At 41.8% G+C, this 57,671-nt stretch carries 63 protein-coding genes (2 of these 63 cut by a window edge); 8 read left to right on the plus strand and 55 right to left on the minus strand.

The window, feature by feature from the left end; translation table 11 throughout:
• Together ACLGGR_RS12080 and ACLGGR_RS12085 are read right to left on the minus strand one after the other, a co-directional pair.
• Positions 1–310 carry the beginning of a deoxyribonuclease IV gene (locus ACLGGR_RS12080; protein WP_410973132.1) on the minus strand. The gene continues 584 nt to the left of window position 1, outside the view, so 310 of the gene's 894 nt are visible here — the first part of the coding sequence; its start codon is at positions 308–310; the stop codon falls past the left edge of the window.
• A gap of 9 nt (positions 311–319) precedes the next feature.
• Positions 320–1,639: a DEAD/DEAH box helicase gene (locus tag ACLGGR_RS12085; protein ID WP_034280145.1), complete on the minus strand. Its 1,320-nt coding sequence runs from the start codon at positions 1,637–1,639 to the stop codon at positions 320–322.
• 155 nt (positions 1,640–1,794) lie between these two features.
• Here ACLGGR_RS12085 and vrrA point away from each other — a divergent pair, with 155 nt between their 5' ends.
• Positions 1,795–2,496, plus strand: a complete 702-nt coding sequence (gene vrrA / locus ACLGGR_RS12090; protein ID WP_410973133.1) for a VrrA/YqfQ family protein — start codon at positions 1,795–1,797, stop codon at positions 2,494–2,496.
• A 156-nt stretch (positions 2,497–2,652) separates the two neighbouring features.
• Positions 2,653–3,597 carry a 4-hydroxy-3-methylbut-2-enyl diphosphate reductase gene (locus tag ACLGGR_RS12095; RefSeq protein WP_024423011.1) on the plus strand — a complete coding sequence of 315 codons (945 nt, stop codon included), beginning with the start codon at positions 2,653–2,655 and terminating at the stop codon, positions 3,595–3,597.
• 37 nt (positions 3,598–3,634) lie between these two features.
• On the opposite strand, the gene ACLGGR_RS12100 is transcribed toward ACLGGR_RS12095, so the two are convergent.
• The 25 genes from ACLGGR_RS12100 to rpsU all read right to left on the minus strand — a co-directional run bounded on the left by ACLGGR_RS12100 (position 3,635) and on the right by rpsU (position 26,985).
• Positions 3,635–4,756, minus strand: a complete 1,122-nt coding sequence (locus tag ACLGGR_RS12100) for a Nif3-like dinuclear metal center hexameric protein (protein WP_410973134.1) — start codon at positions 4,754–4,756, stop codon at positions 3,635–3,637.
• Positions 4,749–5,465 carry a tRNA (adenine(22)-N(1))-methyltransferase gene (locus ACLGGR_RS12105; RefSeq protein WP_410973135.1) on the minus strand — a complete coding sequence of 239 codons (717 nt, stop codon included), beginning with the start codon at positions 5,463–5,465 and terminating at the stop codon, positions 4,749–4,751. Before ACLGGR_RS12105 ends, ACLGGR_RS12100 begins: the two co-directional genes overlap by 8 nt.
• Before the next feature lie 120 nt (positions 5,466–5,585).
• Positions 5,586–5,945, minus strand: a complete 360-nt coding sequence (gene cccA / locus ACLGGR_RS12110) for a cytochrome c550 (RefSeq protein ID WP_034280134.1) — start codon at positions 5,943–5,945, stop codon at positions 5,586–5,588.
• 301 nt (positions 5,946–6,246) lie between these two features.
• Positions 6,247–7,368: an RNA polymerase sigma factor RpoD gene (rpoD, locus tag ACLGGR_RS12115; RefSeq protein WP_008342392.1), complete on the minus strand. Its 1,122-nt coding sequence runs from the start codon at positions 7,366–7,368 to the stop codon at positions 6,247–6,249.
• Between the two features lie 205 nt (positions 7,369–7,573).
• Positions 7,574–9,403 (minus strand): DNA primase, encoded by a 1,830-nt coding sequence (gene dnaG, locus ACLGGR_RS12120; RefSeq protein WP_142945455.1) that lies wholly within the window; start codon positions 9,401–9,403, stop codon positions 7,574–7,576.
• A gap of 33 nt (positions 9,404–9,436) precedes the next feature.
• Positions 9,437–9,937 (minus strand): YaiI/YqxD family protein, encoded by a 501-nt coding sequence (locus ACLGGR_RS12125; RefSeq protein ID WP_076840960.1) that lies wholly within the window; start codon positions 9,935–9,937, stop codon positions 9,437–9,439.
• Positions 9,938–10,198: 261 nt separating this feature from the next.
• Positions 10,199–11,020 (minus strand): pyruvate, water dikinase regulatory protein, encoded by an 822-nt coding sequence (locus tag ACLGGR_RS12130; protein ID WP_008342399.1) that lies wholly within the window; start codon positions 11,018–11,020, stop codon positions 10,199–10,201.
• Between the two features lie 25 nt (positions 11,021–11,045).
• Positions 11,046–11,684 (minus strand): transcriptional regulator CcpN, encoded by a 639-nt coding sequence (ccpN, locus tag ACLGGR_RS12135; protein WP_024423017.1) that lies wholly within the window; start codon positions 11,682–11,684, stop codon positions 11,046–11,048.
• A gap of 167 nt (positions 11,685–11,851) precedes the next feature.
• Positions 11,852–13,897, minus strand: coding sequence for a glycine--tRNA ligase subunit beta (glyS, locus tag ACLGGR_RS12140; protein ID WP_410973136.1), 2,046 nt, complete (start codon positions 13,895–13,897; stop codon positions 11,852–11,854).
• Positions 13,890–14,777 (minus strand): glycine--tRNA ligase subunit alpha, encoded by an 888-nt coding sequence (gene glyQ / locus ACLGGR_RS12145; RefSeq protein WP_012010611.1) that lies wholly within the window; start codon positions 14,775–14,777, stop codon positions 13,890–13,892. The genes glyS and glyQ overlap by 8 nt, the downstream gene beginning before the upstream one ends.
• A gap of 330 nt (positions 14,778–15,107) precedes the next feature.
• Positions 15,108–15,878 carry a DNA repair protein RecO gene (gene recO, locus ACLGGR_RS12150; RefSeq protein WP_142945458.1) on the minus strand — a complete coding sequence of 257 codons (771 nt, stop codon included), beginning with the start codon at positions 15,876–15,878 and terminating at the stop codon, positions 15,108–15,110.
• Between the two features lie 35 nt (positions 15,879–15,913).
• Entirely contained in the window at positions 15,914–16,057 is a 144-nt protein-coding gene (locus ACLGGR_RS12155; protein ID WP_003217288.1) for a YqzL family protein, read from the minus strand.
• Positions 16,058–16,205: 148 nt separating this feature from the next.
• A complete protein-coding gene (gene era, locus ACLGGR_RS12160; protein WP_410973137.1) occupies positions 16,206–17,111 on the minus strand; it encodes a GTPase Era in 906 nt (301 codons plus the stop codon).
• Positions 17,104–17,502, minus strand: coding sequence for a cytidine deaminase (locus tag ACLGGR_RS12165; protein ID WP_251216511.1), 399 nt, complete (start codon positions 17,500–17,502; stop codon positions 17,104–17,106). Before ACLGGR_RS12165 ends, era begins: the two co-directional genes overlap by 8 nt.
• Positions 17,503–17,615: 113 nt before the next feature.
• On the minus strand, positions 17,616–18,002 hold the full coding sequence (locus tag ACLGGR_RS12170; protein ID WP_142945729.1) for a diacylglycerol kinase family protein: 387 nt from the start codon (positions 18,000–18,002) through the stop codon (positions 17,616–17,618).
• Positions 17,980–18,459: an rRNA maturation RNase YbeY gene (ybeY, locus tag ACLGGR_RS12175; RefSeq protein ID WP_142945460.1), complete on the minus strand. Its 480-nt coding sequence runs from the start codon at positions 18,457–18,459 to the stop codon at positions 17,980–17,982. The genes ACLGGR_RS12170 and ybeY overlap by 23 nt, the downstream gene beginning before the upstream one ends.
• The gene (locus ACLGGR_RS12180; protein ID WP_410973168.1) at positions 18,460–20,571 is read right to left on the minus strand and encodes an HD family phosphohydrolase; all 2,112 of its coding nucleotides are present in this window, start codon (positions 20,569–20,571) and stop codon (positions 18,460–18,462) included.
• A gap of 114 nt (positions 20,572–20,685) precedes the next feature.
• A complete protein-coding gene (locus ACLGGR_RS12185) occupies positions 20,686–21,645 on the minus strand; it encodes a PhoH family protein (RefSeq protein WP_041118006.1) in 960 nt (319 codons plus the stop codon).
• A gap of 3 nt (positions 21,646–21,648) precedes the next feature.
• Complete coding sequence (yqfD, locus tag ACLGGR_RS12190; RefSeq protein ID WP_041118008.1) at positions 21,649–22,839, minus strand: sporulation protein YqfD; 1,191 nt, start codon at positions 22,837–22,839, stop codon at positions 21,649–21,651.
• 18 nt (positions 22,840–22,857) lie between these two features.
• Entirely contained in the window at positions 22,858–23,139 is a 282-nt protein-coding gene (gene yqfC / locus ACLGGR_RS12195) for a sporulation protein YqfC (RefSeq protein ID WP_012010618.1), read from the minus strand.
• A gap of 204 nt (positions 23,140–23,343) precedes the next feature.
• Complete coding sequence (locus ACLGGR_RS12200) at positions 23,344–23,841, minus strand: hypothetical protein (protein ID WP_142945463.1); 498 nt, start codon at positions 23,839–23,841, stop codon at positions 23,344–23,346.
• Between the two features lie 31 nt (positions 23,842–23,872).
• Complete coding sequence (gene floA, locus ACLGGR_RS12205; RefSeq protein ID WP_024423026.1) at positions 23,873–24,865, minus strand: flotillin-like protein FloA; 993 nt, start codon at positions 24,863–24,865, stop codon at positions 23,873–23,875.
• A 27-nt stretch (positions 24,866–24,892) separates the two neighbouring features.
• Complete coding sequence (locus ACLGGR_RS12210; RefSeq protein ID WP_142945464.1) at positions 24,893–26,206, minus strand: NfeD family protein; 1,314 nt, start codon at positions 26,204–26,206, stop codon at positions 24,893–24,895.
• Between the two features lie 141 nt (positions 26,207–26,347).
• On the minus strand, positions 26,348–26,797 hold the full coding sequence (locus ACLGGR_RS12215; protein ID WP_041086254.1) for a GatB/YqeY domain-containing protein: 450 nt from the start codon (positions 26,795–26,797) through the stop codon (positions 26,348–26,350).
• Positions 26,798–26,811: 14 nt separating this feature from the next.
• Complete coding sequence (rpsU, locus tag ACLGGR_RS12220; RefSeq protein ID WP_003152957.1) at positions 26,812–26,985, minus strand: 30S ribosomal protein S21; 174 nt, start codon at positions 26,983–26,985, stop codon at positions 26,812–26,814.
• Positions 26,986–27,167: 182 nt separating this feature from the next.
• Between rpsU and ACLGGR_RS12225 the strand changes: the two genes are divergently transcribed.
• Positions 27,168–28,097, plus strand: coding sequence for a Na/Pi symporter (locus ACLGGR_RS12225; RefSeq protein ID WP_410973138.1), 930 nt, complete (start codon positions 27,168–27,170; stop codon positions 28,095–28,097).
• Positions 28,098–28,140: 43 nt separating this feature from the next.
• Here the strand turns inward: ACLGGR_RS12225 and mtaB are convergent, their stop codons facing one another.
• The 12 genes from mtaB to gpr all read right to left on the minus strand — a co-directional run bounded on the left by mtaB (position 28,141) and on the right by gpr (position 42,117).
• Positions 28,141–29,499, minus strand: a complete 1,359-nt coding sequence (gene mtaB / locus ACLGGR_RS12230) for a tRNA (N(6)-L-threonylcarbamoyladenosine(37)-C(2))-methylthiotransferase MtaB (protein ID WP_251216728.1) — start codon at positions 29,497–29,499, stop codon at positions 28,141–28,143.
• Positions 29,499–30,269, minus strand: coding sequence for a 16S rRNA (uracil(1498)-N(3))-methyltransferase (locus tag ACLGGR_RS12235; RefSeq protein ID WP_126681572.1), 771 nt, complete (start codon positions 30,267–30,269; stop codon positions 29,499–29,501). Before ACLGGR_RS12235 ends, mtaB begins: the two co-directional genes overlap by 1 nt.
• 23 nt (positions 30,270–30,292) lie before the next feature.
• Positions 30,293–31,228, minus strand: coding sequence for a 50S ribosomal protein L11 methyltransferase (gene prmA, locus ACLGGR_RS12240; RefSeq protein WP_142945466.1), 936 nt, complete (start codon positions 31,226–31,228; stop codon positions 30,293–30,295).
• 22 nt (positions 31,229–31,250) lie between these two features.
• Entirely contained in the window at positions 31,251–32,384 is a 1,134-nt protein-coding gene (dnaJ, locus tag ACLGGR_RS12245) for a molecular chaperone DnaJ (RefSeq protein ID WP_024427952.1), read from the minus strand.
• A gap of 165 nt (positions 32,385–32,549) precedes the next feature.
• Positions 32,550–34,388 (minus strand): molecular chaperone DnaK, encoded by a 1,839-nt coding sequence (dnaK, locus tag ACLGGR_RS12250; protein WP_047201915.1) that lies wholly within the window; start codon positions 34,386–34,388, stop codon positions 32,550–32,552.
• A 24-nt stretch (positions 34,389–34,412) separates the two neighbouring features.
• Positions 34,413–34,970 (minus strand): nucleotide exchange factor GrpE, encoded by a 558-nt coding sequence (gene grpE, locus ACLGGR_RS12255; RefSeq protein ID WP_041086263.1) that lies wholly within the window; start codon positions 34,968–34,970, stop codon positions 34,413–34,415.
• A gap of 63 nt (positions 34,971–35,033) precedes the next feature.
• A complete protein-coding gene (gene hrcA, locus ACLGGR_RS12260; RefSeq protein WP_003217350.1) occupies positions 35,034–36,065 on the minus strand; it encodes a heat-inducible transcriptional repressor HrcA in 1,032 nt (343 codons plus the stop codon).
• Positions 36,066–36,146: 81 nt separating this feature from the next.
• On the minus strand, positions 36,147–37,286 hold the full coding sequence (hemW, locus tag ACLGGR_RS12265; protein WP_410973139.1) for a radical SAM family heme chaperone HemW: 1,140 nt from the start codon (positions 37,284–37,286) through the stop codon (positions 36,147–36,149).
• 114 nt (positions 37,287–37,400) lie between these two features.
• Positions 37,401–39,239: a translation elongation factor 4 gene (gene lepA, locus ACLGGR_RS12270; protein ID WP_142945468.1), complete on the minus strand. Its 1,839-nt coding sequence runs from the start codon at positions 39,237–39,239 to the stop codon at positions 37,401–37,403.
• Between the two features lie 141 nt (positions 39,240–39,380).
• Entirely contained in the window at positions 39,381–39,713 is a 333-nt protein-coding gene (locus tag ACLGGR_RS12275; protein ID WP_142945469.1) for a YqxA family protein, read from the minus strand.
• Between the two features lie 13 nt (positions 39,714–39,726).
• Entirely contained in the window at positions 39,727–40,935 is a 1,209-nt protein-coding gene (locus ACLGGR_RS12280; RefSeq protein WP_410973140.1) for a stage II sporulation protein P, read from the minus strand.
• A gap of 66 nt (positions 40,936–41,001) precedes the next feature.
• Positions 41,002–42,117, minus strand: a complete 1,116-nt coding sequence (gene gpr, locus ACLGGR_RS12285; protein WP_410973141.1) for a GPR endopeptidase — start codon at positions 42,115–42,117, stop codon at positions 41,002–41,004.
• A gap of 198 nt (positions 42,118–42,315) precedes the next feature.
• On the opposite strand from gpr, the gene rpsT reads away from it, so the two are divergent.
• Positions 42,316–42,582, plus strand: coding sequence for a 30S ribosomal protein S20 (gene rpsT / locus ACLGGR_RS12290; protein ID WP_024423042.1), 267 nt, complete (start codon positions 42,316–42,318; stop codon positions 42,580–42,582).
• Positions 42,583–42,715: 133 nt separating this feature from the next.
• Here rpsT and holA read toward each other — a convergent pair whose 3' ends face one another.
• Positions 42,716–43,735, minus strand: coding sequence for a DNA polymerase III subunit delta (gene holA, locus ACLGGR_RS12295; protein ID WP_142945472.1), 1,020 nt, complete (start codon positions 43,733–43,735; stop codon positions 42,716–42,718).
• Positions 43,736–43,972: 237 nt separating this feature from the next.
• On the opposite strand from holA, the gene ACLGGR_RS12300 reads away from it, so the two are divergent.
• On the plus strand, positions 43,973–44,107 hold the full coding sequence (locus ACLGGR_RS12300; RefSeq protein WP_012010638.1) for a YqzM family protein: 135 nt from the start codon (positions 43,973–43,975) through the stop codon (positions 44,105–44,107).
• Positions 44,108–44,146: 39 nt separating this feature from the next.
• Here ACLGGR_RS12300 and ACLGGR_RS12305 read toward each other — a convergent pair whose 3' ends face one another.
• From ACLGGR_RS12305 to ACLGGR_RS12315, 3 genes are all read right to left on the minus strand, one after another.
• Complete coding sequence (locus ACLGGR_RS12305; RefSeq protein WP_410973169.1) at positions 44,147–46,474, minus strand: DNA internalization-related competence protein ComEC/Rec2; 2,328 nt, start codon at positions 46,472–46,474, stop codon at positions 44,147–44,149.
• Entirely contained in the window at positions 46,467–47,036 is a 570-nt protein-coding gene (locus ACLGGR_RS12310; protein ID WP_039180075.1) for a ComE operon protein 2, read from the minus strand. The genes ACLGGR_RS12305 and ACLGGR_RS12310 overlap by 8 nt, the downstream gene beginning before the upstream one ends.
• A 65-nt stretch (positions 47,037–47,101) precedes the next feature.
• A complete protein-coding gene (locus ACLGGR_RS12315; RefSeq protein ID WP_410973142.1) occupies positions 47,102–47,731 on the minus strand; it encodes a helix-hairpin-helix domain-containing protein in 630 nt (209 codons plus the stop codon).
• 90 nt (positions 47,732–47,821) lie between these two features.
• Here ACLGGR_RS12315 and comER point away from each other — a divergent pair, with 90 nt between their 5' ends.
• A complete protein-coding gene (gene comER / locus ACLGGR_RS12320; protein ID WP_024423047.1) occupies positions 47,822–48,670 on the plus strand; it encodes a late competence protein ComER in 849 nt (282 codons plus the stop codon).
• Positions 48,671–48,718: 48 nt separating this feature from the next.
• On the opposite strand, the gene ACLGGR_RS12325 is transcribed toward comER, so the two are convergent.
• From ACLGGR_RS12325 to ACLGGR_RS12360, 8 genes are read right to left on the minus strand one after another with little or no spacing between them, the layout of a single operon-like run.
• Complete coding sequence (locus tag ACLGGR_RS12325; protein WP_410973143.1) at positions 48,719–49,462, minus strand: class I SAM-dependent DNA methyltransferase; 744 nt, start codon at positions 49,460–49,462, stop codon at positions 48,719–48,721.
• A complete protein-coding gene (gene rsfS / locus ACLGGR_RS12330; protein ID WP_003217467.1) occupies positions 49,459–49,815 on the minus strand; it encodes a ribosome silencing factor in 357 nt (118 codons plus the stop codon). The genes ACLGGR_RS12325 and rsfS overlap by 4 nt, the downstream gene beginning before the upstream one ends.
• Before the next feature lie 13 nt (positions 49,816–49,828).
• The gene (gene yqeK / locus ACLGGR_RS12335) at positions 49,829–50,392 is read right to left on the minus strand and encodes a bis(5'-nucleosyl)-tetraphosphatase (symmetrical) YqeK (protein ID WP_410973144.1); all 564 of its coding nucleotides are present in this window, start codon (positions 50,390–50,392) and stop codon (positions 49,829–49,831) included.
• On the minus strand, positions 50,382–50,951 hold the full coding sequence (locus tag ACLGGR_RS12340; RefSeq protein WP_410973145.1) for a nicotinate-nucleotide adenylyltransferase: 570 nt from the start codon (positions 50,949–50,951) through the stop codon (positions 50,382–50,384). Before ACLGGR_RS12340 ends, yqeK begins: the two co-directional genes overlap by 11 nt.
• Positions 50,952–50,964: 13 nt before the next feature.
• Entirely contained in the window at positions 50,965–51,255 is a 291-nt protein-coding gene (gene yhbY / locus ACLGGR_RS12345) for a ribosome assembly RNA-binding protein YhbY (protein WP_008342507.1), read from the minus strand.
• Positions 51,249–52,091, minus strand: coding sequence for a shikimate dehydrogenase (gene aroE / locus ACLGGR_RS12350; protein WP_410973146.1), 843 nt, complete (start codon positions 52,089–52,091; stop codon positions 51,249–51,251). Before aroE ends, yhbY begins: the two co-directional genes overlap by 7 nt.
• A gap of 21 nt (positions 52,092–52,112) precedes the next feature.
• Positions 52,113–53,213: a ribosome biogenesis GTPase YqeH gene (yqeH, locus tag ACLGGR_RS12355; RefSeq protein WP_034661381.1), complete on the minus strand. Its 1,101-nt coding sequence runs from the start codon at positions 53,211–53,213 to the stop codon at positions 52,113–52,115.
• Positions 53,214–53,215: 2 nt separating this feature from the next.
• Positions 53,216–53,737, minus strand: coding sequence for a YqeG family HAD IIIA-type phosphatase (locus ACLGGR_RS12360; RefSeq protein ID WP_008356191.1), 522 nt, complete (start codon positions 53,735–53,737; stop codon positions 53,216–53,218).
• 362 nt (positions 53,738–54,099) lie between these two features.
• On the opposite strand from ACLGGR_RS12360, the gene ACLGGR_RS12365 reads away from it, so the two are divergent.
• Positions 54,100–54,240, plus strand: coding sequence for a sporulation histidine kinase inhibitor Sda (locus tag ACLGGR_RS12365; protein WP_003217327.1), 141 nt, complete (start codon positions 54,100–54,102; stop codon positions 54,238–54,240).
• Positions 54,241–54,375: 135 nt separating this feature from the next.
• Here ACLGGR_RS12365 and ACLGGR_RS12370 read toward each other — a convergent pair whose 3' ends face one another.
• From ACLGGR_RS12370 to ACLGGR_RS12385, 4 genes are all read right to left on the minus strand, one after another.
• A complete protein-coding gene (locus tag ACLGGR_RS12370; RefSeq protein WP_162842499.1) occupies positions 54,376–54,525 on the minus strand; it encodes a hypothetical protein in 150 nt (49 codons plus the stop codon).
• Positions 54,526–54,604: 79 nt separating this feature from the next.
• Complete coding sequence (locus ACLGGR_RS12375; protein ID WP_185907625.1) at positions 54,605–55,333, minus strand: SGNH/GDSL hydrolase family protein; 729 nt, start codon at positions 55,331–55,333, stop codon at positions 54,605–54,607.
• 84 nt (positions 55,334–55,417) lie between these two features.
• Positions 55,418–56,158 (minus strand): polysaccharide deacetylase family protein, encoded by a 741-nt coding sequence (locus ACLGGR_RS12380; RefSeq protein ID WP_410973147.1) that lies wholly within the window; start codon positions 56,156–56,158, stop codon positions 55,418–55,420.
• 169 nt (positions 56,159–56,327) lie between these two features.
• A complete protein-coding gene (locus ACLGGR_RS12385) occupies positions 56,328–57,449 on the minus strand; it encodes a response regulator aspartate phosphatase (protein ID WP_024427938.1) in 1,122 nt (373 codons plus the stop codon).
• A 221-nt stretch (positions 57,450–57,670) separates the two neighbouring features.
• On the opposite strand from ACLGGR_RS12385, the gene sigK reads away from it, so the two are divergent.
• Position 57,671, plus strand: partial view of an RNA polymerase sporulation sigma factor SigK gene (gene sigK / locus ACLGGR_RS12390; protein ID WP_034738387.1) — a 1-nt sliver only. The gene runs 728 nt beyond the window's last position; just 1 of its 729 coding nucleotides falls inside the window; only part of the start codon is in view: it crosses the right edge, with 1 base visible at position 57,671; its stop codon lies off the right edge, out of view.

Consider the following 57,671-nt stretch of genomic DNA (forward strand, 5'->3'; position numbering starts at 1 on the left):
CTCCCAGTGCTTCCGTACGCTCAATCTCAGAGCGAAGAAAGTCTACACCAAGCTCAAATGTCGCTGGATTCACTGTATTTCCAATATTGATAATATACGGAGCATGCACGACGATATCCGTCATGCCATGCTCTTTCATATGCGCTTGTCCAGCTTCAATATTCAGGTCTTCAATTTTTTTACGGCGCGTATTTTGCGGTGCACCTGTATAAATCATAAACGTATTCGAACCATAAGAGGCAGCTTCCTCACTCGCTGCAAGAAGCATATGTTTTCCGCTCATGGATACATGTGAACCAATCTTCAACAATGTTTCCCCCTACTTTCCATTACGCTTTGACTTTCTACGTTCCTGTCTTTTGATTTTATCCATCTCACGTGTCATTTTCTTTTTATATCCAGGTTTGACAGCTTTCGGTTTTCTCACAAGACGCTTTGCTTTTTCTTCAATTTCATTTGGAGCTTTTTTACGTCTTTGACGCTTCAGACGGTCATCTGCATCTCGCCATTCGCCATGAACAATGGTTTTGTTTTCAAACACAACGCCCATTTTCTCAATTTGAATGAGTGCATCCTCATCAGCCAGCTCATAAATGGTCATGGCAATTCCAGATGAACCAGCACGAGCTGTTCTTCCAACGCGGTGCACATAAAAATCAAGATCAGATGGAAGTTCATAGTTAATCACGTGGCTGACGCCTTTAATGTCAATTCCGCGTGCTGCAAGATCAGATGCCACAATATAAGTGAACTCCAAATCTTCAATTTGTTTCATGACTTTTTTACGTTCGCGCGGCGTTAATCCGCCATGGAGCACACCGATTTTCATTCCTTTTTCTTGTAAGAATGCTGCGATTTCATCAACAGTTGTTTTTGTATTGGCAAAAATGATGCCTAAATAAGGCTGTACATTCGTCACCATTTCATGGAGCAATTTTAATTTATCACGCTGTTTAGACGGAACTAAAATATGCTGAATGTTTTCTGCTGTAATCCGTTTTGGTTCAACATGCGCATACTTTGGATTGTCCATATATTTTTTAAGGAAGGGCTTTAGTTTTTCTGGAATGGTTGCAGAGAACACAAGCATTTGCAGCTGTTCTGGCATTTGTGCACCAATACGGTCCACATCTTCTAAAAATCCCATATCCAGCATTAAATCCGCTTCATCAATGACAAGAGAGGTCGCTTTGTAAACATTCAGCGCCTGCTCATGAATGAGGTCAGCAATACGTCCAGGTGTGCCGACAACCAAATGCGGCTGGTTTTTTAGCTTTTGAATTGATTTCTGCTTGTCCGTTCCGCCAATGTAAAGCTTTGCTTTGATCTCTTCTTCTGGAGAAGCATTCTTTAAAATCGTTTGAGCTTCTTTGAAAATTTGATTGGCTAATTCTCTTGTAGGTGCAGTAATCACCACTTGTACCTGCTCTTTGCTTGGATCAATTGAATGAATCAGCGGCAGTAAGTACGCATGAGTTTTTCCTGTTCCTGTTTGTGACTGGCCAATCACGCTTTCTCCTTTTAAAACAGCAGGGATGATTCTTTTTTGAATATCAGTCGGCTCATAAAAGCCTAGTTCATGAATAGCATCTATAATAAAAGGCTTTAATTCATATGTCGTAAATTTCGTTTCTTTCATGTTTTCACTCCTTAAGGCAATGCCTTTTTGCTCATCTCCTCATTATAGCTGATTTTCAGTAAAAAAACCATGTCCGCTTTTCCTACAGGAAACCAATTGATGCTTCCTTGCATAACCTAAGAAGAGAAAGAGAATGCAGTAAGGGAGGTACAAGTATGTTAGGGCAAAGGCCTATGGGCAATTTTCAGCCGCGCCGTCCCTCACGCCGGCACCTTGGAAATGGCGGACAGCCCGGAATTTTTCAAAGAGGACAGCAGCCTCCTATCCAACAGCCTTTTCAAGGGCAAGGCAATCCATTTCAGCAAATGATGCCTCGCTCCCCGTCTGTACAGGGAGGCGGTTTACAAGGGATGGGCGGAATTCCAGGAGGTGAGAGCCGTGCACTAGGCGGCGGAGCTGGAATTAAAGGCATGCTCGCTAAATTTCTTCCTGGCGCAGGAGGAGCTGGAGTCTCTGGAGGTGGCGCGGGATTACAAGGAATCCAGAGCTTCACAAATCCTGCGACCCTCTCAAGCATGTTAGGAAATGTTCAAAAAGTGCTCGGGATGGCGCAGCAATTTACGCCAATGATTCAGCAATACGGACCATTAGTGAGAAATTTGCCTGCAATGATTAAACTGTACAGCCAGCTTGGCAGTGCGGATGATGAAGAAAGTGCAAATGATGCTGATGCAGAATCAACAGAGACTAACGCGGAAACAGAAGTGCTCGAGGACGAAACACAGACTGACGAAATAGAAGAAAATGAAGAACCGGAAGACATCCTCGTCAAAAAAGCAGCACCACACACATCACCTGCTCCTAAAGCAAAACCGAAAAAAAGATCTGGCAGCTCTGTTCCAAAACTATATGTCTAGTGATCTTTTAACGGCGAAGTGTTCACTGCGTATAACAATCTTTGATATATACGCTTACTTTGGCTATAATGGAAGCAAGAGATGATAAAAAGCCGTTTTTTACGGCTTTTTATATTGTTCTTCTCTAGCAGCACTTCCCTACAGGAGGACGAATAAATGAATGTAATTAAAATATCGCCGCGTGGCTATTGCTATGGCGTTGTGGATGCAATGGTCATTGCTAAAAATGCCGCACTTGATAAAAACTTGCCACGCCCAATTTATATATTAGGTATGATTGTGCACAACAAACATGTCACTGATGCCTTCGAAGAAGATGGAATTTACACACTGGATGGACCAAACCGCTTAGACATTTTAAAGCAGGTTGAAAGCGGAACAGTCATTTTCACGGCTCACGGTGTTTCTCCTGAGGTTCGTCAAATCGCAGAAGAAAAAGGCCTTGTCGCCATTGATGCGACCTGTCCCGATGTAACGAAAACTCATGAACTCATTTCAGAGAAAACAGCCGATGGTTATGACATTATTTATATTGGGAAAAAGGGGCATCCTGAGCCAGAAGGAGCTGTCGGAGTAGCCCCTGACAAGGTACATCTTGTCGAAACAGAAGCCGACATTGAAGCGCTCGATTTAACATCAGAAAAACTGCTCATCACGAACCAAACGACGATGTCTCAATGGGATGTGCACGATCTGATGGAGCTGATTAAAGAGAAATACCCTCACGTCGAGTATCATCAAGAAATTTGCCTTGCGACACAGGTGCGTCAGGAAGCTGTATCGCAGCAAGCTGGTCAAGCCGATTTAACCATTGTTGTCGGCGATCCAAAAAGTAATAACTCTAACCGTCTCGCACAAGTATCAATGGAGATTGCCGGAACGCAGGCTTACCGTATTGGCGACTTAAGTGAACTCAAGCTGGAGTGGCTGCAGGGCGTCAAAACCGTTGCCGTTACTGCTGGTGCTTCAACACCAACACCTATTACAAAGGAAGTCATTCGTTTCTTAGAAAACTATGAACCGGATGATGAAACGACTTGGAAGATTGAACGGACTGTTCCTCTTTCTAAAATTTTACCTCGCGTCAAAACAAAGAAATAAGAAAACGTCAGAGCAGTTATGCTCTGACGTTTTTTGTTTACATAAATTGAAATGGGTTTGTGTTTGATTCAGATACAAAGAGCTGTACGTCATATTTTTTATCCGCACATAGCGATTGAAGCTTCGCCTTTACGCCCTCTTTCATAATCTTTTCAGCATAATGTCCTGGGTCCACAACGTTCAGCCCTAGCATCATGGCATCATGCGCAACATGGAAATAAAGGTCTCCTGTCACATACACATCGGCACCCTTTCTTTTCGCTTGATGAATGTATTTATTTCCGTCTCCGCCAAGCACCGCCACTTTTTTCACAATAGCGTCTTGATCTCCTACAAAACGAGCCCCATTCACATCTAGCTTCGCTTTCACAAATTGTGTGAAATCTTTAAGTGTCATAGGCTCATTTAGCTCTCCAATACGGCCAAGACCTTTTTGAATAGGAGGAAGATCTGTCGTGTGTACACTATAGGCGACTTCTTCATAAGGATGTGCTTTGATCATTTCGCGAATCACTTGTTTTTCTATACTTGCTGGGAAAATGGTTTCAATCCGAACTTCTTTCACAAATTCTAATTGTCCCGTCTCACCAATAAACGGCTCAGCTTCTTCTGATGGCAGAAAGCTGCCTGTCCCTTCATTTGAAAACGCACAATGGCTGTAGTTGCCAATATGGCCGGCGCCCGCATTTCCTAAAGCTGTCCGGATGGCTTCTTCAAATTCCTCTGGGACATACAAGGCAAGCTGTTTGATTGGATCTTCGTATGTCGTCACTAACACACTTGTTTCTTCAAGCTCTAGAGCCTCAGCAAGCAAGTCATTGACTCCGCCATCAGCTACGTCTAAATTCGTATGTGCCACATACACCGCAATATCATGTTTGATGCATTTCTCAATGATCCGTCCAGTCGGCTGATCTGTCGCCACATGTTTTAATGGACGAAAAATCGGTGGGTGGTGAGCAATAATAAGATCCACTTTCCGCTCGATCGCCTCATCTACTACATTCTCTAATACATCTAGGGTGATCATAACATTGGTCACTTTTTTATTTAATGTCCCGATCTGAAGACCAATTTTATCACCTTCCATGGCGTATGCCTTTGGCGAAAACTGTTCAAACAATTGGATGATTTCATGCCCGTTTACTGTTTTAGCCAACAGTCAAAACCTCCTTTAGCATCTTTATTTTTGCATTCAGCTCTTCAAGGCGCTCTTTATTTTCTTCTGTCCGCGCCGCATGCTGAATTTGACTTTCTATCTTCTCCATATGCTGAAGCTCTTGCATCCACTTGCGCCGGAAGACGTCATTTTGCTCTTTCGCAAGAAACGGGCCAACCAGCATACCTGCTTCAAGTGACATCCCTTCATAGGCTTTATTTTTGTCGCCTTTTTCTGCGATGATGATTTCGTATATTTTGCCGTCCTCTTCTAAGATGACTTCATCTAACAAATCATACCCCTCTTGATAAAGCCATAAACGAATATGGTGGGCATGGATATTCGGCTGAAGAATGAGCCTCTCATGGCCTGCGAGCTTATGCTTTCCTTCATTTAGAATGCTTGCGATGAGCGCCCCGCCCATACCTGCAATCGTCACTGCATTCACTTCGCCTTTTTCAATGACTTCAAGGCCATTTCCTTTTCTGACCGAAATTTGTTCATCTAATTCAAGTCTATGTACTTGCTGCTGCGCCGATTGAAGCGGTCCATCGGTTATTTCACCGGCGATGGCTTTCACTGCTTTATGATGCAGGATCGCATAGCATGGCAAATAAGCATGATCTGAGCCGATATCAGCGAAGACTGCCTCATCTGGTAAAAAGTCTGCGACTTTTTTTAATCGTTTTGATAAATTCATTTCATTCATACGTATCACTACTTTTCTTTAATGTTCATACTTGTCTATCTTATATAAATTATGGACTTTTTAAAAGTCGTTTTCAAATGAAAAAAGCTCTTCTTTGGAAAAAGAGCTTTTTGTGTAAGATTATTTAATTTTAGACACCCATTCCGCCATTTCATCGAGCTTTTCATTTGGAATCAGCCCGCCTGGCATCCCGTTGCCGCCTTCTTGAATTTTCTTCTTGATGTCAGCTACTTCAAGCTTGTCTCCAACACCTTTTAATGCAGGACCTGCACCGCCTTCATAGTTTTCCCCGTGACAGCTTAGGCAGTTCTGTTTATACAATTCTTCCGGCGTCGCATTTGCTGTCTCTTCTTGCTTTTGCTCTTTGCCCCCTGAGGCAATTTTTTCTTCATCTTTCAGCCCCTTCATTGATAAGAAAAAAGTGAGTCCAATACCTAAAATGGCAATCAATAAAAATGGTATAAGTGGATTCCGTTTCATTTCTTTCATCCTCCCCTTTGTGAAAACCCCTTTGAGACTATGCAAACAATTCTAATTCTACTTTAATTTTACAAAAAGTAAACGAATTATGATACAAAACTTTGGTCAAGTTCACAGATTAGACAAAAATGATTCAAGATGAGAAATGAAGCCTTCAGCACATTTAGATGTATTTTTTATACATCTTTTCTCTAAGAACGTTGCAAATTCATTTGTTATTCAGTAAAATATAATCAGATTGAAAAAAGCGTTTTCATTTTTGATAAGAAAGAACGGATCTCTTTCAAGATCCGTCCGGTTTCTATTCTAAGAAGTCTTTTAATCGTTTACTTCTGCTTGGGTGTCTTAATTTACGAAGAGCTTTCGCTTCAATTTGTCGGATACGCTCTCTTGTTACGCCGAACACCTTTCCAACCTCTTCTAACGTGCGTGTTCTTCCGTCGTCTAGTCCGAAACGCAGTCTCAGCACATTTTCTTCACGGTCAGTCAGCGTGTCTAATACATCTTCAAGCTGCTCTTTTAAAAGTTCGTATGCAGCGTGGTCAGATGGAGATGTTGCCTCTTGGTCTTCGATAAAATCACCAAGATGCGAGTCATCTTCTTCACCAATAGGTGTTTCTAAAGATACAGGCTCTTGCGCAATTTTAAGAATCTCTCTAACCTTTTCTGGAGTTAAATCCATGTCTTCAGCAATTTCCTCAGGCGTTGGTTCTCTGCCTAGGTCTTGCAGAAGCTGTCTTTGAACACGGATCAATTTATTAATGGTTTCCACCATATGAACCGGGATCCGGATTGTTCTCGCCTGATCGGCAATCGCCCGTGTAATCGCCTGTCTAATCCACCAAGTCGCATATGTTGAGAATTTATAACCTTTGCGGTAATCAAACTTCTCAACTGCCTTCATCAGACCCATGTTTCCTTCTTGAATCAAGTCAAGGAACAGCATACCACGACCGACATAGCGTTTCGCAATGCTGACAACGAGACGAAGGTTCGCTTCCGCTAATCTTCTTTTTGATTCTTCATCGCCCTCTTCGATCTTTTGAGCATACGTAATTTCTTCTTTAGCAGATAACAAATTGACGCGTCCGATTTCTTTTAAGTACATACGAACAGGATCATTGATTTTGACACCTGGTGGTACGCTTAAATCATTCAGGTCAAATTCTTCTTCCGCTTTAGCCAGCTGCTGAACATTTGGGTCTTCTGTCTCTTCGTTTTCACTAATGAGCTCTACACCCTGTTCGCCTAAGTATTCATAGTATTCATCCATTTGGTCTGATTCAATTTCAAAGCTAGACATACGCTCTGCAATTTCTTCGTATGTTAAAACGCCCCGTTTTTTACCCGTTTCAGTGAGCTTATCTCTCACCTGTTCAAAGGTTAATTCAGTTTCGGTTTCGTGGGCTTGTTTATCAGCCATTATGGATCCCTCCTTCCAAAGCTTGCAACGAATTCTAAAGTAACTTGCGATTTACTTCCGCCCTGCTTTTCTCTCTCTATCAAACAGATGACGAAGCAAATAGGAATAAAATAAATAATGATGAAGGCAAGATGCTTGCGGTCTTATGCTCCTCCCGTAAAGGATTCATTGCCAGCCGTAAGTCCTGTCATTAATAATAGACGTTTTACTTCAGCGAACGGTTCAACTGAACAATTTCATTTGCAAGTGTTGCCGCTTTGAAGAAATCTTTTTGCCTCTCCGCTTCTGCACGTTCTAGTTCTTTTTCCTTTATCATTGACAAATTCCGATGATTCAACACTTTTTTTACATAATCACTTAATTCAGCTTCACTTAGTTCGTCTCCGACCTGAATCATCAATATATCTGTCAACAGCTGGTTCATGACATCATCTTCTATTCGGTTCATCAGGTGCTGCGGCGTTGGTTCTTTGCCTTCTTCATACAAGGCATAAATGTACGTTGCCAGCGCCCTGTGCGAATCTATATTAAATTCAATCCCGACTCTGTCAAGTACTTTGCGGATCACGTCATCGCTTTTCAACATATGAGCAAGCAGCATTCGCTCTGCATTTTCATATGCCGGCCGCAGACGCTTTCTTCTCACTTGTGTTGACAGATGTGCACGCCGTTTTTCAAGCCCGTTTTCTTCCTGCGTGCTTTTGGTTTCTTGCCGCTGCTGTTTTTCAAACAGCTCCAGTTGTTCTTTTAATGAATCAAGTGAGATCGAAAACTCCCCAGCAAGCTGTTTCATGTAAATCTCTTGCTCCAAAGAGCCGTTTAACCGGCTGATTTCTCGGAGAACCTGCTTCATATAAGTAAGACGGTCTCCTTCATCTGATAAGTTTTTTCCTCTTCGGAAAAAATTCATCTTAAACGTCATTAATGTCACACTTGCATCTATGATGTCATTCCTAAATTTCTCGCCGCCATATTTACGAATGTAATCATCTGGATCAAGTCCATCTGGTATCATGGCAACGCGAACTTTACATCCTCTTTTTCCAAGCAATTCTGACGCTTTCATGGTCGCTTCGTATCCGGCAGTATCAGAGTCATAGCAAAGGATGATCTCTTCTACGTTCCGCCTGAGAAGCTTTACGTGCTCTTCTGTAAGAGACGTACCCATTGTTGCAACACTTTCACCGACACCTGATGTAACAGCTGAGATGACGTCTGCAAATCCTTCAAAAAGAACCGCCCGTTCGCGTTTGCGAATATGCATACGTGCGTCATGAAAATGATAAAGCAGCTTACTTTTATGAAAAAGCGGCGTTTCAGGACTATTCATATATTTAGGCTGCTGATCACCAAGCGATCTTCCGGAAAAAGCGATGACCGTTCCATGATGATCATGAATGGGAAACATGACACGATCTCTAAAGCGGTCAAAAAAGCCTGTGCCGTTTTCACGTTGAATCAAAAGACCAGCCTTCTCCATCATCACAGGATCAAATCCTCGTTTTTCTAAAAACTTGGTCACGAAATCCCAAGAATCAAGAGCATATCCGATCTCAAACTTGGCAATTGTTTCATCCGTAAAGCCTCTGGACCGTAAATAATCGAGTGCGTTTTGACCTTCCTTTGTATTTACCAGCAAATGGTGGTAAAATTTCTTAAGAAGCTCATGGGCCTCAATCATTTTATGATCTGCAGTGTCCTCTTGCTGAGAGGAACTCATCTGAGCATTCGCCACCTGATCAGGCAGATCAATATGGTACTTATCAGCCACATGTGAAACGGCTTCAATAAATGAGTAGCCTTCCATTTGTCTGAGGAACGAAAACACATTGCCTCCTGCACCACAGCCAAAACAATGGAAGATTTGCTTATCTGCTGAAACAGAGAATGAAGGAGTATTTTCACCATGGAATGGACAAAGACCGAAGTAATTTCGACCTTGCTTTCTAAGCTGTACGTATTCTCCAATCACTTCGACAATGTCTGCGTTTTTTTGGATCTGCTCCAAAAGTTCATCTGGTATACGTTTGCTCATCCTAATAACACTCCGTCGTACATTATTCGCCTTTTAATTTAAAAATCCTTCATGATTCGACAGGATTTTTTGTAGTTGCGCCATAAAACGCTTCTTATCCTCTTCTAAAAGCTTTTTGGGACCTTTTCCGTATACACCTTTTCTTCGCTGTTTGCTAGAAACATGCCTGCGTTCCAAATCAAAATCAATTGTTTCGTTTGTGTACATTCGTCCTCTTTCAGACAGAACAATGACCTGTCTCGGAAGCAGTAAGGAGGCAAGACCAATATCTTGGGTGACGACAATATCTTGTGCGGCAGCTGAGTTTGCAATGACTAAGTCCGCTGCTTCCTTATGTGTATCTACAAACCGCCAATCTTCAAGTGGAGATCTTTTGGTTTGAAAATGCTCATATGAAGCAATGAACGTCACTGGTACTTGAAATTGAGATGCGACAGAAAGGATTTCGTCTTTTACAGGACAAGCATCTGCATCGACATAAATCGTCCTCTCTTTTTTACGTTCATTCAGGTGACTAATTCTCCATCCCTCCACCTTATTCCTGCTTTAGAGAAGCAAAAAGACCATACTTTTCCCCCATAAAGCAATCAACAGTAAAACTCATTTTGTCGAAAAGTTATGTTCAGAATCACTTGACTTCTGCCAATATTAGTTTATTCGTTCTTGACTTAACTTAAACCTAAAATCAATCATTTTATCACAATTTTTTATTATAATACAAATGCAGCAAATATGCTATTGTTTTTGTTTACCCGTTTCCCACCATAGGAAAAACCCAGGAGGAGCATCCTGAGTTTATTCGGAACCTCTTTTGGTCAGCATTTGATGAATGACATTTGCCGTTTCCTCAACTGCTTTATTCGATACATCAACGACTTGACAGTTAATTCGGTCAACCACTTTTTCAAAATACTCTAGTTCCTCTTTAATCCGCTCAATGTTCGCATAAATAGCACGATCATTTAAACCAAGAGATTTTAAACGCTCTTTGCGAATATGATTTAGTTTGTCTGGACTAATTTTCAAGCCGATACATTTCTTCGGATCAACTGAAAATAACTCTTCTGGCGGATCAACTTCAGGTACAATTGGAACGTTCGCTACCTTCAGCCGTTTATGCGCCAAATATTGAGATAATGGTGTCTTGGACGTGCGTGATACACCAATGAGCACAATATCAGCCTTTAGAATGCCTCTTGGGTCTCTGCCGTCATCGTATTTCACAGCGAACTCGATGGCTTCTACCTTTTTAAAATAGTCCTCATCTAATTGACGTACACGACCCGGCTCATGTTTCGCTTCATTTCCATATGCCGTCTCCATTTTATCAATGAGTGGACCGATGATGTCATAATAAACGACACCGTTTGCTTCTGCTTCTTCGATTAAGAATTGGCGCATTTCTGGCACAACAAGAGTAAAGCAGACGATCCCATTATCTGCTTTCGCCAGTGAAATGACTTCTTTAATCGTACCAACATCCTCTACATACGGGATTCTTCTAATATTTGAATGGTCTGATGAGCCGCCATCAAATTGGCTAAGTGCCGCTTTGACCACGAGCTCTGCCGTTTCACCTACTGAATCTGATACCACAAAAATTACGCGATTACTCATAACATCCCCTCGCAGTCTTCTGTCATTAGATTATTTCGTTCTCCGATAAGCTGACAAGTATTTTCGTCATGTTTGTTTTCGTAATTCTTCCGACCACTTCAAAGCCTTTATCCGTATCTTTTATCACAGGAAGTGCATCTATTTGCTTTTCAATCAAGTGCTTCGCCACATCCATAATGAAATCTTCCTTGCGGCAAACGGTAATGTTCGGCATTCTTGTCATAATAATATGGACAGGGATAGATGGAAGCTCCTGTTTCCCTATACTTGCGCGAAGGAGGTCTTTTCTTGATAACACGCCTGTTAAAATAGAGTGATCGTCCACAACGAATAATGTGCCCACATCCTCTAAAAACATCGTACAAATCGCATCATAAACCGAAACATTCTCATGTATCACCACTGGAATGGATTGAAAGTCCTTCACTTGAAGTTTTTTCAGCTTATCTGCGAGTAGCTGCGTGCCTGTTTTTCCTGTGAAAAAGTAGCCGACCCTTGGTCTTGCTTCTAAAAAGCCCGACATTGTTAAAATGGCTAAATCCGGTCTGAGGGTCGCCCTTGTTAAGTTCAGCCGATCGGCGATATGCTCTCCAGTGATCGGGCCATTCTCTTTGACAATCTGTAAAATCTGCTCTTGCCGTTTATTTAACTCGATTGTACTCACCACCTTTAAATAGAGAGAGCGAAATCTTTACTTTATGTATATCATTTTCATAACTCATCATATTATAGCGCATCTTTGTCCGAATGAAACAAAAATCCACTCAAAAACCGTGAATTAAATGAGTAAAAAACGATTGCCCTTCGGAAAAGGCAACCGTTCTTAGGTATTTATTTTACAATTAAATTGTTCATATTCGCAAATGATTGAATGACTTTGGCTAGTTTGACCATTTGTGCCAAACGATTTCGCTTCAGTTTTTCATCATCCGCATGAACCATTGTGTGATCGAAATAATGAACGATCGGTGTTTTTAACGTATCCAGCGCCTCAAGTGCTTGGCTGTAATGTCCTGCTGCTACATGTTCCTTTACAGCTTTCTCTACTTGCTGATACGCCTCAAACAGCTTTTGCTCATGTTCATTTTCAAACAGTTCAGGCTGAATCTCTGCGTCTTCCCCTTTTTTACTGATTGAAATGACGCGTCCTAATGCTTCAGCCGTTTCTTTGAAGCTTTCTTGTTTCACACTCTCTTCAAGAACAGCTGCTTTTTTGACGACTGCATATGGCTCAATATTTTCAACATCCAGCACTGCATCAACAACATCATGGCGAATATGCTCAGCTTGAAGAACATATTTTAAACGATGCGTTAAAAATTCAATCAGAGCAGCTTCATGTTCTGTCTTTACTTGAGCAAGTGCTAACAGCTCTTTAAATGAAATATTCCAATGACGGTCGAGCAGGATTTGAACGATACCGCTCGCTTGTCTTCTAAGTCCATAAGGGTCTTGAGAACCCGTTGGGATCACATCAATTGAGAAAAATGAACAAATAGAATCGAGCTTATCTGCTACAGCCACAATCGCACCAATCAAAGTAGACGGCGCCTCGTCACCAGCAAAGCGCGGCATATAATGCTCGTTAATGCTTCTTGCCACTTCTTCATGTTCACCAAGAGCTCTTGCATATTTCTCACCCATGATTCCTTGTAATTCTGGGAATTCATAGACCATTTGAGTCACAAGGTCAAACTTCGAAATACTTGCTGCTCTAGCCACACGTTTAGTTGTTTCGTCATCTGCTCCGATCTGCGCCGCTAGACGGGTGGCAATGTCTGTCACTCTCTTCAGCTTGTCGCCGATTGTTCCAAGTTTCTCATGGAATACCACTTTATCAAGCTTTTTAATATTGTCTTCAATCACTAGTTTTTCGTCTTCTTTATAGAAGAATGCAGCATCTGATAAACGCGCACGAAGTACTTTTTCATTCCCTCTTGCGACATTTTCCAGCGCCTCACTGTTTCCATTTCTGACTGTAATAAAGTGCGGCAATAATTCCCCTTGCTCATTTTTCACAGGGAAGTAGCGCTGATGCTCTTTCATTGTCGTCACCAATACTTCTTCAGGCAATGCAAGAAACTCTTCTTCAAAGGAACCAGACAGCACAGTTGGATATTCTACAAGATCGTTCACTTCTTCTAGAAGCTCAGGATCAACAGGGATAACCCAGCCTTTTTCTGTAGATAGCGCATCTAGCTGTTCAGTAATAAGTTGTTTTCTTTTATCTGAGTCTGCAATCACAAATTGCTCGCGCAATGTTTGTTCATAGGAAGCAGGTGAGTCAATGCTGGCTGTCGTACCAAGGAAACGGTGTCCTCTAGTCTCACGGCCGCTTTTCACCCCAGCAATTTCAACTGGTACAATCTCTTCTCCAAATAAACAAACAATCCATTTAATCGGACGGATATAGCGTAAATCCTCGCTTCCCCATCTCATGTTCTTTGGAAAGCTTAATGAAGCAGCGATCTCACCTAACGCTGGCAGAAGGTCTTTGACTTGCTTTCCTTCTTGAAATTTTTGGACATGGACATAATCCACTCCTTTGATCTCTTTGAAATAGAGATCATCTGTTGAAGCACCTTGTCCTCTGGCAAAGCCTTCGGCTGCTTTTGTCCAATTGCCTTCAGCATCTTGGGCAATCTTTTTAGCTGGGCCCTTTGCTTCTTCTTTGATGTCTTCTTGTTTTTCTGCGACACCTTTCACAAGTACAGCAAGACGTCTTGGTGAGTTGAATAAAGCAGTCTCTTCGAATGAAATATTTTGCGTTTCAAACCATGCTTTTACTTTCTCACCTAGCTGCTTTGTGCTCTCTGGCATGAAACGAGCCGGCATCTCTTCTAAGCCGATTTCAAGTAATACATCTTGTTTATTCATGAGAAGCCGCCTCCTCTTTTAGCATAGGGAATCCCAGTTTTTCGCGTTCTTCATAATAGGTTTTGGCTACTTTTCTTGCTAACTGACGCACTCTTCCGATATAACCAGTTCGCTCAGTCACAGAAATAGCGCCCTTTGCATCGAGCAGGTTAAACGTATGAGAGCATTTGAGGACATAATCGTATGCCGGGTGAACAAGCCCTTTGTCCATTTGGCTATGTGCTTCTTTCTCATAGGTTGTAAATAGCTCGAACAGCATGTCAGTATTAGATGTTTCAAATGTATAAACAGAGTGCTCATATTCAGCCATTAAGAATAAATCTCTGACCGTAAATCCGTCTGTCCATTCAAGATCGAAGACATTTTCTTTGTCCTGGATGTAAGAAGCAAGACGTTCAATACCGTATGTGATTTCAACAGAAACGGGCTTACATTCTAAGCCGCCGACTTGTTGGAAATACGTGAATTGCGTAATTTCCATCCCATCAAGCCATACTTCCCAGCCAAGTCCTGCACAGCCAAGAGATGGATTTTCCCAGTTGTCTTCCACAAAACGAATATCATGTTTCAACGGGTCAATGCCAAGCGCCTTCAATGATTCAAGATATAGTTCTTGAATATTGTCAGGTGATGGCTTAATGATCACTTGAAATTGATGATGCTGATACAATCTATTTGGGTTTTCTCCATATCTGCCATCAGCCGGGCGTCTTGAAGGCTCTACATATGCTACCTTCCACGGCTCAGGGCCGATGCTTCTGAGGAACGTGTATGGACTCATCGTTCCGGCACCTTTTTCTGTGTCATACGCCTGCATTAATACGCAGCCTTCATTTGACCAATGCTTTTGCAGCGTCAAAATCATGTCTTGAATATTCAATGATCGCACCTCCATCTTTTCTACACCAACCGCTATGTATGGCGGGTGGGATGAGAACCTTGTAAGAGAACACAAAAACTCCCGTCTCTATGCTCGCAAGGTTCTTGCAAACATAGGGACGAGAGTTTTTTTCCCGCGGTTCCACCCTATTTGCTGGTGTCGTAGCATCCAGCCGCTTTGTTTTACGTTGCTCAAGAATGCCTTTCGTTACGCCTCCATCCTTAGCTCACACCGCCCTAAGGTCGCTTTTATGGATTTTACGTAAGTACTTCTTTCTGTCAATGCAACATATTTTATCTTAGATGATCTTACAAAAAGTCATGGGAGATGTCAACTTTTGTTTTCGTCACTCATTAGCTTTTTCATGGATTCCATCTGATTCATGAATTTTTTTGATTTTAAATAGAGGCCGGAATATTCGTCATAGTAGTGATCAAGCACTTGACGAATTTCTTGTTTCGTCTGCGGCTTCACATCAACCTGACCAAGCCTTGATAAATCAAAATAATGAAACAAACGGAGCAGCCTTGCAGCTGCGGGGGATAAGGGCAGTTTATATGGATCTTTCGAAAAACAATTTTGGCAAATGAATCCGTTATCTCTTATCGAGAAATGGAACTGCCCTTCTTTTTGACCACAGTGGACACATTGATCCAGTTCAGGCTTCATCCCCATCACTGATAACATTTTGACCTCTACGATAAATAAAATAATATCAGCATCTGTGCCTTCATTGAGATGACGCAGAGATTGGAGCAGAAGCTCAAACAAATAAGGGTTTGGCTTTTTTTCTTCTGTCCCTTTATCAAGTAATTCCGTCATATATGCGGCATATGCGGTCAGAAATAAGTCTTCCCGAATGGTCCGCATACTTTCAATCATTTCGCCTTGCTGGAGCGTTCCAAGTCCTGTTGATGATTGGATGAGAAAGGTGCCGTATAAAAACGGCTGGCTTATAGCTGACAGGCGGCTGTTTGATTTTTTAGCGCCTCTTGCCATCACGCCAATTTTTCCATGTTCTCTAGTGAGCAGCGTGACAATTTTGTTTGTTTCGCCATAATCTGTTGTTCTAAGGACGATTCCTTCACTTTTAATGAGCATTTGTCTACACTCCGAGCTCTGGAGGGGGTCAAGAATTATAAGATTGGAAAATCAAATCGTGCTATTTCTTCTTCAAGTACATCGGGTCTTTCCAGGTTCTCCTTTTCTAACTCTTTGAAAAGCAGATACGTGTCAACGCTTCCTGTTTGTGAAAATACGTTCCATGTAAAATTCAACATAAAAACCCCACCTTTCTTTATTAGAAGCAGCAACGCTACATCCAACATATTAATTTTATCTTGACCAGGCTACCTCCATTTCATGATAAACAATTTTTACTAATCGAACCGCACCATGGTCAGATTTACTGACAAATGCAGCGATTTTTTAATATTCGTCTTCTCTAAATCCGAAGTCACGCAGGTGAGTGGATTTATTACGCCAGTCCTTCTGAACTTTGACCCAAAGCTCTAAATACACTTTTGAGCCTAGAAGTGCTTCAATATCTCTACGCGCTTTTTGTCCCACTTCTTTTAATAAGCTGCCTCGTTTACCAATGACGATCCCTTTTTGCGAATCACGTTCTACGACAATGGTTGCCGCAACATGGATCTTGCCATTTTCATCTGGCTTAATCGATTCAATCGCAACCGCAATACTGTGCGGAATCTCTTCTCTCGTTAAATGCAGCACTTTTTCACGAATTAATTCAGAAATAATAAACCGTTCTGGATGATCTGTTACTTGATCTGCCGGATAAAATTGAGGGCCCTCTGGAAGATAACCTTCAATCTGCTGAAGAAGCGTGTCAATGTTGTTTCCTTCAAGAGCTGAAATTGGCACAATTTCCTTGAATGGATAACGCGTGTGGTATTCATCAATTAACAGGAACAGTTCATCTGGATGAATTTGGTCAATTTTATTCACGACAAGGAACACCGGTGTAGATGTTTGCTTAAGTCGTTCAATGATGAATTCATCACCTTTGCCATAGCCTTCCTGCGCGTTGATCATAAACAAGATCAGGTCGACTTCCTTCAGTGTATTTTGAGCCACCCTCATCATAAAATCACCAAGCTTATGCTTAGGTTTATGAATCCCCGGTGTATCGATAAAGATCGTTTGTGATGTGTTTGTTGTCAGGACACCTTGCACTTTGTTTCGTGTCGTTTGGGGCTTATCACTCATAATAGCGATCTTTTGTCCAATGACACGATTAAGAAAAGTTGATTTCCCTACATTTGGTCTTCCAATAATTGATACAAATCCTGATTTGAAGCTTTCGTTAGTCATTTAAATCCTCCGGTGAAAATGCGCCTGGCAATAGTTGGTTTACTGTTGTTTCGTATATATGTCCTTTTAAGTTCGTTAGAATCACTGGCATATCAGGTGCACATAGCTCTGAAATGACCTGTCTGCATGCGCCGCACGGCGAAACAGGCCGGTCTGTATCAGCCACCACTGCTAACATTTGAAAAGATGTAGTGCCTTCTGAATAGGCTTTAAAAAGTGCTGTTCTTTCCGCACAATTACACATACCATATGCTGCATTTTCAATGTTGCAGCCGCCATACACTTTTCCATCATTCGACAGTAATGCTGCACCGACTTTGAATTTAGAATAGGGTGCATATGCAAAATCTCTTGCTTTGACTGCTTCTGAAATCAACTCTTGTTTGTTCATTCCTAGTTCCCACTTTCAGAAGAAATGGTACCACTGTCACATTTATATTTTACATAATTCACGTGACATTTTCACGCCCATTTCTAAAAATGTTAATAAATAGTAATATTGTTCTATTGCATGATCTTCGGTAAGAAGATGATCAATCCAATCATAACCGAAATCGCGGCGTAAACGCAAACAGCGCCTGCCGCAGCGTCCTTCGCTCTCTCTGCAAGCGGATGCCTTTCTTCTGTCATCAGATCCACTGTATGTTCAATGGCTGTATTGACAAGTTCAAGCGCAAACATCCCCCCGCATAGAAGAAGAACGATCAGCCATTCAAATGGTTCAATATGAAACCAAAAGCCGCAGATCACCACGATGATGGCTGCGACTGTGTGAAATCGAAAATTCCGTTCATTCAAGAAAGTTCGCCATATTCCTCTAAATGCATAATAAAAACTCCGAAAAAAACGGGCGAGCGGCCTTCTTTTCTTACGATGATCTCGAAAGGCCATAATCATCCAAGATTTTTGTCTGTTTGGCGAACATTTCTTTTTCATCTTCCTCTGTCATATGATCAAAACCGAGCAAATGAAGGAAGCCATGAATCGTTAAGAATCCAAGCTCTCTCATAAAGGAATGTCCATATTCCTCCGCCTGCTCTTTCGTTCGATCCACACTAATGATAATGTCACCGAGTACAGGCGGGATATCATCAGCTCCAATGATTTCAATTTCCCCTTCTCCTTCTTCCTCAAGTGCAAAGGAGATCACATCGGTTGGCGCGTCTTTTCCGCGGTATTCTTTATTGATTTGATGAATCTCTTCATTCGAAACAATTGTCACTGATACTTCCGCTTGATCCTTAACCTCAAGGGCGTCTGCAGCAAACTGAAGAAGCTTTTCCACTTCTTCAAGCTGCTCTTTTGTTACTTGTCCTGTTTCATCTATTAAATCGATTAACATTGTCATTTACTTCACCTTCTGCTTCGGGGCATCTGGATATTCAATCCGAGAATGGAAAATCCCCTTTAATGTTGTACAAATCGTTTGGCTGATAATATTTAATTCTTTAAATGTCAGGTCACATTCACTAAATTGCCCGTCTTGCATTTTATCTGAAATGATACCTTTGACAAGCTTTTCAATTCGCTCTGGATTTGGATTATGCATCGAACGAACCGCCGCTTCAACGCTGTCAGCCACAGAAATAATCGCTGCTTCTTTTGATTGCGGCTTTGGACCAGGGTAACGAAATTCTTCTTCTGTCACCTGATCATCACGCTCTTTTGCTTTATAGTAAAAGAACTTTAAAAGTGACTTCCCGTGATGCTGTTCTGCAATGTCGACAAGCTCTTCTGGAAACTTCTTTTCTCTCAGCATATCAGCGCCATCTGTCGTATGGGCAATAATAATATTTTTACTCAGCTGAGGAGAAAGCTTGTCATGCGGATTATCAATGTTCATTTGGTTTTCGATAAAGTATTGCGGTCTTTTCGTTTTCCCAATGTCATGATAATAAGCGCCGACCCTTGCTAAAAGACCATTTGCACCGACTGCTTCACATGCAGCATCCGCTAAATTCGCCACCATGACACTATGATGATATGTACCTGGTGTCTCGGTTAAAATCTTTTTGAGCAGCGGATGATTAGGATTGGATAATTCAATCAGTTTCATTGTTGAAAGAATGCCAAACATGCTCTCAAAAACAGGCATTAACCCAATGACCAAGATAGATGATGCAAACCCTGACACAATTGCCATCAAGAGATTCACACCGATTTCAAGACCTGATGGTGAAGAGTTTTGGATTAGTGTAATGGATAAAACCACAAGTACATTCACCAATGCCACCAAAAGCCCGGCCTGCAATATTTTTGATCTTGCATTATGTTTTCTTAAAAATAAAATACCTGCCATCCCGCTCATCAGATAATAAGCGCAGATTACATAGTTAAAGACACCGGTTACTCCTTGATTAAACATCATACTACCGCAAAGAGCAAATACAAGACCGGAGAATATCGCTAACCGCTCATTAATGAGCAGTTTGATCAGCATCGTCCCAAGTGCTACTGGCACAACATAACCTATCGTCGTATACTTCGTTTCCTGAAAGAGACTGAACACTTCCATGATAATTAAAATAATCGTGAAAATAAGCGAGTAGAGCAGTAACGACTTATTCTTATGGACAAGCGATTTTTTCCTAGATTCAAGGGAATGAATAATCGCAGCTAAGAAAAGGCCAATTAATATAAAAAGACCACTGACAGGCTTAAATAAATTTGAGCTGTTTAACAGTCCGGTCAGTTCTAATTTGCGATAAACTTCCCGGTCAATGAGCTCTCCTTCTTCAACTAAGATTTGTCCTTGCTTAATTTGCACGGGCTGAATATTGTCAGCCGCTTCCTGTCTTTTCTTCTCTGTTGCCACTGGGTCAAATACATAGTTTGGAATGATCGCAAATTCACCAATTTCTTTCGCTGCATTTAAGTATTTTGATGGAATCGAATTGTTTTCAAGCTCTGTTTTAACTTGTTTTTTCTCATCTTGTAATTTCGCTGCTGTGATTTCTTTACTCATCAGTGAATTCACCACTGTGATGATGGAATCCTTAGTAAAAGAGAGATTTTCATCACTTGCCTGGAGCAGCGCTTTGATTGATTGATCAGAAACAGCCTCCTGCATATCTGTTGTAAGCTTTTCTTTGACACGCTTGACCATTTCTTGATCTGATGGCGCGTTCTCTTTATCATCAGCTGCTTTCTTCTCTTCTTTAATGGCTTCAAAGAGGGATGAGATGAGGTCTACGCGATTATCAGAATACGCTTTTTTGAGCGTATATTGATCTTCTACTTGATCTGTTGCTTCTTGTTTCTTTTCTTCTGTCGCTTCTTGATCATCAACGGTTGACGGAGAATAGATGGTCTGTTCGCTCACTGAAAACAAATCTAAGTCGAGCGATTCAGGCTTTACATGGAAGAAGAGCACCACGAATAAAATGGCTGCTAAACCAGCGTACAGCAAAACATTTAAATAACGTGAGCGCTCCATTTTCTGAGGTTCTTTTTTAGACAGCAGTCTTTTGCGCTTACTGCCTTTTTGATTCTTTCTCAAGGAAAGTACCTCCTTTTTTACTTTAAACCACGATCGAAACAAAATGACCCGATAAAGACGATCGGGTCACTCAGTTCATTTTTGCTTTTCATATGCGCCAATGATCTTCGCCACAAGCGGGTGTCTGACCACATCTGTCTGGTCTAATTCAATAAATGAGATTCCCTTGATCTCTGCAAGCATGTCCTTTGCAGCCGCAAGACCTGACTGCATGCCCTTTGGCAGATCAATCTGTGTAATATCTCCTGTAATGACCATTTTAGAGCCAAACCCAAGTCTCGTCAAAAACATTTTCATTTGAGCAGGCGTTGTATTCTGCGCTTCATCTAAAATAACAAATGCATCATCTAGCGTCCGGCCTCTCATATAGGCAAGGGGCGCTATTTCAATCACGCCGCGCTCGATTAATCGTTCCGTATGATCACTGCCAAGCACATCATGCAAGGCATCATATAGTGGTCTTAAATAAGGATCTACTTTTTCCTTTAGATCGCCTGGTAAAAAGCCCAGACTCTCTCCTGCTTCAACAGCTGGTCTTGTCAGGATTATCCGTTTCACATGTCCATTTTTCAGTGAATGTACCGCATTGACGACTGCCAAATACGTCTTCCCTGTACCAGCAGGTCCAATTCCAAAGACCAGATCATCTTTTTTCATCGCCGCAGCATATTCCCGCTGGCCGATTGTTTTCACCCTGATCGACTTTCCTTTGGCATTTTTCGTAATTTCATCTTCATACATATTTTCAAAATAATTCAGCTTGTTTTTTTGCGCCATTTTAATAGCATAGACGACATCCCGTTCAGATATCTCAATTCCTTTACGAATGAGATGTAAAAGAGATGTGATCAAACGGCTTACTGTTTCTCTAGATGCTTCTTCACCAGAAACATACACTTTTTCTCCACGCGTAATAATGGAGACGTTCAGCTCGTTTTCCATTAGTTTCAGATAAGCATCTTGATTGCCAAATAAAGCAATCGCTTCGTTTGGGCTATCCAATTTTTGTTGAATCTCAAGTAAATGTTCTGTCATTCTCTAGTCTCCCTGAACAATAGGTGTTGGTTGAACAATATCTTCTATTACTTGGTAAAGGATGATTAACTTAACTTTACCATTCCCTGTTGTCTCGTGCAAAACTTTTTCACTTTTCACCTCTCCTGTTTGACCTAGCTTCTCTTCTAATTCTTTTTTACCCATTTTAATCCCTGCTTGAACCGCTTCTTTATTTGTGTATTCTCGATTTATTTTCTCACTTTCACGTGTGATTTCCTTTTCATAAGAGAATGGGAGCTGCATGTTTAAGAAATGAAGGGGATGAACTTCTGTTTCTGTTTTTGGCTGCTTAAAATCATCCTTTTTAAAAGAAAAGCCCCAAAATGGCAGTGAGCCTCCAAATGCGGAGAGCTTGTGCTTTGTCTTCATTTTACCCGTAAAGACGTCAAAAGATGTTCGAAGAGGGACAGAAACTTCAGAACGATACCACGTTTCACCATAGATTTTCGCTTTGGCTCCTACCGTTTTTTGCTGATCTTCGCTGCCAATGAGTCCAGAGACAAGCATCTGCCCTTTCTTTACATGTTCATCAACCGCGGCAAGCGGCTCCCCTTTTTCGACATACATTCTCGTGATGACAGCCTTTTTCTTAGCGACGATATGCTGAGGACTCGTGTATTTCTCTTTTTCGGGTTCATTCTTTTCCACAACTTTCATTTGAAATGTTGTGCCGTTTAGTTCAACGCCGACCCATGTGATGCTTTGAATATTGGTTGTGAGGGATTTTTGAATTTTTTCAGGTGTTCCCATTAGAAACTGAAAACGGCCTTTTTGCACCCCAATGTCGTCTAAATGCTTTCTCATTTGATGTTCAGTTTCCGGGTTGGCTCCTTTAATATCAATTTTCCATACCATGTTTGAAAGCGCCAATATCGTCACTAGAAAGCACACAATCCCAAGGGTAAATCCGATATTCTTCCTTGACCAAAGGAGTAGAAACGGAAAGCCCTTCTTTTGATGAAATGAACATGTCACGTCATGATGCCTGCGTACTTTTCTGAAGGCATGTACATCTGATAAGCGAATAAATAAGCGCACGCTGTCTTGACGGCGGCTCACTTGAAACATTGTGATCCCCTGTCTCGTGCACTCATTGATAAGCCGCTCAATGCCGTTCCCTTTGATCTCCACTTCCACTCTGCCAATAAAATAGGCGAACCATTTATTCTTCACGTTTCTCCCCTCCGTCAGTTAAGAATCAATATAACGGACCTCATCGATTTTCCCTTCTAATAAAATCTCTTCTGGCAAAATCGTTTTAATCACAAAATCTTTCCCTGAAATAATGCATTGTCCCTGTTTGAGCATCAGCCTTACCTCTTGATCACTGAAAAGCAAAAGCCCTTTATGGTTCTCTATGTAAATGTGGAGTCTGCCAACCATCGTAATACGGGGAAGATCCATCATCACGTCTGGAGGGATTTCAAGTGTTCTTGTCAGCCATGCTTTAAGTCGATTTTTTCTTTTTCCCATTCAATAAGAACCCCTTCCCACCTCATGTGTATGAGATCAAACTGAAAGATGGTGAGACTGATGAGAAAGCCTCTATATCATCCTATTCCTCAGCGGTTCATATCATGCTAATGAATCCCGTAAAACAACCGTTTCAGCATTTTCTTTATGAAAAATCGTCATCAGGCAAAAAAAAGCCCCCTTTTTTGAAGGGGACTTTCTTCTTTATCTTTTATATGGCCGTTTCATCGTTCTGTGCGGCTTTTTCGCGCGCGGCTCTCCAAATACTTCTCCGAGGATCATTCCTTGAACAATTGTATCTTGGTTGAGCTTCTCAATGATTTTTGGCCTCACTTCAGCAGATGCAGCCTTTGGCCTTGTCAGTTCTCTTTCAAGCGATTGAAATTCTTTATTCAGCTCGTTTTTTCTTTCTTCCATTTCAGCAAGTGTAGCCGTATAGCGATCTTGTAAGGATTGAGAAGTTTTTTTCTTCATCCCGCCATGATCATGTACATCGCCGAAATCGTCCAGCTGATCCGTCACAACTGGATCTGGATTTGTTTGCCTTGTTTGCTTTTGGGGCACCGGCTTACGCTGAGGAGCGGGCTTCTTTTGCTGATTCTGCTCTTCGTTCTCCTCTTGTTTGCCGATTTTCCCAAAGACGGCAGAGATGATACCGATGATAATCGCAATTAGTAGCGGATTTTCAAATAGAATGTCCAATGGGCTCCCTCCTTAAAGCGTGAGAGGATGCTTATTTGTTTTCATTATCAGATGGACCTTTTGTCATTTTACCAAATGAATCTCTCATATCCGTATCAGCATCGATATTCTTAATGTTCATGTAGTCCATGACACCAATATTGCCTTCACGTAATGCTTCAGCCATTGCAAGTGGTACTTCAGCCTCTGCTTCAACGACTTTCGCGCGCATTTCTTCAACTTTCGCACGCATTTCTTGTTCTTGTGCAACAGCCATTGCGCGGCGTTCTTCTGCTTTCGCCTGTGCAATGTTTTTGTCTGCTTCTGCTTGGTCTGTTTGCAGAATCGCCCCGATGTTCTTACCGATATCAACATCTGCGATATCAATCGAGAGAATTTCAAATGCAGTACCCGAATCTAATCCTTTACCAAGAACCGTTTGAGAAATCATATCAGGATTTTCAAGAACCTTTTTATGATTATCTGATGAACCGATTGTAGAGACAATCCCTTCACCTACACGGGCAATAATCGTTTCTTCCCCTGCACCACCGACAAGTCGGTCGATGTTTGCACGAACTGTAATACGTGCTTTTGCTTTGACTTCAATCCCGTCCATCGCAACACCAGAGATAAATGGTGTTTCAATGACTTTAGGGTTTACACTCATTTGAACGGCTTCAAGTACGTCACGGCCTGCTAGGTCGATGGCTGCACAGCGGGCAAAGTTCAATTCGATATTCGCGCGTTGAGCTGCAATTAATGCGTTCACAACTCGGTCCACGTTACCACCTGCAAGATAGTGGCTCTCCAGCTGGTTAATCGTCACATCAAGACCTGCTTTATGTGCTTTGATGAGCGGGTTGACCACTCGGTTTGGAATCACTCGGCGCAGTCTCATTCCTACAAGTGTAAAAATGCTCACTTTTACGCCAGCCGCTAGGGCAGAAATCCACAGCATCACCGGGACAAAGGTGAAAAAGATCGATAGAACAATCAAACCTGCTGCGATAATCACAAATAATAGTAAAGTAGATGGATCCATTTTATTCCTCCTCTAAAATCAGTATATCTATACTTTCCTCACGACAATGCGTGAGCCTTCCGCTTTCACAATTTTTACTTGTTCATCCTTATCGATAAATGCACCTTCTGACACAACATCAATGCGTTCATCTCCGAATACGATCGTACCAGATGGACGCAGTGCAGTGGCTGTCACTGCGATTTGTCCAACAAGATCCTCTCTTGTTTCATTTGAGACATAACCGCTTTCCTTATTGGTTGAATCGGTTAAAATGAACTTTTTAAAGAATTTCATACGTTTCCCCAACACCTTTGTCAATAAAATAACTGCTATGATTGAAACAGCAGTGGCAATCAAGATGGAAATCGCCATTTCTGTAAAGCTTCCAGCTGCTAAAAATAAGCTGACAACGACACAGATCAGTCCAATGACACCTACGATTCCCCCTGGCAAAAACAATTCCAGAATGATGAGTGCAATCCCTGCTAAAAACAGGAACAACGTCTCATATCCTGCAAAACCTGCCACGAGATGACCATAAAAGAATAGAAGAAGCGCTGTCACTCCCATGGTGCCCGGGACCCCAAAGCCAGGAGAATAGAGCTCAACAATTAACCCTAAGCTTGCAATGGATAAAAGGATTGGAATGACAATTGGGTGCGTAAGAAAACGCGCAACCTTTTCAGCAAAGCTCACTTCATCGTATTGAACAGAAGCGTCTTGTAATTTCAGCTTCTGTAGCAAGTCATCCATATTTTTTGCTTCCCCTTCTGCATACCCGAATTGAAGCGCCCGGTCTGTATTGAAGGTGAGCAATTCTCCTTTTGGTGCACCAGCTTCTTTTGCGTCTATATCTACATCCGCCATGGCAAGAGCATACTTTGGATCACGCCCCTGCTTTGCGGCAGCATCACTCATTTCAGCAAGCCATAGAGATTCAGATTTTTGATCGGCAGCATTGCCTTCTCCATCAATGATCGCAGCAGCCCCCATTTTTCCATTCGGGGTCATATAAATTTGATCGGCATTTAATGCAAGGAATGCCCCCGCTGAAAGCGCTCTATGATTGACAAACGCTGTCACTGGGATATCGGAAGCACGAATGGTATCTGCGATCTCAAGCGCTGCATCGACTGCACCACCCGGTGTATTGATGTCGAGAATAATATGCTTCGCCCGCTCCGACTTTGCCTGCTCAAACGATCGTTCAATGAATTTAGAAAGTCCTTTTTCTACTGTATCTTCAATTGGGATAACATGAACTTTCTGATCTGCTGATTTCGCGGTCAATTGAACCCCTAATAACAAGCATATTATAAAACAACTGAAAAGAGCAATAGAAATTTTTATTTTTTTCATCTATTTGGTGATCCCTCCTCTCTTTCTTCCATTTTACTGTTCCTTTACATACGTTACAAATGTATCATAGGTTTCATTTTTATATGACAGAATCATGAGGGCATAAAAAAAGTACCCTTCTAACAATAGAAGGATACTTTTTTATTGAGACAGCTGCTCGCTGACAAGTCTGTTAATGACAGCTCCATCAGCTTTACCTTTTACTTTTGGCATAATAGCGCTCATGACTTTACCCATGTCTGCCTTCGAGGAAGCACCTGTTTCAGCGATCGTTTCTTTCACGATCGTTTGCAGTTCTTCTTCAGAAAGCTGTTCAGGTAAATAAACGTCTAATATGTCAATCTCTTTTTGAACTTTATCTACTAAATCTAAGCGATTAGCTTTCGAAAATTCATGGAGGGAGTCTTTACGTTGCTTAATCTCGCGGGAAAGGACGGTTAGTTCCTCATCGCCGGTCAAACTGTCTTTCTTAAGCTTAATTGCTTCATTTTGCAGCGAAGCCTTTACCATACGAATGACAACAAGCTTGTCTTTCTCACGGTTTTTCATCATAAGCTTCATATCAGAATTTAATTGCTCAAGAAGACTCATAAAATCCACCCTCTTTAGAATTTACGTTTTCTAGCAGCTTCAGACTTTTTCTTACGCTTTACGCTAGGCTTTTCATAAAATTCACGCTTTCTTGCTTCTTGCAATGTTCCAGTTTTGGATACACTGCGTTTAAAGCGACGAAGAGCATCTTCAAGCGATTCGTTTTTTCTAACGACCGTTTTTGACATTCTCTTTCCCTCCCTCCGAATACACCAATCGACTGCATTAAAAAAAGATATACATGCAAAACATGTACCTAGACATTATAATATAAGCCTTGTGTGAGGTCAACTAAGTGATTTGGAAATATATTTTCGTCATGAGCAGGTAGACAAGTCCATATATTCATTGGTAAGAGGAGGACTTTTCTATGATGGCGATCATTTATTTTTGTGCACTTATTTTCATTTTTTTATGGTCAATGGGTTTGCTGAGAAAAGGATTAATGGCGCTTGCGTCGTCTCGTATTGAGAAATCACTTCTTCTCTTTACAGATCACCCGGTAAAAGCATTCTTGGTCAGCATTGTATTTACAGGGGTTCTACAAAGCAGTTCGGCATTTATGGTCATCGTCATCGGCTTTGTCAGTACTGGCATTCTCTCTTTTAAAAAATCGATTCCAATGATTCTTGGAACCAATATCGGCTCAACGTTTACGACAGAATTTATCGCCATTAAAATGGATGTCTTCATGTGGGTTTTGATCATAGCCGGTCTTGTATGCATCCTTTTTGGCAGGACATCTTTTAGACATGCAGGAAAAAGTTTATTTGGGCTCGGGATGATCTTTTTTTGCATACAAGGCTTTTCGAAAATTGCAGGGATGATGACAAGCCAGCCTGAGACATTGCGTTTTCTTGAAATGATGCAGCATTCAGACTGGACAGCGCTGCTTTCGGGTACCATTTTCACAGCGATTGTTCATTCGAGCTCGGTCTGTATCGGTATTTTAATGGGATTTATGAATGAGGGAACTGTGGCACTTCAGGAAGGCATCAGCTTTGTGTTAGGATCCAATATTGGGACATGTATTACGGCTGTGATGGCTGCGATATCTGGAGGCTACGCAGCACGTCAAACGGCTTATGCACACGTCGTATTTAATGTGCTCGGGGTTCTTTTATGCCTCCCGTTTCTCGCCCTGATCACAGAGGTTGTCGTCCTTCTCGCAAGCTCTCCTGCCCAGCAGATTGCGCATTTCAGCCTGCTGTTTAATGTGGCAAGCTCTCTCCTCTTCTTCCCGTTCATACGCCCTTTTCACGCATTGATCTTGTGTCTCATGCCGAATCAGACAAAATAAAAGAAACCGGCTTGCCCTTTTGGCTGCCGGTTTTTTTTATCTATTATGAGGTCATTCTCACTTGGTCTGGCTGCACATCATCACTGATGCGAACGAATTGTCCTTCGTTATAAGGATAGCCCGCTTTCGTAATTTTCACTTTGACCAGACGTCCGATCATGTCCTCTGTCCCTTCAAAAACAACTTTCATGTAGTTATCGGTATAACCAACATAAAGATTGTGGTTTCCTTCTTGTTCTTTGAAGGATTCTTCCGGAATAATCTCTAGAACCTCACCTTCGTATGCTGATGCATACTCTTTCGCAAGCTGGTCAGAAAGAGCGATCAAACGGTGGACACGTTCGTTTTTCACATTTTCATCCACTTGATCTTCCATTCTTGCAGCCGGGGTACCTGTACGTTTGCTGTAAGGGAAGACGTGCAGCTCAGAGAATTGATGATCTTTGACAAAATTGTACGTTTCCAAGAACTCTTCTTCTGTTTCCCCAGGGAATCCAACGATCACATCAGAGGTGACAGCAAGTCCTGGCAATGCTTTTTTCAGCTTTGTTAAACGCTCTGCAAAGAATTCCATCGTATATTTACGGCGCATTCTTTTTAGCACAGTATTTGAGCCAGATTGAAGCGGGATGTGTAAGTGTCTGACAATTTTATCTGACTGATCAAGCACTTCAATCACTTCATCTGTAATTTGACTTGCTTCAATAGATGAAATACGGATTCGTTTTAAACCAATAACACGTTTATCTAATTCTTTTAGAAGCTTTGCAAAGTTATAATCCTTTAAGTCTTCTCCGTATCCACCTGTGTGAATACCTGTAAGCACAATTTCTTTATAGCCCGCATCAACAAGCTGCTGCGCTTGATTGATGACTTCTTCTGGGTCACGAGAACGAAGAAGGCCGCGCGCCCAAGGAATAATACAGAAGGTACAGAAATTGTTACAGCCTTCTTGGATTTTTAATGAAGCGCGCGTTCTGTCTGTAAAGGCAGGAACATCAAGTTCTTCAAACACACGTGCTTTCATGATATTGCCAACCCCGTTGATCGGCTGTCTTTCTCTGCGGTATTCTTCAATATACCCTAGTAATTTATGTCTGTCCTGTGTTCCAACCACAATATCAACACCAGGAATCGCCATGATTTCTGCTGGAGACGTTTGCGCATAGCAGCCTGTTACACAAATGACACCATCCGGGTTATGACGAATGGCTCTTCTAATGACTTGGCGGCTTTTCTTGTCGCCTGTATTCGTGACCGTACATGTATTAATGACATATACGTCTGCTTTTGACTCATACTCTTTTCTTTCATAGCCAGCTTCTTTAAACAGCTGCCAGATCGCCTCTGTTTCATAGTGATTGACCTTACAGCCAAGTGTATGGAACGCTACTGTTCCCATCATGATTCACCTCTTAATAACTCTGTTTGATAAGATATAGCAGAAAGCGCATATAAAGGAGCGGTTTCCGTTCTTAAAATGCGTGGTCCAAGCCCGCAAATGACTGCACCAAGCGTTTCAAGCTCTTCAATCTCCTTTTCTGCCAAACCGCCTTCAGGCCCAAAAACCACTAGCAAGGTTTGTCCGCCTTTCATCTGTTGAAGCACAGTTTGAAAACGACTTTGCTCTCCTTCTTTCGATGATTCTTCGTATGCAACGACACATTTATCGAATTCACCAGCTAATTGCGTCAGCTCTTTAAACGTTGATACTGAATAAACACGTGGAATGATATTCCGGTAGGACTGCTCGGCTGCTTCTTTCGCAATTTTCTCCCAGCGCTCTCGTTTTTTATGCGACTTTTTTTGGTCAAGCTTTGTAATAGAACGAGCTGCTTGAAACGGGATAAAAGCACTTGCGCCAAGCTCTGTGCCTTTTTGGATAATGAGCTCAAGCTTATCTCCTTTTGGAAGACCGCTTGCAATCGTCACCCTGATCGGAAGTTCTCTGTCCTGATTTGTCCAGCTTTCAAGGTGACAAATCACTTCTTCCTTTGTTATTGTATCAATTTTACTGAGCGCTTCAAAGCCGTCTGTCGTTAAACAAAGGATTTCCTGCCCTGCTTTCATTCGCATGACATTGGAAAGATGATGTACATCTTCGCCTTTTATAACGATAGCTCCCTTTGCAGTCACTTCTTCTTTCGTGAGGTCGATAAAATATCGTTGCATACGTGTCCTGACACCTACTCGCTTTATTTTTTCGCTATAATGCTGACCCAATCTTCCATTGACAGCACTTCAACAATGTCAAAACCTGCTTCTTCTAATGCTGTTTTGACTTGTAATTTCTTTTGTCCAATGATGCCTGAAGTAATGAAATAGCCATCTTTCTTCAATAGGTCATAGGCTTGATCTGTAAAGCGCAAAATCACTTCTGCCAGAATGTTGGCGACAATCACATCACGCTCACCTGAAATCCCATCAAGCAAGTTGTTTTGTTTGACCGCCACTTGTTCACTTACACCATTTAATTCGATGTTTTGCTTCGCACTTTCTACCGCAACGGTGTCGAGATCAAAGGCTTGAATATCCTTTGCACCAAGCATTGCTGCTGCCACACTTAAAATTCCAGAGCCTGTTCCAACATCAATCACCGTATCGTTTTCCTTCACATAACGCTCAAGCGCCTGAATGCAAAGGACGGTTGTTGGATGCGTCCCTGTTCCAAATGCCATACCAGGGTCCATTTCAATAATCAGTTCATCAGAATGAACCGGTGTATATTCTTCCCACGTTGGAACGATGGTGAATTTTTCAGAGATTTTCACAGGATGATAGTATTTCTTCCATGCGGTGGCCCATTCTTCTTCATTTACTTCACAAATTGACAACGTATTGCGTCCAAGGTCAATATCGTATAGAAGAAGGTTGTTGATGGCTTCTTTGATCTCATCTACCGTTTCCATCAAAAAGCTGTTCATTGGAAGATAGGCTTTGACAATGACACCTTCCTCCGGATAGTCATTCGGATCGAGCTGGTAGATCTCACCGTATACATTTTCACGTTCCTTGACTAAATCAAGCGGGTCCTCAATCACGACACCACTTGCACCTGCTTCATGCAAAATATTGGTGATTGGTTCCACCGCTTCATTTGTTGTATGGACGCTAATTTCTGACCACTTCAATACTACCAACTCCTTATCCGTCTTACTCGCCTTTAAATGCGCGTTTTACCTTATCGAAGAAGCTCATTTCTTGTTCGTCCGGTTTATTTCCGCTCACTTCAGCAAATTTTCTAATGATATCTTTTTGATTGTCTGTTAAATTTGTCGGTGTGACAACACGTACAACGATATGCTGATCGCCCTGGCCGTAGCCGCGTACATTTTTCACGCCTTTACCTTTAAGTCTAAACTTCGTGCCAGTTTGAGTGCCAGCAGGAACTTTTAATTTTACTTTTCCGTGTAATGTCGGCACTTCAATTTCGTCACCTAATGCAGCTTGGGCAAAGGTGAGCGGCATCTCGCAGTAAATGTCATCTCCATCACGTTCGAAGAATTCATGCGCACGCACATGGAACACAACGAATAGATCTCCTGGAGGTCCTCCATTTACACCTGGTTCTCCTTGACCAGACACTCTGAGCTGCTGGCCATCATCAACACCTGCCGGGATCGTCACGTTAATTTTCTTACGCTTACGCACTTTGCCAGATCCGCCGCATGTTGAACATTTATGGTCTATTTGTTTCCCTGTTCCGCTGCAGTAGTTACATACTCTGCGGTTGACCACTTTACCAAATGGGGTTGACTGCTCAACGTTTAATTGGCCAGAACCGCCGCAATGTGAACAGGTTTTCGCCTGCGTCCCAGGCTTTGCACCTGATCCATGACATGTTTCACACGATTCTTCACGAGGGATTTCAATCGTTGCTTCTTTCCCAAATGCCGCTTCTTCAAACGAAAGCGTCATTGTATATTGCAGGTCCGCTCCTTGGCGCGGTGCATTTGGATCTCTTCTTCTGGCCCCGCCGCCAAAAATACTAGAGAAGATATCATCAAAGCCGCCGAAGCCGCCAAAGTCTCCTCCTCCGCCAAAACCGCCGCCGCCAAAGCCTTGGTTTGGATCGGTATGACCGAACTGGTCATAATGCGAACGTTTTTGATCATCAGAAAGGGTTTCATAGGCTTCTTTTACTTCTTTGAATTTCTCATCTGAGCCAGCTTCTTTATTAATATCAGGGTGATACTTTTTTGAAAGCTTGCGGTATGCCTTTTTGATTTCGTCCTTTGAGGCGCTCTTACTTACGCCAAGCACTTCATAGTAATCACGCTTACTCATCTCTTCACACTCCCGATTTTCTCACATAAATACGATTGTATCATTTTGATTTAACCTTTTTCAATTCCTTTCATCGTTGAAAAGAAAAAAAGTCAAAGCCAAGAGATCCTGACTTTGACTTTCTGACGAGTACGTTTCAGCAGTCTTATTCAAAAGTAAAGGTGATTATTTTTTCTCTTGATCGTCGTTTACTTCTTCGTATTCTGCATCCACTACATTGTCATCTGCTTTTTGAGCACCTTCAGCGCCTTCTTGCTGAGCTTGTGCTTGTTTTGCAGCTTCTTCATAGAGCTTTGTCGTTAATTCTTGAACGATTGTTTGCAGCTCATCTTTTTTCGCTTTGATGTCTTCAAACTCGCCTTTTTCGATCGCAGCTTTTAGTGCATCTTTCGCGTCGTTTGCTTTTTTCACTTGCTCTTCATCGATTTTGCCTTCTAGATCTTTTAATGTTTTTTCAGTTGTAAACACTAATTGGTCTGCTTCGTTGCGCACTTCGATTTCTTCTTTTTTCTTCGCATCTGCTTCAGCATTTTCTTCTGCTTCTTTGACCATTTTTTCGATCTCATCATCTGAAAGACCTGAAGAAGATTTGATTGTGATGTTTTGCTCTTTGCCTGTACCCATATCTTTCGCACGTACGTTGACAATACCGTTTTTATCGATATCAAAAGATACTTCAATTTGCGGTACGCCGCGTGGTGCTGGCGGGATATCAGTCAATTGGAAGCGGCCTAATGTTTTATTATCTGCAGCCATTGGGCGCTCACCTTGCAGGACATGGATGTCTACAGCTGTTTGGTTGTCAGCAGCCGTTGAGAATACTTGAGATTTACTTGTTGGAATTGTTGTATTGCGTTCAATCAGCTTCGTGAATACGCCGCCCATTGTTTCAATTCCTAAAGAAAGTGGTGTTACGTCAAGAAGAACAACGTCTTTGACATCTCCTGTGATGACTCCACCCTGGATCGCTGCACCAAGTGCAACTACTTCATCAGGGTTTACACCTTTATGAGGCTCTTTGCCTGTTTCTTTTTTGATTGCTTCTTGTACTGCAGGAATACGAGTTGATCCACCTACAAGGATGACTTTATCAATCTCGCTAGCAGATAAACCAGCATCTTTCAGTGATTGACGTACTGGTGTCATTGTACGCTCTACAAGATCTGCAGAAAGCTCTTCGAATTTAGCACGTGTTAACGTTAATTCAAGGTGAAGAGGTCCTGCTTCTCCAGCTGTGATAAATGGCAGTGAGATTTGTGTAGAAGATACACCAGAAAGATCTTTTTTCGCTTTTTCAGCAGCATCTTTTAAACGCTGAAGCGCCATTTTATCTTTAGAAAGATCAATGCCATTTTCTTTTTTGAATTCAGCCACTAGGTGATCAATGATGACTTGGTCAAAATCGTCTCCACCTAGACGGTTGTCCCCAGCAGTTGAACGCACTTCAAAGACGCCATCTCCAAGTTCAAGAACTGATACGTCAAATGTACCGCCGCCAAGGTCGTATACAAGGATCGTTTGATCTTCGTCTGTTTTATCTAAACCATATGCAAGTGCAGCTGCTGTTGGTTCGTTGATGATACGTTCTACTTCAAGACCAGCAATTTTACCAGCATCTTTCGTTGCTTGGCGTTCTGCATCGTTGAAGTAAGCAGGAACTGTGATAACCGCTTTTGTTACTTCTTCGCCAAGATAGCTTTCAGCGTAAGATTTAAGGTGCTGAAGAATAATCGCAGAGATTTCCTGCGGTGTATAGTTCTTGCCTTCAACTTCTACTTTATAATCTGTACCCATATGTCTTTTAACAGACATGATCGTGTTCGGGTTTGTAATTGATTGACGTTTTGCTACTTCACCCACTTGGCGCTCTCCGTTTTTAAAAGCGACAACAGATGGTGTTGTACGTGCTCCTTCAGCGTTTGCAATGACTTTTGGCTCGCCGCCTTCAAGTACTGCAACACATGAGTTTGTTGTTCCTAAGTCAATCCCAATGATTTTACTCATATTCGATGACCTCCCATTATGTAGTTATTGATTTACTTTTACCATTGATGGACGAATAACTCGGTCTTTGAGTTTATAGCCCTTTTGCAATTCTTCTACAACGATATTTGAATCGTAGTTTTCATCTTCAACTTGCATGACGGCTTGATGAAGGTTTGGATCGAACTCTTTGCCGACAGCTTCAATTGGTTCTACGCCTTCATTTTTCAACGCTTCTACCAGCTGGCGGTAAACCATTTGCATTCCTTCTAACAAACTTTTCGTCTGCTCATTGTCTGGATCAATTCCAAGCGCTCTTTCAAAGTTATCAAGAGCTGGGAGAAGATCACTGACAACATGTTGAGAACGATATTTTTGCACGGTCTCCACTTCAGTTCGAGCACGGCGTTTATAGTTTTCAAAATCTGCTTGAACACGCAGAATTTTGTTTTCTTTTTCATCTAGAAGCTGCTGCAATTCATCGATTTTTTCTTGGAAGGCAGACTGTTCATCATGCGTTACTTCCTCAGTATCTGCTTGAACTGCTTCTTCTTGTGCTTCAACCTCTGCTTCTTGCTCAGGTGTCTGTTTTTCTTCTGACATTGTGTTCACCTCCCTCAAAAGATTCAAAAATACGAAGGGGCAGTGCCCCTATCTTTTATCACCCTACTCATCATACAAATTGGAAAGTGCGTTTGACAAGTCTTTTGATACATGATGCAAGAGACTGACAACCCGCCCGTAATCCATACGGGTTGGACCGATGACGGCAATGGAGCCGAGTGATTTTTGATCAATCGAATAAGTGGCTGTGATTAAGCTGCAGTTCTCCATGGCTTCCAAATTGTTTTCTGAACCGATTTTAATGGTGATTCCTTGCTGATTTGGATGAAACAGCTGCATGACATCATTTTTTTGCTCAATAAGCATCATGAGTGAACGGATGCGGTCAATGTCATGAAACTCTGGCTGATTCAACATATTAATCTTCCCGCCAAAGAAAAGTTTTGATTCATTTTGAGTCGATGTAAATGTATTGCCGAGCGCATCTAAAATATGATCATAATCTTTTAAATGCGTACGAAGAAGCATGACAACTTCTTTATACATTCTGTCCTTCAGTTGATCCATCGGGACTCCGGCTAGACGGCTGTTTAAAATATTCATCAGCTTCTCAATATCGGAGACATCGAGATGCTCAGAGAAGGTAATGGTTTTGTTTTCAACATGTCCGCTGTCTGTAATCATGATCGCCACTGCTTTGTTTGGCTGAACAGGAACAAGCTGAATTTGCTTTAACCGATTTTCACTTAGCTTTGGACCAAGCACAATCGATGTATAGTTTGTGAGATCTGATAAAATTTCCGCCGATTTTTGAACTGTCTTTTCCAGCTCAAAAATTTTCTCCTGAAAGGCCGACTGAATGAGCACAAGCTCTTTAGACGACAGTTTTCGCGGAGAGAGCAAATGATCTACATAATAACGATATCCTTTTTCGGAAGGAATTCTTCCTGATGAAGAATGGGTCTTTTCAATAAAACCAAGTTCCTCCAAATCAGCCATTTCGTTTCTAATCGTCGCAGAGCTGAATGTAATGTCTTCTTTTTTAGAAAGAGTCCTTGATCCAACTGGCTGCGCCGAACGAATAAAGTCATTAATGATGACTTGCAGAATCAAAAGCTGACGATTTGTTAACATCATCATCACCCCTGTTAGCACTCTCTTTCAACGAGTGCTAATTGTATAAACAAAATTACCAAACTCAAATTAAAATGTCAATTATAACTCACCGAGAAACGCTTGAAACACTTCATTTCCTAACAATTTTCCTTTTCTTGTTAAACGAATCCCCATGTCATCTTTTACAATGAGACCTTTTTCTTCTAAATCTTCAAGAACAGTGGAAAAAAGTGCTTCTGGCGTCGCCCCATATTTCGCTTGAAAATCAGCGTTTTTCACCCCTTCAATCTTTCGAAGACCTAAAAACATTTCTTCTTCTATCTGCTCTGCTTTTGTGACCTGGTGTGTTTCCTTATACGGGAAGCCTGTTTGGTCAATCAGCTCCAAATAATGTTTCACCGGCCCTGCGTTCACATTTCGGATGCCATCTACATACCCGTGTGCACCTGCACCAAAACCGAAGTAATCTTCATTGCTCCAATAGGTCAGGTTATGCTGGCTTTCAAAGCCAGGTTTGGCGTAATTGCTAATCTCATACTGCTTTAATCCATGGCGCTCCATTTCATCCATCACAAGCTCATACATTTCAGCCTCACGTTCTTGCGGCGGTAAATGAAGTTTTCCTTTTTGCATTAAGTTGTAAAAAACGGTTTTCGGCTCGACGATGAGTGAGTAAACCGAATAATGCTCTGCCCCCAGCGAGAAAGCTGTCTCAAGTGAATTCATCACATGATGCTTTTCTTGATGCGGCAAGCCAAACATGAGATCGAGGCTAATATTGTCAAATCCAACGGCTCTAGCTCGTTCAAAGGACGTAAGGACATCCTTCTTTTGATGAACTCGTCCGATTTTTTTGAGCAAATCGTCTTCAAAGGTTTGAACGCCAAAGCTCAGCCTATTCACACCGGCTGCCTTTAGCACTTGGAGTTTCTCAAGAGATAATTCGTCTGGGTTTGCTTCTACTGCAAATTCAACCAGGTTTTTTGTCGGCTTTAGTACGCGGTGAATACTGTTCATGAGCTTGTCTAGCTGGCTGACAGTCAGTGATGTCGGGGTTCCCCCGCCAATAAAAATTGTCTTTAGTTCCTGCTCGCCTTTTTGCTCGATCGTGTGCTGCATCTCTTTCTCAAGAGCCGCTAAGTATTCATCGACTGGCTGCGTTTTAATGAAAAATTTATTGAAATCACAATAGTGGCAAATGTGCTCACAAAATGGAATGTGAATGTATGCTGCTTTCATTTGATGACACCTTCTTTACAGGTAAAGAGCCGCAGTTTATCGCTGCGGCGCCTTTGTTTGTTTTCGACTATAAACGTCAAGGCGGACATTGTAAAGCAGGTTGCCTTGAGGATGTTATTTTTTCGGTGTGCTGTCGTCCATCTTCAGCACGGCCATAAATGCTTCTTGCGGGACTTCAACAGAGCCCACTTGCTTCATGCGCTTTTTCCCTTCTTTTTGCTTCTCAAGAAGCTTTCTTTTCCGGGAAATATCTCCGCCATAACATTTAGCTAGTACGTTTTTACGCATCGCTTTAATGGTGGAACGAGCAACGATTTTTTGACCGATTGCTGCTTGAATCGGTACTTCAAAATGCTGGCGTGGAATGAGTTCTTTTAGCTTATCAACGATGATCTTGCCTCGTTCATATGCATAATCGCGGTGAACGATAAAGGAAAGGGCATCGATTTTTTCGCCATTCAGCATAATATCCATCTTCACTAGCGTAGATGGACGGTAGCCAATCAGCTCATAATCAAAGGACGCATAGCCTTTTGTGTTGGACTTTAGCTGATCAAAGAATTCGTATACGATCTCAGCCAAAGGAATTTCATAAACAATGCTCACTCGGTTCGCATCAAGATACTGCATATCAATGAAATGTCCGCGCTTTCCTTGGCAAAGCTCCATCACAGAGCCTACATAATCATTCGGCACCATCATTGTTGCTTTCACGTATGGTTCTTCAATTCGCTCAATCTTTTGCGGATCAGGCAGATTGGACGGGTTATCTACGACGATTTTTTCTCCGTCTGTCATATACACATCGTAAATAACACTTGGTGCTGTCGTAATTAGATCAATTTTAAATTCACGTTCAATCCGTTCTTGGATGATTTCCATATGAAGCATTCCAAGGAACCCGCAGCGGAAACCGAAGCCAAGTGCTTGGGATGTCTCTGCCTCATATTGAAGTGAAGAATCATTTAACTCAAGCTTTTCTAACGCTTCACGTAAGTCGTTGTATTTCGCTGTATCAATTGGATAAAGTCCGCAGTACACCATTGGGTTTAGCTTTCTGTATCCTGGCAGTGCCTCTTTCGCTGGGTTTTCTGCAAGTGTGATCGTATCCCCTACACGTGTATCACCGACATTTTTAATCGCAGCTGTTAAGTAGCCAACATCTCCAACGGTGAGTTCGTCTGTTGGCATGGCTTTTGGTGTAAATACGCCGACTTCAAGTACTTCAAATTCTTTCCCCGTCGCCATCATTTTAATTTTCTGACCAGGTCTGACGGTTCCTTCAACAATTCGTATGTACGCAATAACGCCGCGATACGCATCGTAAAGAGAATCAAAAATAAGAGCTTGAAGTGGTGCTTCTGGATCTCCAGCGGGAGCCGGCACCTTTTCAACGATTTGTTCTAAAATATCCTCGATTCCAATACCCGCCTTAGCAGAGGTGAGAACAGCTTCAGACGCATCCAACCCGATGACATCTTCAATTTCTTCTCTTACACGCTCAGGCTCTGCACTTGGCAGATCGATTTTATTGATAATCGGGAGAATTTCTAAGTTGTTATCAAGAGCTAAATAAACGTTCGCAAGTGTCTGTGCTTCAATTCCTTGTGCTGCATCTACTACGAGAATCGCACCCTCACAGGCAGCTAGGCTTCGAGATACCTCATAGGTGAAGTCGACATGCCCTGGTGTATCAATCAGGTGCATAATATATTCTTCTCCATCCTTCGCCTTATACTTCAACTGGACAGAGTTTAATTTAATCGTTATGCCGCGTTCACGCTCTAAATCCATGGAATCAAGCAATTGTTCTTTCATTTCCCGTTGAGTAATCGCCGCTGTTTTTTCCAAAATACGGTCCGCCAATGTGGATTTCCCATGGTCAATATGGGCGATAATGGAGAAATTTCGAATTCTTGATTGCCGTTCTAATCGTTTTTCTTTATCTGTCACAATCTATCACTCCTACTATAAAACGCGGGTTGCGCTAGGTTAGATTATATCAATAGGGCTGTAAAGATTCAATCGAAATCAAGAAAAGCCGCTCATCGGTCAGCGGCTTTGCTCAAAAGAGTGATATCTCATGAAATTCGTTTATTTCCCATTCACCCAATCATAAAGAGAACGGGCTGCATGTGTCATGCCATCAGATAGGGCTTTTCCTGCCTTGGAAAAGGCATTAAAGCTCTCTATTTCCTCAAGCTGCTTTTGTTTTTCGGCAAGATCCTTTTCTGTAACAGCCGTTCCTAAGATAGAAGCTTCCTTCTCTTCATTGTCGTTCATTTGAATGGAGAAAGCTCCTTTTAATTGCGGATCATGGTAACCCTTCATTTGCAGCATGCCATTATTCGCTTGCTGCATTCCTAAAAAGACACCAAACAGCAAGACCAATCCTAACATAATGGTTTTTCCAATAAATGAGCCCATATCCGTCACCACCTTAAGAGCGTTTTTTCTCATCCTTCGCTTTGCCATCCACCTTTTCCGCGTCCCAGAAAATGTCGCTGAACACATCAGCTGCTGCATTGGATGCATTTCTTAATTCTTCCATATTATTGTCCACTCCGCCAAATTCTAAAAGAAGGGCTTTGTCGGATAAATCTTGATTATAAATTCCATTATCGCCAATTTCTCCTTTGGCAAACACACCGACACTAAGACCTTTATATTTTTTCTCCATCAAATGGTGGAACTCCGTCGCAAGCTGCAAGTTTTTCTCATAGCTTTGATTCTTCTTCCCAACAACAAACGCAATTCTCGCATATTTCTTCCCTTTGATTTCGACAGTCGTATCTTTCTTTCTTCTTGAATCCCGGTGAATATCAATTAAATAATCGAGGTCATCATTTTTCGCTAATGCTTCTTTCACGACCAATCTCGATTCATTATATGACTGCGGATACTTTAATCCTTTGTTCACCAGCCTTTTTTCAATTTCCGTTTTGTCGACTGTATTGCCGATTCCTTGCTGGTCAAGTGCCTTTCCAAACATGTCGCCGACAAGGGTGACATTCACTTTTGAGTGCCGTGCATTATTTGGATTCGTTTCTCCTTTTAAAAATGGTAAATATGATTCCGTGTTATGTGTGTGATAAATGTACACAGCTTTTCGTTTTCCTGTTGACCGGTCAGGCTCTTTGGCTGGCTTTTTCGGCGTATCATCATCGAGCTTGTCCAGCTCAGCCAAATTTGCTTCTTTTTCATCTTGGATCACTTCACTAGGCGGCGGCGATTCCATTGGCATATTGGTATAGTCTGTTCCTTCACCCGCTAAGATGATTTTTGTATCAAAATGTTCAAAACCTGGGAGTTCTCTTCCTAGGAAACTGCGCGGGTCTTCTAAATTAATACTGGTTGCTAGCTTCAGTGACAGCCCAGAGAAATGAAACCCTTTTTGATCTTCTGGAACTGCTGAGGCGAAATATTGGTTTTCCATGCCCATTAATGTGGCAAAAAATGCGCCAGAGAGCTCATCTGCTACACCATATAACGAGGCTTGCGGCCTCAGCTCGGGTTTTAAAGAGGTCAAAGCCCCTGACATCACAAACACCACAACAAGAGAGGCAATAAATAAGAAAATGCTTTTTACTACTTTCGTTCCATTAATCGCAACGACCAACTGTCGAGGACGGCGGGGTCTTTTTTTCATGATTTACTCCCTCCAGCACGCTTTCTAGTAATTACACTATGAGCGAGCTAGAGAAAGTAGAACCGATTAATGATTATATGAACCCATGTTATCTTGAGTGATTTTTTGATGAAGCGCTGTGTTTAATCCGTTGGCGAGTACGTTTGCCATATCATCAATGAATGTATCTACTTCTTTAGGCGTGACCATTAAATTTTGCCCCAGCGGCGCAAGCACTTCATGGATCAGCTGCCTTTTCTCTTCTTCAGGAAGGGTTCCTACGATGCCTAAGAATGATTGACGCGTTTCCTCATCTGGCAAGTCTTCTTCGTTAAGCACTTTTTTCTTCCCGAATGTCAAACCAGCCGGCACAAGAGAGCGGGACGGCCGGTCATCTTTCAGTTCTCTACCAAAATGCTTTAAGACATAATCAATTGTGTCACTTGCAATGGTTACTGCATCCACCACTGTCGGAACACCAATCGCAATCACTGGAATGCCCAATGTTTCTTTGCTTAATTCTTTTCGCTTATTCCCTACTCCAGAACCGGGATGGATACCTGTATCAGATATTTGAATGGTTGTATTCACTCGTTCCACCGCACGAGCAGCAAGGGCATCGACCGCAATGACAAAATCAGGCTTAGAACGTTCAATTACACCTTGGATAATGTCACTTGTTTCAATACCGGTCAGTCCCATCACCCCTGGAGACAAAGAGGAAACCGGGCGATAGCCTTTCTGAACATTTTCCGGCTGCAATTCAAAGAGATGGCGGGTCACAAGCAGGTTTTCAACTGTGAGAGGACCTAGTGCATCTGGCGTGACATTCCAGTTTCCCAGTCCTACTACAAGGCAGCTCGCATCAGCCTGAATGCCTCGGTCTTTTAAAAACTGAGCAAAATGATGGGCAAAGACTTCGACGACTTTTTCTTGCATCTCAGAGTCTTTCTCCCGAATGCCTTGTGCCTCAAACGTCAAGTATGTCCCTGCCTTTTTGCCGGTCAGCTCCTCCCCTTCTTTCGTGATTTCCACAGTACGTATGCGGATGCCTTGCTCTTCTTTTTCCTTTTCGACAATCCCTTGGATCCCGTCCTTTTTGACGAGATTCGGATTGTTCTCTTGTTCTAGTATCTCTTTTGTTTCAACAGCCAGGTCTGTCCGGATTTGATAAACGCTTAAATCGAGTTTCTGTTTCTCCATAAAAAGACTCCTTCCACCAAGTAATTAACAGTAGTCTTTCCATCTCTTTAAAGAAACATTCGAGCACGTCATCAATGAAAAATACTTTACATTTATATTGCATTCTAAAGGTGTGTTTGATAGAATACAATTTGTTCTATTGTGAAGATTTAACCTTAAGACAATTGTGTTTAGGTTGTATCTTAGGAGGTGAAACACATGCCAAATATTAAATCAGCGATCAAACGTACAAAAACGAATAACGAACGCCGTGCACATAACGTAACAATCAAGTCTGCGATGCGTACTGCGATTAAACAAGTTGAAGTTTCTGTAGCTAACAACGATGCTGAGCAAGCAAAAGCTGCTCTTGCTTCTGCTGCAAAACGCATTGACAAAGCCGTTAAAACTGGTCTTGTACACAAAAACGCAGCTGCGCGTTACAAATCAAGACTTGCTAAACAAGTAAACGGACTTTCTGCATAATGTTTGCAACGCCTCAGTGATGAGGCACCTGTTTAACTGTACGTCCGTCCTGACCGGCCCAGCCATAAGGACAGACTGGCAATTATACATCTAACAAAAACGACCCTCTTTTTAGAAGGTCGTTTTTTTATGTTCAAGCGCCTAACAATCGAAGCAAGAACAATTCTAACAGCAGCTGTTTGTCCTTTTTACCCGTTTTCATTTCATAATCAATCGTTGAAAGCTCTTTGACAATTTGTTTGAGCTCTTCTTCTGAAAACAGTCTTGCCTGATCCATCGCAAGTTTGACCCGGAATGGGTGGACTTTTAGATTTGAAGCAATTTGTTTTTGTCCATATCCTTGCTGAGCGAAGTACTTCGTCTGCAAAATCAATCGAAATTGAGTGGAAATGAGTGCTAATATTTTAATGGGTTCCTCATTTTGCTTTAGCAGGTCATAAAACATCTGCATGGCCTCAGAGCGGCGTCTGTTTACAATTTGATTAATCAGCTCAAAAATATTTTGCTCTAAGCTTCTTGCAACGAGCTGATTGACATCCGCTAACTCAATTTCCTCCCGCTCTCCAATATATGTACTTAGCTTACGAATCTCTTGGAATAGAGAGGATAGACTCCCGCCGCATAGCATCACAAGCTGCTCAGCCGCTTCAGATGTAATCGTCTTTCCTTCTGTCTTCACCAGTGTGATGGTGAAATCTGTTGTTTCTTTTGGGTTTAACTCTTTCGCCTCAACGACAGCAGCTTTCTTTTTTAGCAATTTAGTGATTTTTTTACGTTCGTCCAACTTTTCATATGGTGCTAATAACACGAGGATGGTATAGGGCGCTGGCTTTTCTAAATAAGCTTCTAACACAGAAAGCTCATGCTCGATCTTCTCCTTTTTCTTTTCAGCTGTAAGAAAATAAGGATTCTTGATCACGACGAGACGCCTTTCTCCCATAAACGGAAATGTTTCTGCATCCGTCACAGCCTGTTCAAGCGGCACTTCTTCCATATCGAAGATGGAGTAATTAAAATCCTTCGTTTCTTCGTCTACAACAGCTTGTCTCAATTTAGCAGCAGTTTCTTGCAGTAAATATGTTTCTTTCCCATATAAGCAATAAACGGGATGGATATCCCCTCGTTTTAAATTGTTCCATACATCAAAAACCATCAATTGAATCCCTCTCTTTCACTTCCTCCTCTATCCTAAAGTGTGTGAAGACATTAGTAAAGAGGAAGCTCAAAGTGCCGCCTCCTCATTTATAGTAAACGTCCGGCGCAAGCTCCCGGGTCAGCCTGCTGTCAGACGATATTCATAAAATGATCATGAAAATGGAAAACGGTTACTTTACCTTCTAGCAATTCCAAATGAGTTCAAGTATACTAAAATTAGCCAGGAGGGATGAAAATGAATGAATTTGAAAAAAATGTTCAAAGCAAGCGGAATGATGTGACCGACTCAGCTGTTGGTTTTATCGTCACATTCGGATTTTTCGCCTCAATGTTTATTTTGGCAACCATTATACACCTCGTTGGATCTTAACTTCATGAAGGTTACATGACTGCCATTTTGGCAGTTTTTTTATTGATTTTGTAAGATATCATATGGAGGATGAGTGTAAAACGTTCCTTGCTCATCGAGAAATTCATACGTCACGCTCCCATCGATATCTGTCCGATACACTTTCATTTGCCCGTCCTTTAATTTTTTCAATACTTCCTGATGTGGATGCTGATAACGATTGCGTTCACCTGCTGAAATGAGTGCATGTGAGGGCTTGAGATGCTGAAGCCATTCTTCGCTTGTTGACCCTTTACTCCCGTGATGTCCAACCTTTAAGACATCTGCCCGCAGATGAGGAAAGGCTTCTATCATGTCTCGCTCCCCTTCTTGTTCAAGATCTCCAGTGAGCATAAACCGCTTTCCCCCAATAGTAAATGCCAAAACGAGTGAATCATTATTCTTACTTGTTACCCGATCACGCGACGGATGAAGAACCTCAAATATTTGCTCTCCAATCTGAAGCTGATCTCCTCTCTCTAATTCATCAATCATAATCCCTTGATCAGCTGCTTCTTTTAACAGCTCCTCATCCTCTGGACTCCGGGCAAAGCCTTTTGGTATGGCCAGCCGCTTTACTTTATTTCGCTTGATTAATCGAACCGCTTCTCCCATATGGTCTTGATCCGCATGCGTAAGTATCAGGACATCAAGTTTCGCTATACCTTTAGAGTGTAGAAACGGGATCAGCGTTTGATCACCGATCGAAGACACTTTACGTCTTTTTTTCCACGGTTCTTCTTCAAAAGAAAGTCTGCCCCCTGTATCCACAAGCAGGTGCCCCTTTCGATAGGGAAGCTGAATAAACAAACTATCCCCCTGTCCTACATCCAGCATCGTAACTTCCCCTTTTTCGAAAAAATTCGGAGTGAAATAGTGTGCACTCAAAACACCAATGAGAAAAAGGATCGGCACAGCATAGGATGTCACAGAAGTTTTGCTTTCCATTACAAATAACAGAACAATTAAGGCGCTCACCTCAAGAAGAATATGCCACCAAGCAGACTTCATAAAAATCAAATTGAATCCATCAAAAACAGCCATATAGGCTGACAATTGATGACTAATCTGGATCACCGAATCAAGCAGCTGAAACAACGTTTGTCCAAGCGGAAGATAAACGATAGTGAAAAGAAAAAAGAGTAAGGATAGCGGCATAACAACCGTCGTATAAAAAGGGACAAATATCATGTTCAAAGGAACGCTCAGCAAAGAAAATTGATGAAAATGATATAAAATAACAGGGAGCGAAGCAAGCTGTGCAATGAAGGAAATAAGGAATAATTGCATGACTGAACTTTTTGCTTTTGATAAAATCCTAGTTGATAACAAAATAAAAAACGTCACCACGAATGAAAGCTGAAATCCAATATCGAATAAATAAAGAGGATGAATTGCTAATAAGAATAAAAACGTAACGCTTAATACTACAGCTGAAGGCTGTTTCATTTCTTTTGGAAGACTAGTCATCACTAAATAGATTCCTGCCATGAGACAAGCTCTTAAAACAGATGGTGCAGCACCTGTCAAACAAGCATAAACAGGCAGAAAGCATAATAAGAGAATACGTGCAGTCTCTCTTGTCACGCCAGCACGAAGGAGGCACCAAAATAAGCACGCAAGAAGCGTTTGCACATGCAATCCCGAGATCGCTAGTAAATGAATAATGCCGAGCATTTGATAATCTCTTAATGTCTCAGGGTCTATCAACTCACGTTCGCCAAAAATAAGAGCCTGTACAATGCCAACAGAGTGTTTTGGCACATGGTCCTCTAAAAATTTCAAACCCTTTTGCCTCATCGTTTGAAGGTAATAGGGAGAACCGTCTTTTTTTGTACAGTTTTTGATCGACTGTGGCAGGAAAATGGCGTCAATGCCTTTTGTTTTTAAAAATTGATCGTATTGAAACCCGTTAAGAATGGTTGCGTGTTTAGCTGGACGAACATCACCTGTCATGTGACAGCTCATACCAGGTTCGACATCTTTTAATGCCTCCTTTTCACGCTCAGTTTGAATTGTATAAAAAGTGGCTAGTCGTTCATGGTCTGTTGATACAGTCGCTGAAAAACGATTGCCATCTGTTTTCGGAATGCTTTCAATCACAACGGAACCAGAAAGGAGTTTTTCTTGAACGGGTTGATCCGCTTTAAGAGACTCATGAACCATAAAAATGAGTGTATAGACAGCCCCGCATAGGCTGACCATTAAAAAGAGTTGGGGGGCTTTTTTCAGCAGGCTGAGAAGCAATATGATGAGAAGAAAGAGAAGGAAATACATATGAAGATGATATGCAGCCAGAGCAATTCCAACAGCTGCTGAAATTGCCCCAAACGGCAAATATTTAAACATAGGAAGTAAATAGTTGATTCGCCTTCTCATGCATATCGCGAATTTCTGTTTCGCTAAGTCCTGATTCACTCAGCTTCCCAATTAAATCTGCAACAAAGGCCAATTTTTCTTGATTTTTTAAGTCGATGATCATTTCATCTAATTCAACTTGCTCTGTTTGAACACCCGCCTGCTCGAATAAATCAACAGCATATGGGTGATTTTTATAATCCTTTGCATAGTACACTGTTCGTATGCCCGCTTGAATGATGGCTTTACAGCACTGTAAACAAGGGAAATGTGTGACATATATTTCAGCATCAGCTGTAGGTGCACCAAATTTGGCACATTGTAATATAGCGTTCATTTCTGCATGGATGGTGCGAACACAGTGATGATCAATGACATAGCACCCTACATCCGCACAATGAACATCACCGGCAATGGAGCCATTGTACCCCCCTGCAATAATGCGCTTGTCCCTTACGATCGTCGCCCCAACAGCTAACCGCTCACAGGTGCTTCGTAAAGCAAGCAAATGGCTTTGTGCCATAAAATATTGATTCCATGAAATTCTTTCCACGAGCTGATCCCTCCAGAATGATGGTTGATATTAAGTGTACATGCCTTTCTTCTATACCGTCAATTCTACTTCACGGTCAATTGACTTTTCAGCCGTTCAATCGTCTTTTCCCCAAAACCTGAAATGTTCCGCAAGTCTTCAATTTGTTGAAATTCTCCGTGTTCCTCTCTATACGAAATGATGGCTTCTGCCTTAGCTGGTCCTATGCCGTTAATGGTTTGCAATTCGGCTGCATCGGCCTGATTGATATTGATACCCTGACTCTTTTCAATACCTGATGACGCATCAGCTGATGCTGTTTGCATCTCTTTCTCCGCTTCCCCCTGCTTTCGAATATAAATCATCATACTATCCTCTAATTTTGCTGCTTGGTTGATTTCAACCGTGTCTGCTTTGCTGGTAAAACCTCCTGCTCTTTGAATTGCTTCTTCTACCCGTGCATCAGGTTGAAATGTATAAACACCTGGTTTTCTAACTGCTCCTTTGACCTCTACAAAAATCGTTGTTGGCTCTTTTTCTGTCTTTTCTTGTTTGTCTTCTAATGTGACCTGTATGTCTTTATTTCCCTTCAATACACTTGGCTCTCTGCTGTCCTCTCCTTTTCCAGTGAAAAAGAAGAAACTGAGGATGATCACAACCATGAGCCCAGCTGCAAGATAAAGACTGTATTTTTTTAATCGAATGAGTCGTTTCACTTACTCACGCTTCTTTCAATCATATTTTTCTACTGCTCAACATACTGTTTAGAAGATAACAGATCCTACGCGTCTAAGGAGGGAGAACGTTTGAATATAGGGTTAATCGGTACAGGAAACATGGGTACCATACTTACTGAGGCATTTATTGAATCAAAAGCAGTCAATCCCTCATCGATCACCATTACAAACCGAACCATTGAAAAAGCGTTCAATATAAAAAAGAACCATCCAGAGCTTGAAGTAACGAAACAGCTTTCAGGAGCTGTCACGAATAAAGATTTCATTTTTGTTTGTGTCAAACCACTTGATATTTATCCACTTTTAAAAGAGCTGAGCCCTCTTTTAACGGAGCAGCAAACCATTGTCATCATTACAAGTCCAGTTCATCCTGAACAGCTTCAGGATATCGTTCCTTGTCAAACAGCCAGGCTGATTCCAAGCATTACAAACCGCGCTTTATCAGGTGCATCACTTTTAACTTTTGGTTCATCATGCAATGCCGCGACGAAAACAGCGTTAAGGCAGTTAGCTTCATGCATTTCAACACCAATTGAGATCCATCATTCGATTACAAGAGCGGCTTCCGATATTGTCAGCTGCGGACCTGCTTTTATTAGTTTTCTCGTTCAGAAAATGATTGAAGCGGCCGTAGAAGAAACGGATATTTCTAAAGAAGAAGCCACCACCTTATCAGAAGATATGCTTGTTGGACTTGGCCGTTTGATTGAAAAGAGAGTCTATACCCTTCCGACACTGCAAGACAAAGTATGTGTGAAAGGCGGCGTCACTGGTGAAGGCATTAAAGCACTTGAAGCAGGTGTGCAAGATATGTTTCACCGTCTCTTTCAAAACACCCATGAAAAATTCGATGAAGATTTAGAAGCGGTTGCACATCAATATCCACCAAGCGTGTTCACTGATGATCGCAGAAATTAATCATCTTTGCAATAAGCGAAAAAAGGGTTTTAAAAAACCATCGTTCTATTAAACGATGGTTTTTGGTTTCTTAGCTGAGATGAAATATCTTTCGGCGAATTCACCGGGGGCTTCATTTGTAAAATCAGCGGTCACTTCTATATGTTCAAAGCCAGCGGACTCGAGGAACGCTGCATATGTTTCAAATGGAAATGTGCGCTGTTCATGTGTCTCATCATAACGCTGATACATGTCTCCGTCCTTTACAAAAAAGCTTAAATCATGAATGACCGAATACATGTCATCCCCTTTATCGCTCTGCCAAATATAGCTGATCTCTTCATCTTGATCTGCAAAAGTCGAACCCGGGAATACCTCTTCCATTTTATAAGGCGTATGAACATCAAAAAGTAAAACCCCATCTGCCTCTAAAAGCTGAAACATGTTTTTAAAGGTTTTTTTGACGTCATTTTCGTTTTTTAAGTAATTCAAGGAATCACAGCAAATAACGGCTGCCTGGAAGGCTTGCTCAAAGCCTGTAACCTCTCTCATATCTTGATGTAAAAATTGAATCGACTGCTTTTTCGCCTGCGCTTTTTGCTGCGCGAAGGCCAGCATTTCTTCACTGAGGTCAATTCCTGTGACCTTGTGGCCCTTTTCAGCTAACCGAAGAGAAATCTCTCCAGTTCCACAGCCTACATCGATGATGGCAGCATTCTGCTTAATATACTGCTGGATCCACTGAACCCATTCATCATAAGGTGCATGTGTCATGAGCTCGTCATACACACCTGCAAACCCTTGATAAATCATGAGTTAATGCCAAGTGAAAGCGTTTCTCTCGGCGCATCTCCCCATAGCTTTTCTAAGTTGTAGTATCCTCTTTCTTCTTTGTGGAACACATGGGCAATGACATCACCTAGGTCAATCAATACCCATCTTGCTTCATCAAAGCCTTCCATCTTCTTCACTTCGATTCCACTTTCCTCCGCAAGATGTTTTACTTCCCTTGCAATGGCTTGCACTTGTTTATCAGAATTCCCGTGACAAATGAGAAAATAATCTGCAACAAGTGAGATTCCTTGCATATTAAGAGCAATAATATCCTCAGCCCGTTTATCATCGCATGCTCCTGCTGCGACGTTTAAAATTGATGATGAATCCATCCAAAATTCCTCCTTAGTTGTTCTTATGCACAAGCGAGTTGTAAGTAGCAAGCGTATCTGGAAAGACTGGCTGATTCTTTTTCATTAGGAAACTGATGGTGTTTTTTAATGATTGGATCAGTGCACGATCTAGATCCTGCTCTGCTAACTCCCTTACTTCTTCGACACCAGGGAAATGACGTCCTGGTTCAATATAATCTGCGACATAAATGACTTTTTCAAGTAAAGTCATGTCTGGTCTGCCGGAAGTATGAAATTCAATGGCTGTTAACACATCTTGATCGTCAATTCCAGCTTCCTTTTTGACCAAATAGGCACCAACCGGAGCGTGCCAAAGCTCTGGCGAATATTCAAGCAATAAAGGGTTCATCTTCTCTTGCTCGATAATCCCCTTCATTTCTTCCTTTGGTCTAAATTTCGCATAATCATGAAAAATAGCGGCGATCTCTGCTTTTTTCACATCTGCACCGAACCGTTCCGCTAATGAAATGGCTGTCTCCATGACTCCAAGTGTATGTGTATATCTATGCTCTGTTAACTGCTCTTTGACACAGTTCAATGCTTCTTCACGATTCATATAAATGATGCTCCTTTATATAACGCTCAACAGCTTTCGGAATCAAATAATCGACAGGTATTCCCTGCTCTATTCGCTGCCTAATCAATGTTGATGATACATCAAAAGCTGGAACATCTGCAAATAAAAGAGGATATGCCGTACTTCCAACGTAACCCGGTCTTTTCATCCCAATAAAGGTGATCATTTGAAGCAAATCGTTGATTCGGTGCCATTTTGGCAAATACTCGACCATGTCCGCTCCTATCATAAAAAAGAACTGATCTTCTGGATGACGCTTCTTTAACAGATCCACTGTATCTACCGTATAAGACGGACCCTCCCGCTCCATTTCAATGAGCTCGAGCCGAAAATACGGATTTGACTGAATCGCCGACTCCACCATTTTTATCCGGTGAAGACTATCTGCTCGTTTCCGTCCTGCTTTATGAGGAGGCATATGGTTTGGGATAAACCAAATTTCATCCAGCCCCACTTGAGTCCGCACCTCACTTGCCATTAGCAAATGCCCGTTATGGGGAGGATCAAACGTACCGCCGAACAATCCTATTTTTTTCATATCGCATCCACCTTTACGGCAGCTTAATTTGTTTATTTTCCTTAGATTCTTTGTAAAGGACAATCACATTTCCGATCGTTTGAACGAGTTCAGCCTTTGCACCTTTTACAAGTGCTTTCGCAACTTCTGTTTTGTCCTCGTCGCAATTTTGCAATACGCTGACTTTTAACAGTTCTCTTGCTTCAAGCGCCTCGGAAATTTGCTTGACCATATTGTCATTTACCCCGCCTTTTCCAACTTGAAAAATAGGTGATAAATGATGTGCTTGTGCACGTAAAAAACGTTTTTGCTTACCTTTTAACATGGTGTTCCTCCTAATTTCTCTATGACAATTGACTTCATTTTTCCGGCGTCAGGCGTAATGCCTGTCCACAGTTCAAAGGCTCTGACTGCTTGTCCAACAAACATGCCAACCCCGTCCACTGTTTTCAAGCCTAACCCTGCTGCTTCACTGAGCAGTTTTGTTTCTATTGGATTATACACAATATCACAAACGACCGCTGTTTTTTTTGCGTTCGCTAAAGAAATCGGGGTTTCTTCAACATTCGGATACATGCCGATCGACGTCGTATGGATGATGACATCATATTCCCCAAGCCGCTCTTCAGCTGTAATTAATGTAATTGCATGAGATGTGATTTTCCCCTCTGCACTTTCAATTAAAGCTTCAGCTTTTTCAATGGTGCGGTTCGTAATATCAAAGCTCTTCGGTGCATACTGAGCAATTGTCGTATAAATCGCTCTTGCCGCTCCGCCAGCACCAATCAAGAGAAATGACAGCTCTGATAACGGCTGATCCAAGGCTTCAAGCAATGAATGAAGAAAGCCTTCTCCATCTGTATTGTACCCAACGAGCTGATCTCCTTCGAGCCGCACCGTATTGACGGCACCGAGGCGTTCAGCTGTCACATCAATTTTGTCAAGGTACTTCATGATTTCTACCTTGTGCGGAACAGTGACGTTAATGCCGCTGATTCCTAACGCTTTCATGCCGCTAACAGCCTCTTTCAGGTCATCATTTTCTACTTGAAAGCCATGATAATGTCCATCAATTCCAGCATCCTTTAATGCTGCATTATGAATATCCGGAGACATTGAATGGCCAACTGGGTTTCCGATTACTCCGTATAAAGGTTTCAAGGTCTCTCCCCCTTTGAACATTTAAATTAACGAACGTCTCATAAACACATGAACGCCTTTTGGCGCATAAACTTTAATTTGCTTGCCCGCATCATTTGCAGTGACCCAGCCTAAACCTGAAAAGACGATGTCCATTTTTGGCTGGTCAATGGTAAAGGTATGCGGAACGAGCGGCGGGAAATCTTCCATTCCCTCTTTTGATGGCGGTGACAAGAGTTCCCCTGCATGTTTTTCATATAAATCATCTGCGTTCTCCAGCTTTGTACGGTGAATGTTCAGCTCATTTGGCATATAGCAGACAAATGATGTTCTTCCGCCTTTTACGTAATCAAATCGAGCCAGTCCGCCAAAATAAAGCGTTTGTGCTTCATTTAATTGGAACGTTCTCGGTTTCAATTCTTTTTTCGGCGTTAAAATCTTCAGGTCATTTTTGCTGACATAGTGCGCCATTTGATGGCGGTTGATGATGCCCGGCGTATCGAATAAAGCAGACCCGTCATCAAGCGGAATTTCAATGGCATCAAGTGTAGTACCTGGATATTGGGATGTAGTAATGACATTTTCTTCCCCAGATACTTCTTTGATAATTCGATTGATAAATGTTGATTTCCCAACATTCGTACAGCCGACGACATAGACATTTCTTCCCTCGCGGTAATGATCGATCGCTTCCATCACCTCAGGTACGCCCTGGCCTCTGCTTGCACTAATTAAGAAAACATCGATTGGATTTAATCCGTTTTCCTTCGCTTCCCGCTTCATCCAATGAATCAGACGATCTTTTTTTACGGATTTCGGTAAAATATCCACTTTGTTGCCAACAAGTAAAATCGGATTACCACCGACAATGCGGCTCAGCCCATTGATCCAGCTTCCGTTAAAGTCAAAAATATCAACGACCTTGACAATGAGAGAATCTGTCTCTCCAATGCTGTGCAATATATTTAAAAAGTCGTCTTCTGTTAAAGAAACATCTTGAATCTCATTGTAGTTCTTTAACCTAAAACAGCGCTGACAGATCACATCTTCTTTCAATAGAGATGCTGCCGGCGCATATCCTAATTGATCTTTATCTTCCGTCTGAATGGCTACACCGCAGCCAATACAAACAACCTTTTCCATTATTACTCTTCCTCCCACTGAATGTGGCCCTTACGCTTTAAGGCTCCTAAAATTCTGCGTTCAATCTGCCTGTTAAACTTTGTGAAAAATCCGTCCGAGGCAGCAACAGGAACGACCAAAATCGTATGGAAGCCATGACGATTCCCGCCAAGAACATCTGTCATGAGCTGATCCCCAATGACAACCACATCTTCTTTTTTCAACTGCATATCAGCGACTGCCTTATTAAAGGCTCTTCCCATAGGCTTTCTCGCTTTATAAATAAACGGGATATGAACCGGCTCAGAAAAAAGCTTGACCCTTTTTTCATTATTGTTCGATACAATCGTCACTTGTATCCCGTGATCTTTCATTTCTTGAAACCATTCAATTAAGCGCGGTGTCGCACTTGGGCGGTCCCATTCTACTAGTGTGTTATCTAGATCGGTAATAATTCCTTTTACATTTCGTTCTTTTAATTTTTGCGGTGAAATGTGGAAAATACTTTTCACAAATTCATCCGGTAAGAAATACTTCTTTAGCACAATTTGCACCCTTTCTTCCATTGGTTTTTCAGCGATTGTGTCGAATCAAATCACAATTTGTCTGTCTATCGAATACAATGAAAAAGTTTTCGACATATGATGAGAACCTTCAACAGGTGTGGATAATTTTACACACATTATCCACCTATATTTCATCATGCTTTCATTCAATTATAAACACTCTACCCACAAGTTATCCACTTAACCATGTGGATAACAGAACGATTGTTCTTGTTTCCCATTCATGGTAGATTAAAGGTACTTCAAAGACAGTCGATCAACCTATGATGATATGTCTTTTCTTCAAATTTTATGCCAACTTTTTCAGGGGAGGTGTTTTTCCCATCATATGGGTTTCTAGTATGAAAAAGCTGTCAGATGATTTACTTATAGAATCGTATTATAAAGCAAATGAAATGAACTTAAATCGCGACTTCATTGAATTAATTGAGACAGAAATGAAAAGACGTTCGCTCGGGCATATGCTCTCTGTTTCCTCTTAATTCCATATCACAGGAACCATGCCTCCCGAGCACTCTCCTTTTTTAAACTCAGGTGACTGATATTATATCACTTGCGCTATAGGCTTACTACTATTTTCCGTAAAAAACACCCCTTCTGATGAAAGAAGAGGTGTCTTAATTACAAGGCTGTTCATTCCAAAACCATAACCCTCCGCCTACGACTAAAATGACCACAAGGAACACAACAAGAAAAGCGTAACCGATTCCTGCTCCTTGTGCTGGATAAGGCGAACACGCAGGGTAAGGATAAGGACATCCCCACATATCAGTTACCTCCTTCTAGGAAGATATACTGTTAGACTATGCTGGATGGATGGTCTTGTTTAGGCAGATGGCCATCATTTTAAAAATGTTTGATGACATCACGCTCTTTGATTTCGTTATAAATAATTCTCGCCCCTTTTGGTGTCATATGATTGCCAGAAGGGTCGATCAACCCTGACTGAATTAGAGCTCGATCACTATCTTCACCAGCTTCTCGGATGAAAGCTTTCCAGTTGTCGACAAGCGGCACCTGCTCATCCTTCGCTACTTCTCTCGTGATGTCATTATAAGAGTTTTGCCAAGCTCTTGCCCCACCTCTCCCGGCAAAATAAGATGACTTATATCTTGAGTAATAGTACAAGCCCTTTTTCCCGCCTTCTACAACAGGTACACAGGTCATGAGAATCGGGGTGATGCCTTCTTTTCTACTTTCAGAAATAAAGTAGGATAAATTTTCTTTAAACCGTTTTTTCGTCACTCGGGGATGTTTCCCGTCTAAAATCGCCGCATCATTCGTACCGAACATGATGAGGACGTAAGTTGGTTTCTGTTTTAAAATATCCTGCTCAAAACGAAGTTTCGCGTCTTCAGTCGTCTGCCCGCCAATGCCTGCATTCTTCACTTGAATTTGGCCGCGCTCGACGTTTTTCATGAGATTCACCCATTTTTCAGATGTTGGATAATCTCGAAAGTCCCAGTTTGATCCTCTTGTATTGCTGTCACCAAATGCAATGACGCTTTCTTGTACTGGCTTAGAGCACCCAGCAGCAACACATAATAGGATGAAAAGGAAAACATATTTCTTCACAACATTCACCTCCAAAAGCCCTCTTCATATAGTAAACGACAAGACTTTTGGTTTCAATGAATGACTGTTTTTGACGAATGCTTCCTATTGCAGTTGAACGGGCATATATGCTTTGTCATGATGCAGCAGCTCACTTACTTTTACAAATTCATAGCCTCTCTTCTTTAATTCAGGAATCACTTGTTTTAATGCTTCTACCGTTTGCTTACGATTTCCCCCGCCATCATGTAAAAGGATGATATCGCCGCCCTGAATATGATCAATAATTCGGCTTGCAATTTTATGTGCGCCTGGTCTTGACCAGTCCTTTGGATCTTGCGTAAAGGACCACATGACCACATCATACCCTTGCTTTGACAGAATGCGGAACGATTTCATAGTTAAGCGTCCACCAGGAGGGCGAAATAATAAGGGACCGCCAGGCTGGAGTGAAGCGATATGAGCCGCTGATTCTTTTAATTCCCGCTTGACCTCCTTTGACGACAAAAGGTCAAAATACGTATGATTCATCGTATGATTGCCGAGTTCATTCCCTTCGTCCACAATCCGTTCGGCGATCATTGGATATGCATGGATTCGGTTCCCTATCACAAAAAAGCTCGCATTCACTTGATGCTCCTTCAACACGTCCAATATTTGATTCGTATACACTGGATGAGGTCCATCATCAAAGGTAATCGCAATCTTTTTCCGTTCCGCTCTCATGTCCCAAAAGGCACGTCCCGTTTTTTCAAGATCGACTCGTTTTAATGTACGTGCCTCTACTTCATTAGGAATAAAAGCACATAGCAGCCATATACACATCAAGATATGCAGCCCTCTCATTCGACCGCCTCCTCCACAGAACATCATTACCAAATAAATTGCCCGCTTTCTCATCAATTCATGCAAGCTTCATGATGATATCCGCTTCTTTTTCAAATAAAAAAAGCCGGCCATATTGGCCCGCTCTTTGTTTCACGTTTGGTTTCTCTCTTCAACTGTCGAACGTTGCTTAGAATTCATACAGACACTCTCCTTCTTGGATTTGATTTTGAGCCCATAATAATTTCTGATAATACTGGTTGGACTTTTTGTATTGTTGAGAGGCTTCTAAGGCTGTCGCAATTTCTAGTGAGATATCCTCTATATAAGAGTATAGGCTAAGTTTTTCCAAATAATCAATGGTTTTTTGCAGTTGGTCTTCATTGATTTCCTGAACATATAAAGCATCCAGGTACTCAAACATATGACAGAACAGCTGGTCTTCATGCTTCTTTGCAGCCAATTTCCCATCTTCTAATATGCGCAGGGCATCCGCCTGTTCATTCTGTCTAAAAAGCAGCTTCGCCAGCGTATAGAGCGTATGCGGAAGCGTTGGGAGCAGCTCTTTGCGGGCAAGATCAGCAGATTCCGTTAAATATCGTTCCGCTTCCTCTCTATAGCCCAGTTCGCCATAACATTTTCCTAAATTATAGAGCGCTGAACTATATATGCGCGGGTGATCAATTTGAGATGCGAGCTGTTTTGCCTTTTTTAAATGAGGCAGTGCCCGGTCTTTTCGTTTTAAATCTTGATAGTTTCCTGAGATAACAAAGAGACATTGAATAATACGAATGGTATACGCATCATGCTGATCGTATATTTCCAGCGCCTTTAAAATATGGTGCATGGAGACATGTGTTTGTTTCATGATATAGTAGGCTTCTGCCACTTTAAAATGAAACTCTGCCTGCTCAATATCATCGAATACCATAGACAGCTGCTTTTCTGCCACTCGATAATATTTGACGGCTTCTAAATATTCTTTTTGACTAAATTCATGCATGCCACGAAAAAATGCATGGTAATAATGCAGCATATCAGATAACTCATGATTGGAGTTTTCGATTTTATCGACTAGATTAGATACTGAGAAAGGTTGATATTTTGAAGGGTGTATATAGTCAAGCATGATTTGGTGCCGAAAACACATGAGCTGATAATAAATCAGTAAATGCTGGTCCTCTTCCATCTGTTCAATTTCCGCTTCAACTTCCGCTTTCAAGATTTCCGCATCTGGAACACTGAACTGCCGTATCATTCGATACCATTCATTAATTTTCATACCTACATGTGAAGATAGAACCTTCCCCATGTTCCGAAAAAACCCCTTCCTTTTCGGTCTAATATTACATATTTTAGCACGCTTCTTGACCGCCAAGCACCGCAAAGAAACCGCAAACATATGAGAGGGGCTGTAAAAAGAGACGAACATTTTTCGAAAAACATGATTTTTTCATCGTACAGACACAGACAATCCCCCCTTCACATACATTTGAGGATATAGGCAGCGGCCTAAACATGGTGGAGGTGAAAA

The sequence above is a fragment of the Bacillus sp. BD48 genome, from assembly GCF_046566805.1.
Classification (GTDB): domain Bacteria; phylum Bacillota; class Bacilli; order Bacillales; family Bacillaceae; genus Bacillus; species Bacillus safensis.

Coding starts and splice junctions, on each gene's coding strand:
- yqeK (WP_410973144.1), bottom strand. CDS start 50,392: ATGAATCGTGAAGAAGCATTGAACTGTGTCAAAGAGCAGTTAACAGAG.
- floA (WP_024423026.1), bottom strand. CDS start 24,865: ATGGATCCATCTACTTTACTATTATTTGTGATTATCGCAGCAGGTTTG.
- dnaK (WP_047201915.1), bottom strand. CDS start 34,388: ATGAGTAAAATCATTGGGATTGACTTAGGAACAACAAACTCATGTGTT.
- ACLGGR_RS12380 (WP_410973147.1), bottom strand. CDS start 56,158: ATGAGAGGGCTGCATATCTTGATGTGTATATGGCTGCTATGTGCTTTT.
- ACLGGR_RS12365 (WP_003217327.1), top strand. CDS start 54,100: ATGAAAAAGCTGTCAGATGATTTACTTATAGAATCGTATTATAAAGCA.
- ACLGGR_RS12185 (WP_041118006.1), bottom strand. CDS start 21,645: ATGACAGAACATTTACTTGAGATTCAACAAAAATTGGATAGCCCAAAC.
- recO (WP_142945458.1), bottom strand. CDS start 15,878: ATGCTCATTAAAAGTGAAGGAATCGTCCTTAGAACAACAGATTATGGC.
- ACLGGR_RS12095 (WP_024423011.1), top strand. CDS start 2,653: ATGAATGTAATTAAAATATCGCCGCGTGGCTATTGCTATGGCGTTGTG.
- hrcA (WP_003217350.1), bottom strand. CDS start 36,065: ATGTTAACAAATCGTCAGCTTTTGATTCTGCAAGTCATCATTAATGAC.
- ACLGGR_RS12165 (WP_251216511.1), bottom strand. CDS start 17,502: ATGAACAAACAAGAGTTGATTTCAGAAGCAGTCAAAGCAAGAGATTTT.
- grpE (WP_041086263.1), bottom strand. CDS start 34,970: ATGTCAGAAGAAAAACAGACACCTGAGCAAGAAGCAGAGGTTGAAGCA.
- ACLGGR_RS12105 (WP_410973135.1), bottom strand. CDS start 5,465: ATGAATGAAATGAATTTATCAAAACGATTAAAAAAAGTCGCAGACTTT.
- ACLGGR_RS12275 (WP_142945469.1), bottom strand. CDS start 39,713: ATGGGCTCATTTATTGGAAAAACCATTATGTTAGGATTGGTCTTGCTG.
- ybeY (WP_142945460.1), bottom strand. CDS start 18,459: ATGACAATGTTAATCGATTTAATAGATGAAACAGGACAAGTAACAAAA.
- ACLGGR_RS12130 (WP_008342399.1), bottom strand. CDS start 11,020: ATGAGTAATCGCGTAATTTTTGTGGTATCAGATTCAGTAGGTGAAACG.
- ACLGGR_RS12385 (WP_024427938.1), bottom strand. CDS start 57,449: ATGGGGAAGGTTCTATCTTCACATGTAGGTATGAAAATTAATGAATGG.
- holA (WP_142945472.1), bottom strand. CDS start 43,735: ATGGTTTTTGATGTATGGAACAATTTAAAACGAGGGGATATCCATCCC.
- cccA (WP_034280134.1), bottom strand. CDS start 5,945: ATGAAACGGAATCCACTTATACCATTTTTATTGATTGCCATTTTAGGT.
- ACLGGR_RS12210 (WP_142945464.1), bottom strand. CDS start 26,206: ATGAAAAAAATAAAAATTTCTATTGCTCTTTTCAGTTGTTTTATAATA.
- glyS (WP_410973136.1), bottom strand. CDS start 13,897: ATGAATAAACAAGATGTATTACTTGAAATCGGCTTAGAAGAGATGCCG.
- ACLGGR_RS12215 (WP_041086254.1), bottom strand. CDS start 26,797: ATGAGTCTTCTTGAGCAATTAAATTCTGATATGAAGCTTATGATGAAA.
- ACLGGR_RS12325 (WP_410973143.1), bottom strand. CDS start 49,462: ATGATTTATCAAGGGTTTGCAGGTGTGTATGACGAGCTCATGACACAT.
- yqfC (WP_012010618.1), bottom strand. CDS start 23,139: ATGGGAAAAAGAAAAAATCGACTTAAAGCATGGCTGACAAGAACACTT.
- dnaJ (WP_024427952.1), bottom strand. CDS start 32,384: ATGAGTAAGCGTGATTACTATGAAGTGCTTGGCGTAAGTAAGAGCGCC.
- yhbY (WP_008342507.1), bottom strand. CDS start 51,255: ATGTTAAAAGGTAAGCAAAAACGTTTTTTACGTGCACAAGCACATCAT.
- ACLGGR_RS12370 (WP_162842499.1), bottom strand. CDS start 54,525: ATGTGGGGATGTCCTTATCCTTACCCTGCGTGTTCGCCTTATCCAGCA.
- era (WP_410973137.1), bottom strand. CDS start 17,111: ATGACTAACGAAAGCTTCAAATCAGGATTTGTATCAATTATTGGAAGA.
- dnaG (WP_142945455.1), bottom strand. CDS start 9,403: ATGAGCAAACGTATACCAGATGAACTTTTGGAGCAGATCCAAAAAAAC.
- ACLGGR_RS12170 (WP_142945729.1), bottom strand. CDS start 18,002: ATGGCCTTTCGAGATCATCGTAAGAAAAGAAGGCCGCTCGCCCGTTTT.
- ACLGGR_RS12300 (WP_012010638.1), top strand. CDS start 43,973: ATGAATGAATTTGAAAAAAATGTTCAAAGCAAGCGGAATGATGTGACC.
- ACLGGR_RS12225 (WP_410973138.1), top strand. CDS start 27,168: ATGATGGCGATCATTTATTTTTGTGCACTTATTTTCATTTTTTTATGG.
- rpoD (WP_008342392.1), bottom strand. CDS start 7,368: ATGGCTGATAAACAAGCCCACGAAACCGAAACTGAATTAACCTTTGAA.
- ACLGGR_RS12280 (WP_410973140.1), bottom strand. CDS start 40,935: ATGAAAAAAAGACCCCGCCGTCCTCGACAGTTGGTCGTTGCGATTAAT.
- ACLGGR_RS12085 (WP_034280145.1), bottom strand. CDS start 1,639: ATGAAAGAAACGAAATTTACGACATATGAATTAAAGCCTTTTATTATA.
- hemW (WP_410973139.1), bottom strand. CDS start 37,286: ATGAAAGCAGCATACATTCACATTCCATTTTGTGAGCACATTTGCCAC.
- ACLGGR_RS12340 (WP_410973145.1), bottom strand. CDS start 50,951: ATGAAAAAAATAGGATTGTTCGGCGGTACGTTTGATCCTCCCCATAAC.
- mtaB (WP_251216728.1), bottom strand. CDS start 29,499: ATGGGAACAGTAGCGTTCCATACACTTGGCTGTAAGGTCAATCACTAT.
- gpr (WP_410973141.1), bottom strand. CDS start 42,117: ATGGAGAAACAGAAACTCGATTTAAGCGTTTATCAAATCCGGACAGAC.
- rsfS (WP_003217467.1), bottom strand. CDS start 49,815: ATGGATTCATCATCAATTTTAAACGTCGCAGCAGGAGCATGCGATGAT.
- ACLGGR_RS12155 (WP_003217288.1), bottom strand. CDS start 16,057: ATGTTGAATTTTACATGGAACGTATTTTCACAAACAGGAAGCGTTGAC.
- ACLGGR_RS12305 (WP_410973169.1), bottom strand. CDS start 46,474: ATGTTTAAATATTTGCCGTTTGGGGCAATTTCAGCAGCTGTTGGAATT.
- yqeH (WP_034661381.1), bottom strand. CDS start 53,213: ATGGAAAAGGTTGTTTGTATTGGCTGCGGTGTAGCCATTCAGACGGAA.
- vrrA (WP_410973133.1), top strand. CDS start 1,795: ATGTTAGGGCAAAGGCCTATGGGCAATTTTCAGCCGCGCCGTCCCTCA.
- rpsT (WP_024423042.1), top strand. CDS start 42,316: ATGCCAAATATTAAATCAGCGATCAAACGTACAAAAACGAATAACGAA.
- ACLGGR_RS12235 (WP_126681572.1), bottom strand. CDS start 30,269: ATGCAACGATATTTTATCGACCTCACGAAAGAAGAAGTGACTGCAAAG.
- rpsU (WP_003152957.1), bottom strand. CDS start 26,985: ATGTCAAAAACGGTCGTTAGAAAAAACGAATCGCTTGAAGATGCTCTT.